Here is a 57671-nt window from a genome sequence, read left to right on the forward strand (position 1 = left end):
TCCTTCAGCGTTCTACTTGCATGTATTAGGCACGCCGCCAGCGTTCGTCCTGAGCCAGGATCAAACTCTCATTAAAAGTTTTGATTCAAACTCAAGCTATTGCTAGCTTTCCGTTTTATTGTTTTGTTTTGTCATTGACGATTTATCCTTAGATAAATCACCCTGCACGTTTGGTTCGTCTTCTTTAATTTTCAAAGGTCTTGTGCGTTATCACTCTCTCGCGACAACTATCTTAGTTTATCATTTCTTGCGAAGCTTGTCAACACTTTTTTGAAACTTTTTTTCGTTTCATTTCTATTAACGCCCTCAAGAGACAACTCACTTATTCTATCATCTATATCTAATACTGTCAATAACTTTTTAAAATTTTTTTAAAAAAATAAGCCGGTCATGTGACCAGCTTAGTGACTAGCGTGTTGGAACGTAATTTAGTTCATCTTTATGTTCTGCAAGGAAGTCTCCGAGCTCTGACTCAGGGATTTCGCGGAGGTAGAGGTTGGCACGAATGGTTACGTCATCTTCACGACAAGTTGACAATACAACATAGTTATCGGATTCTTTGATTTCAATGCTGTCATTTTTAGCAACTGCTCCTTCTTTTACCGCTGACAATTGTTCAGCAAACTGTTGATCGCTGTCAAAACTTGTGCGGTAGAAGGCAGTAGATTCATGAACAATGATCATGAAGGCAGCTTGGTAGTAACGAACACGCTCAGGTGTCCGGATAACTACATAAGGGTGGGCATCAAAGTATGCTTGGTCATCATAGAAGTTAACATCGTTAAACATGCGACTGTCTGGAACTTTTGAGCCACGGGCGTGACCGAAGAGCCAGGTTAACTTGTCGCTAAAGTCCGTCTTATTGTCCATGTCCATGAAAACTGTTCCCATGTATGGGTCTTCCCCTGAGCCATCAAAAAGTTTCGATAGGTAGGTTGTGTTGTCTCCACTATAAACAACTGGTTCATCCAAGTTGGTTCCTGGAGCATAGACATAGGCAATGGTATCTGGGTTGATGCTTTTTAGACCATCAAACTGCTCTTTTAGGGCTGCTTTTTCTTCTTCTGAAATTTGGTAAGAAGCGGAAGAAGATGATGATGCCTGTTGACTAGAGCTTGGTTGATTATTTGTTGAGGCTGTATTGTTTTTAGTACCTTGAAGGCCGAAGAAAGCTGAAAGGGCAATACCAGCAACAGCTAGTAAGGCAAGCAAGGCTACTATCAGTTTTTTATTTTTATTATTCTTCATAATTCACCTAAAAAATAAAGTTGCCCGCGGGCAACTTTATCTATGATAGCTTAGACTAATTATTTAGCTGCGCTTGTTTTTGGAAGTGTTTTAGCACCAGTACCAGTTTTAGCTGCTGCAACAGTTTTAGCTGCTGGCTTAGCTGCACCGTTATCAGTTGCTGGTTTAACTTCTTCTGGTTTAACACCTGCGTTTGTCAAAGCTCCTGCAAGTTCTGCCAATTTTGCTTGTGCTTCTGTAAGTGCAGCACGAGAAGCATTAGCTGATGCTTGAAGAGTAGCTACACGTGCTTGTTCGCTAGCAAGGTTAGCTTTTGCTGCATCAAGAGCATCTCCAGCTAGTTTCAAGTTAACTGAACCATCAACTTCAGCTTGTTTCAATGCTGCTGTTGCTGCTTCTGGAGTAGCATATGAACCTTGTTTAGCTTGTTGGATCAAGTTATCAGCGAAATCTTTAGCTGCTGCAAATTGAGCTTCACCTGCTGCAACGGCATTTTCAGCGTTAACAAGTGAGCTTTGAGCTGCTGCCAATTCTTCCCAAACACGAGCATCTTCAGCTTGCAACAATTCAACTTTACCAAGTTGAATTTGGTACTCACGGCTGATTTGTGCTGCTTTTGCGTCAACAGTTGTAGTAACAGGGCTGAATGGACCATTTGCCAATGTAGTAGCTGCTGGAGCTGCTGCTGCAACCAATGCTGCAACTGTAGCCAAAGTTACGAATGTTTTTTTCATGATAAAAACTCCTTATGTTTTTCTTTTATTTTATTACTGCTACTGCAGATACCTATATTATAAGCTGATTTTTTATCTATGTCAAGAGTTTTTTAGAAAAATTTAAGGATTTTTTTAAAAAAGTTATTTGTGATTATTTGATATGAATGGATAGGGTGTAACTATGACAACTATATTGAGTGATTTACCTTACTAAAAAGAAAGACTATTATCTTATCTTAAATTATCTTTTGGCTTTATAATTGTTCTTGATTAAGCTCCGATTTCTAATTGACTGCGGAGCTGGGCGATGGTTGTGAGGGGGAGTGCTGTCAATTCTGCTATATCCTCGTCCGACATGTGCTTAGTAAGCATGTTGCGCGCTATTGAGTAGCTGGCTTGAAGTTGACCTTCTTCACTCGCTTCATTTAATCTGCTGTAATTGACTTCTAGAATATCTAGTTCGTCGTTAAACATGACTTGTTCCTCAACTATTGGTTAGTAGCTCGCCTTGGAGCTCGTGAATTTGGGACAGGGAAAGACCCGTACTTTGGGCAATGAGCTCTGGGGATAGGTTGGCTGACAATAAATTGCGTGCTATCGAGTAGCTGGCTTGAAGTTGACCTTCTTCTCTACCTTCTTCACGACCTTCTTCTCTTGCCCAATAGATTCTACTATAATTAACTTCTAGAATATCTAGTTCGTCATTGAACATGGCTTGTTCCTCAACTATTGGTTAGTAGCTCGCCTTGGAGCTCGTGAATTTGGGACAGGGAAAGACCCGTACTTTGGGCAATAAGCTCTGGGGGTAGGTTGGCTGACAATAAATTGCGTGCTATCGAGTAGCTGGCTTGAAGTTGACCTTCTTCACGACCTTCTTCTCTGCCTTCTTCACGACCTTCTTCTCTGCCTTCTTCGCGACCTTCTTCACGACCTTCTTCGCGACCTTCTTCTCTTGCCCAGTAGATTCTACTATAATTAACTTCTAGAATGTCTAATTCGTCATTGAACATGGCTTGTTCCTCCTTACTCCAGCTAGCGAAGTCCAGGGCATGCTCGGCTTGGTGGATGATTTTATCTAGAGGAGCTGTAAATTCTCGGTTCCCGAAAAATTCAAACCATTTCTTAAGCTGGTTTTTATCGAAAGTTTCGGGCTGGTATTTGTCCAACTCTAGAAAAGCCATTTTGAGCAAGCTGTGGTCCTTGGGACTATCCTTTAGCTTGATGGTTAGTTCTTGATTAGTGGTTTCTTCTCGAATGGAGAAGATATGAAAGGCCTTATCGTCTGGGAAATAATTTTTCTCCAAAAGGGCGATACCGTAGACTGGATAAAGCCGTTCATGGATCAAATGTGTCTCCTGAAACTCCTTGCGGATATTTTCAAAATTATCATGCACCTGGCTACAAATATAGGTCCATAGCCGATTCACAAAGGACCGTTGCTTGACAATCTGGATTTCAATGATGACTTGCGTGCCGTCATCCAGCTCAACCAAGATATCTGTGACGGTATAAAATCCTCTCGGCAGTCCGTCCTGTGGTAGGCGAATCTGGTGACCGTCTAGTAATTCTACGGATTTAACAGGTAGGTCTAATATATCTGCTATAAAGTGCTTGGTAACTTCCTTATTTTGGAAGATTTTTTTTGCTACGGTGTCGTAGGTGGGTTTGAGTCTGGTATGTCGCATAGGTTTTCTCCTTACAGTATAGAATTCCTTGAACATTCCAAACTATTTTCTACTTATATTTTAGCAGTTTTTATTAAAAAGTTCAAGGTTGATAATGTGGGACATGGTCCTCTATCTTATTTATTCGTATTTATAAGGAGAAAAAAAGAGAAACCTTGCGATTTCTCTCTTGAATTATTTCATTTTTTCTTTGATTTCATCGTATGAAAGGGGGTGGACATCTTCTTCATCGTGCTCTGTTTTTTCAGGCATTTTGCCTTTTTCATAGAGCGATTTGATTTGAACGCTGTCCAATGTTTCATACTTGAGTAGGGCTTCTGCAATCAACTGGTGTTTTTCACGGTTGTCCTGGATGATTTCAGCTGCCTTGTTATGGGCTTCTGTCAGGAGATTACGTACTTCTGTGTCCAGTTCGTAAGCAGTTTGTTCAGAAATGTATTTTTGAGTAGTTTGGGCACCGAACATAGCATGGCTACCTTCGTACTGCATTGGTCCCATTTTTTCACTCATACCATATTCAGCAACCATAGCACGCGCCATTTGCGTTGCTTGTTCAAAGTCATTGGATGCACCAGTCGTCTGTGTATTGAAGATAATTTCCTCAGCCACACGACCACCCATGAGTCCTGCCAATTGCTCTTTCATGTCTTCCTTAGATAGAAGCATTTGATCTTCTTTAGGAAGGGCAATCATATAACCACCAGCGCGACCGCGAGGGACAATAGTAACCTTGTGAACTTCACGTGCATTTGATAGGACAAGGCCGACAATTGTATGACCTGCCTCATGGTAGGCAACGATTTCACGCTCTTTAGCTGAAATCTGACGGTCTTTCTTAGAAGGTCCGGCGATAACCCGGTCTTCCGCCTCGTCAATATCCGAAGCGTCGATAACGGTTTTATTGCGTCGAGCTGCAACAAGAGCAGCTTCGTTGAGGACATTTTCCAAATCGGCTCCGACGAAACCTGGTGTTTGTTGGGCAACCAATTTCAAATCAACATCATCAGCCAGCGGTTTATTCTTGGCGTGCACCTTGAGAATAGCTTCGCGGCCCTTGACATCTGGACGACCAACCAAGACCTTGCGGTCAAAACGACCTGGACGAAGAAGAGCTGGGTCTAAAACATCACTACGGTTTGTAGCTGCAATAACGATAATGCCTTCATTTCCTTCAAAACCATCCATTTCAATCAGGAGTTGGTTGAGGGTCTGCTCACGCTCATCGTTACCACCGCCCATGCCGACACCACGTTGGCGACCGACAGCATCAATCTCGTCGATGAAAATGATGGCTGGAGCTGCTTTTTTAGCGTCTTCAAAGAGGGAACGAACACGGCTGGCACCGACACCGACAAACATTTCAACGAAGTCTGAACCAGAAATCGAGAAGAATGGGACACCTGCTTCGCCGGCTACTGCCTTGGCAAGAAGGGTTTTACCAGTCCCTGGAGGCCCTTCCAAGAGGACACCTGCTGGAATACGGGCACCGAGTTTGGTAAATCGTTTTGGATCTTTCAGAAACTCAACAACTTCGACCAACTCTTGCTTTTCTTCTTCCGCACCTGCTACGTCTGAGAAGCGGACCTTGACATTGTTCTTTTCAAAGGCTCTGGCCTTGTTACGACCGAAGTTCATAGCGCCTCGGGCACCTCCGCCTCCTTGATTCATCATCATGAAGAAGAATCCACCGAAAATAATCAAGGGAAGGAAGTTGAGGATAATGCTAAACCAGAGACTATTGGAGCTTTCAGGCTTTATCGTAACTTTAATCCCTTTTTCATTGGCCAGGGTTTGAAGTTCTGATAGATTTGTCTCGGAAGGTAAAATCAGAGATTTGAAGTTTTTGTACTTGATTGTCTCTGAAACTTGGAACAATTTAATAGAAGAGGCTAGCTCGTCTTTGGCTGTTTGTTCCTTTTTGTACTTACCTGTAATTTCGATAACGCTTGAATCAGGCTGGTAGGTTAGTTCTGATACATTATCATTTTTAAGCTCGGTAATGACTTGAGAATAGGGAATTTCTTGCACTGTTACTTGTTTGCCAGCGTTAAAAAATTGGAAGGCTGTCAAAAGAGTCGCAATGACAAGAATAATGAGAAAAGGATTTTTTATAAATCCTTTATTTGGTTGATTGTTCATAATAATAGTAGGAAACCTTTTCTATTTTGTATAAACTTCCTCTTTCAGTACTCCAACATAAGGAAGATTACGGTAATTTTCGTTGTAATCTAGACCAAAACCGACTACAAACTCATTTGGAATAGTGAAGCAGGTATAGTCTGGCTCAATTTCAACAACACGGCCTTCTGGTTTATCCAAAAGAGTTGCAATTTTTATAGAAGCTGCTTGACGGAGGGCAAAAAGCTCCTTGAGTTCTTTCAGGGTACGGCCAGTATCAATAATGTCCTCTACAAAGATAATGTGACGACCAGCGACGCTATTGTCCAAATCCTTGATGATTTTTACGGTACCGCTACTTTCTGTACCACCGTGGTAGCTAGAAACGACCATGTAGTCTGTCTCTACGTGGGCATCGATATGCTTCATCAATTCAGCCATGAAAGGAATAGATCCTTTCAAAATACCCACAAGAAGAGGATTTTTGTCTGCATAATCCTGGGCCAAGATTTGACCTAACTCTTTGCTTTTCGCAATGATTTCTTCTTCTGAAACGAGAACTTTTTTAATATCATTATCCAACATAATGTTTTACTCTTTCTGTTTGATATATAAGATAGCTTTCATTATACCATTTTTTGCAGATTTACTCAAATCAGTGATAAGCAGATTGGCAATTCCATAAATTTTTTCAGCCTGTTGGACAACTATGACTTCTTGTCGTACTTGCTGAGGAATTTTTTGGTCAATAAACCAGCGACGGAGTTTCTTCTGAACACCATTTATGAGAATGCTGTCTCCTGCCTGTCTGCTGCGTAAGGTAATGGGGCTATCTGGTTGCAGATAAAGGATTTGTTGGGCATCTTCCAGTGGTTGATTGAGGGAAAATAGGTAGTCCCCATAAGTGAAGATACCGTCTGATTCTATCACAAGGGGAGCTAGTGCTTCATCCGTCTGAGGTTGGATTTTGCTGATGCAAAACTGATGATAATCTTTTTCTAATTGGTAGCCGTTTTTTAGGCTGTGACGATAATTGGCCTTGGATCGTAAAATATGGAGGACTTGGTCAAACTGAGCAGCTGTCAATTGAAGGTCTGGGAATTGTTCTAAATATTCTTCCAGAATAAAACTTTGTACAGCCTGGGTTTGCTGCTGAAAATGCTGGAGGTTGGTGATTTCTACATCTTTGGTCAAATCACGCAGGGCTTGGACCAACTGTTGGCTTTCGGATGCTAACTGGAGGAGATTCTTATCCAGCTGAGGATTTTCCTGTCTCAATTGTGGCAAATAGGTATTTCGGATACGGTTTCGTAAATAAGCTGGACTGGTATTGCTAGAATCTTCAAAATGAACTGTTGCTGGAAAATCAGATTTTTGAAAGGTCAGCAAGGGACGAATCAGCTGGCCAGGTCCGAAGTCTTGGACTGGCTGAATGGCTGAGATGTGACGCAGTCGATTGCCACGGAGAATCCGCATGAAAACTGTCTCAGCCTGGTCGTCCGCATGATGCCCCGTGACCAGAGCAGTATAGCCTTTCTGGTCCATGACTTGTTTGAAAAAGTCATAGCGCCATTTCCGCGCAGCATTTTCCGAGAAAGCTCCTTGAAAATGTGAAATATAAACAGGAAGTCGTAGTTGAGTCGCTAATTCTTTGATATAGCGCTCCTCTTCCTGGGATTCTGGTCGTTGCTGGTGGTTGATATGTGCTATGCCTAGTTCGATATCTAGCTTCTCCCTGCTGTCGTATAGGAGCTGCAAAAGTGTCAGGGAATCCAGTCCACCGGATACAGCCACCAAAACTTTTCTGTGTTTATCAAAAAAGTGACCTTGGCGTGTCACTTTTATAAATCTTTCTTTCATTACTTCAAAATCTCGTAAATATCCTTGGCAATTTGTGAAATGTCGTCGTAGCTTGCCTTGTCCGTGAAGATGGACAAGATGAAGGGTGAGTCTGTGTAGACAAGAGCAACGTCGTGCCTGAAATCATAGGCGTCACCTATCTTATGGGCCACCGGAACCGGAATGTCCTTGGGAATGCGCTGGTCATCGAACCTGGTTTCCTTGAGACTATCAAGTACGAACCCACCCTGATGGTAAATAGCTTCCATCATTAGTCCAGCTACTTTTGGAGATGTTTCACGTGTAACCATGTCCCATTTTTGACCAGTGATAGAGGTGATGTCATCGTAAAACTGCTGATTAAACTTGTCAGCCAGGTAGTAGCCGACAATATTGCTTGCGACATTGTCAGACTCTTTGGCGATACGGTTGAGCAGGTCGTCAACTTGGTATTCTTTATTGTCAACTCGCTTGCTGATGGATCCACTGCCTGCAGGGTCATAGGCTCCATCAAAGCCCTCTGTCTCCTTTACATACTTGACCTTATCTGTCAATTTAAAACGCCCTAAATCAATTTGTTTTTGGGCATAATAGAGTGTAGGAAGCTTAGAAACACTGGCTGCATATAGAATCTTATCCTGATTGATACCTGCTTCTAACTGACTTGACACTTGCTTGACATATATAGAGTAGTTGTCTTTGTTGTATTTTGTGTCTAGGAGTTTTTGAACTCCTTCCATCCTATTATCTTGGGTTGACAAGTGGTCAAGTAGAGCCCAGCCCTTGCCGACAATCTGAACAAACTGACCTCTCGGTGTCTCCACGAGTGTGTCAACCTGAACAGGCTGATAAGGAGGAAGAGTACTTTCTTTTTCATCCTGCTTTGTAGAAACAGGACTAGTTAAAATTCGAGTATTCTCCTTGGTCCAATAGGTCTGTTCAAGACCTACCTGGTTTAAAATCCTGTCATCTGCTACTTGGTCTTGACTAGCCAAAACATAGGTGCCATCCGATAGTGTGAATACCTGCTGGTGGTGGTTATTTACCTCTAAACCTGCTAGTTCCAAACTGGAATCAGGCCCTATCTTGTGACTATAGTGGGTCAGGTCCATATCCTTAAACACATGGAGTTCTGTCAGGGAAATCGGGTTGCTAGGTAGGCTATGAAAGATGGGTTGGTATTCTTTTTGATTGAAAGTTACGTACTCTTCTTGCGTGATTTCAAAGGGGACTTCTGTGCTGTCCACAATGGTTGCAGAAAATAAAATTGGCAAGAGGAGTATGACTAATTTTTCCTTCATTCTCCATTCTTTCTATTTGGAAATTTCTTGTTGTGGATCAACAGACACTTTTAGCTGTTGATTTTTTTCAGTGAGTTCTTCTAATTTGTCATCGGAATAGGACAAAAATAACTCAACATTTTTTAATAAATCTTCTGTCATTGGGGCAACAATCCTGGAATATTGTAGATAAACTCGCCATCTTTTGAAAACTGATACTTGGCGCGGACATATTTTGCAGCATATTCTTCATCCTGCAATTTTTTGACTAGGGCGTCACGAAGTTCCTTCTCACGAGAAAGGTCTTTGTACTGATTTTCCAATTCAACTAGTTTGGCTTCATTTTGCTTCAATTTCTGATGACTAGCCACTAGATTATAGGTTGGCAACATAAAGAGAAAAATCACCAAGACAATAACTGTCGCTAAAAAACGGTTTTTTTGCTGTTTTTCTAGCTCTTTGCGGTGAAATCTTTCCTTCTCAGCATCAATGAAACGATTGCTGATTTGAAGAACCTTAGATTTTTTCATCTGCTTCTATCCTTTTTTCGCTAACGATTTCGTACATTTTAAGGGCGTCTTCTTTCTTGGTCGAGTCTTTCATTTCCAAGACCTTGACTGTCAAGAGTTTGTTTCCAAATTGGATTTCGATTTGATCATTGATTTTGACATCCGTTGAAGACTTTGCCAAAATGCCGTTGATTTTGATACGGCCCTTGTCTGCCACTTCTTTTGCAACTGTCCGGCGCTTGATAATACGGGATACTTTTAAATATTTATCTAGTCTCATTTGAATTACCTCAACTAAATATTATATCATTTTTTAAAGGTTTTGGTAGAATAGGATAACTTTGTTACCAAAATGTAAAAAGAGAGTTTGGAAACTCTCTCACCAAAATATGAATGCTGAAATGACTGCTCCTGCGAAGAAAATGAGAATTGATGCATTCTAATGAAATAAACCGTTCGGCACAATCAACCTTTACTTAACTTAATTTGGGCCAATTTTTCTGCGAATTGGATCAATTCCTCCAAGATTTCATAATCCTTCTGTTTTTGAAGGGTAAAAATCACTTCTAAACTGCCCCGATTCTCTGCAATTTGGACCTTGAGATTGGTCACTGATAGGGCCTGGAAATAATCCTGGGTCAGGAAAATTTGACCAGCCATGGGCTCAAAGGAAATTGTAATCTGCTGTTTCTTTCTAAGGACACTATGACAGAAAACCTGGTCCAGATAAGATTTGAGGAGACCAATTTCTAGCAAATAAGCTACAACATCCGGATAGTCTCCGAAGCGATCGACCAACTCTTCCTGCAATTCTTGATAGTTTACACGGCTGTCAATGTTCTTGATCCGCTTGTAAATCTCGATTTTTTGACGCTGGTCTGAAATGTATTCACTCGGTAAATAGGCATCAATCTGCAAATTGATTTCAGTATTACTCTTCTGACGCTGGCCAGCTTTACCTTGCTTTTCAAGAATGGCCTGCTCCAAAAGCTGAGAGTACATTTCATAGCCGACTGAGTCAATAAAGCCAGACTGGGCTGCACCGAGAATATTTCCCGCACCGCGGATGGACAGGTCCTGCATAGCAATCTTGAAGCCAGACCCCAGTTCTGTAAAGCCTTTGATGGCTTCTAGGCGTTTTTCAGCCACTTCTGTTAAGGACTTGTCAGGCCGATACATGAGATAGGCATAGGCGATACGATTGGAACGGCCGACACGACCACGAAGTTGATAGAGGGTTGACAGTCCCATATGGTCAGCATTTTCAATAAAGAGGGTATTGGCATTTGGAATATCAACCCCTGTTTCAATAATGGTAGTCGTAACGAGAACATCGTACTCCCCTTCCACAAAGGCATATAGGGTATTTTCCAGTTGAATTTCAGACATTTGTCCGTGAACATAACCGATGCTGGCCTCTGGAACCAACTCTTTCAGCTCTGAAACTTTTTGCTCAATGGTGTCAACTTTATTGTAAAGATAGTAAACCTGTCCGTCACGGTCTAATTCACGGATAATGGCATCGCGAATGACTGTTGGATTAGTTTCCATGACATAGGTTTGGACAGGATAGCGATTAGTTGGCGGTGTTTCAATAACAGACAAATCACGAATTCCAAGCATGGACATTTGCAGGGTCCGAGGTATAGGAGTTGCAGTCAAGGTAAGGACATCGATTTTCTTTTTCAGCTCTTTAAGGCGTTCCTTGTGCTTGACACCAAAGCGCTGTTCCTCGTCAATGACCAGTAAACCTAAATCGGAAAAGATCACATCTTTGGAGAGCAAGCGATGAGTACCAATGATAATATCCACCTGACCTTTTTTGAGCTTCTCCAGCGTTTTCTCCTGCTCTGCCTTGGTCTTGAATCGGCTCATCACATCAACATTGACAGGAAACTCAGCAAAGCGCTCTTGGAAATTTGCAAAATGTTGCTGGGCTAGGACCGTTGTCGGAACTAAAATTGCAACCTGTTTGCCATCATTGACCGCCTTAAAGGCTGCCCGCATGGCTACTTCTGTCTTACCAAATCCAACATCCCCGACCAAGAGCCGATCCATGGGCGAATCCTTCTGCATATCCTTTTTGATTTCGTCAATCGAGCGAAGTTGATCATCGGTTTCCACATGTGTAAAGTAGTTGTCAAACTCTTCTTGACTGGCATCATCAGGTGAAAAGGCAAAACCTTTGAGCTGACTGCGCTCTGCATAGAGCTTAATCAAATCATCCGCAATGTCTTCAACCTGCTTTTGCACCTTCTGCTTGGTCTTTTGGAAACGACCGTCGTTTAGCTTATTGACCTTAGGTGCCTTGCCGTCTGATGCCAGGTATTTGGACAGGAGGTCAATCTGCTCTACTGGAATGGAAATGCGGTCAGCATTCTGATATTGCACAGTAACATAGTCCCTGTGAACACCCGATATTTCAATGGTTTCAATCCCTAAATACTGACCGATTCCGTGAACATGGTGGACTACATAATCTCCTACTGAAAGCTCACTATAATCCTTAATCCGCTCCGCATTGGACATGTTTGTCCTGCGGATTTTGCGCTTGATTTTCTTATTAAAAATTTCCTTTTCAGTGATGACAACCAGCTTTTCATCCATAAGATGAAAACCAGCTGACAGCTGAGCGACGGTGATTTGCTGCTGCCCAGCGACTAATTGTGATGCTGAATGGACTGGTAAATGAATCTCGTATTCCTGTAAAGATTTCTGTAAAGCTTGTAAACTTGTTTCAGAAGAAGCCTGGATAATGACCGTATTGTTTGATTTGGCATAACGAGCTAGCTCGTCTTTTAAAAGCGGAATTTGGTGGAAAAATTCCTGCATGGGATGCTGGGTAAATTGGTAAAGTCCGTCAAACTTGACATTGCCCAGACCTTTCTGGAAACTAGAAAAGAAGGTGGCTGGCTTGTATTTTCTCAAATCAGCATAGGTTGACGCGAAGTAATTCAAACTTGACACTGATTTACCATTCTGTAAATCCTGTGTCAAGACATCCGCAACTTCTTTCTCAAACTGGGCCTGTTTATCAGAAATTTTATGGAAATCATCTAGAAAAATAGGTGAACCTTTTGGAAGATAATCCAAAATAGTCCAGCTATCCTCATATAAGAAGGACAGGAATTTTCTGAGATCCGGATGACGGTAGGAAGACTGCATGTCTGCCAAGACTTCCTTGAGATAGGAAATCTGTTCTTCCTGATTGGAACGCTCAATCATTTTCTGAATGATAGGAATAGCTCGTTGGTAGTCCTCTTCTGTCACAATCATTTCTGATGCTGGTGAAACGGAAATCTGTTCACAATTTTCTAGAGACTTCTGGCTATCGACGTCAAAATTTCGGATGCCGTCTATTTCATCACCGAAAAACTCTAGACGATAAGGATGCTCAGCCTGCATATCATAAATATCTAAGATGTCTCCTCGCTGGCTAAATTCTCCCTGGGTCAAGACACGAGAAACCTTCTTATAACCTGTATTGACAAGTGACTTGACAAGGGTGTCAACTTCCATTTCCTGACCAACTGAAAGTTCTAATCTAGCAGATTGATAGGCAGAAGGACTAGGTAGCAAAACACGGCAGGCAGCCATACTAGCTACCAGAAACCCTGATGAAGTCTTGTCTTGTAGGAAATTCAAACTATCAATTCGAGACTGGGTTCGCTCTTTGGAGGCAAAAACAAACTCGGCAACAGGACTGTCATCTGTAAAGAAGTTGTAAACATAGTCACTACCAATAATAGCTGATAAGTCTGTTGCCAAGCGCTCGGCCTCATTTTGGGTCGCCGTCACAATTAAAATCTTTTCTGCCAAGCTATCAAAGGCAGATGCCATGACCAAGGACTTGCTGGTTCCTGATAGTCCTAGGATGAGTTGGCGAGTGGATTTATTTAGTCCTGCCTGCCACTGATTGATTTGCTTATTTTGGTGTAATAAATCCAGGATGTTCATTAGCCGTTAAACTTTCTCATGATAGTATCAAAGTCATCTTCCTGTAAATAGAAGTTGACAGCTTTGTCAAGTTTTTCAAGAGCTAGGTCAATGTCAATGCGGTCCTCCGTATCAAATCCAGATAAAACATGATGAACCACACTCATCTTGCCTTTGGGACGACCGATGCCAATCTTGATGCGGTCAAATTGATCTGTTCCTAGATACTTGATGATAGACTTAATACCATTGTGGCCACCGGCAGAGCCTTTTTGACGGAAACGGATTTTTCCAACAGTCATGTCCAAATCATCATAGGCCACCAGAATATCAGTCTCATCCAGTCCGTAGTAGGTCAGCAGCGCATGCACTGCCTTGCCCGATTCATTCATAAAGGTCGTCGGCTTGACCAGAAAAATCTTCTCTCCGTCAATAAAGGTCGTTGCAAGGTCTGCTTGGAAAATCTTATCGTGCGTAAAAGCCACATTTTCACGCGCTGCAATCTTATCAATCAGCATAAAGCCGACATTGTGCTTGGTTTCAAAATAGCGGTCACCGGGATTGCCTAGACCTATTATCAATCGTGTCATTTTTTCTCCTTAAACACCAAAAGGGTTGGAAGTCTTTCCAACCTACTATTTTTATAGTTGTTTTTTGATTGCTAAACATTTGCTTAGTCTAGGCATCAAAGTCACAGGCAGTACTGATAGTACGACAAGACGAGATAACAACGAATAAGCGAATGTTAGGCATCAGACATTGAAGCGGAACTCCATGATGTCCCCATCCTGGACCACGTACTCCTTACCTTCTTCACGAAGGCGTCCAGCCTCTTTAACAGCCTTCTCAGAGCCGTAGTGCATCAAATCATCATAGGACATTGTTACAGCGCGGATAAATCCTTTTTCAAAGTCTGAGTGGATGATACCGGCCGCTTGAGGCGCCTTGATACCTCGCTTGAAGGTCCAAGCACGGACTTCTTTTTCACCTGCTGTAAAGTAAGTACCAAGACCAAGTAAATGATAAGCTGCACGAGTCAGTTTGTCAACACCAGACTCAGTCAAACCGATTGCCTCCAAGAATTCTGCCTTGTCCTCGTCGTCGAGTTCCGAAATTTCTTCTTCGGCACGCGCTGAAATGACTACCACTTCTGCATTCTCTGTCGCTGCGAAATCGCGGATTTGTTGAACATACTCGATGCCGTCTGGGTCAGCGACCTTGTCCTCATCAACGTTAGCTACATAAAGGACTGGCTTGGTGGTCAAGAGGAAAAGCTGCTTGACAATTTTTTGCTCTTCGTCTGTAAAAGCTACTGTACGAGCTGATTTACCATCTTCCAAGACGGGCTTGATTTTTTCGAGAACGGCAAATTCTGCCACAGAATCCTTGTCTTTCTGGGTACGAGCCATCTTCTCCACACGCGCATAGCGTTTGTTGATACTCTCCAAGTCAGCCAAAATCAATTCTAGGTTAATCGTATCAATATCAGCAAGCGGATCAACGAAGGCATCTTCACGCCCCTGCTCCCGCATGACATTTTCATCGTCAAAGGCACGAACCACGTGAACAATGGCATCCACCTCGCGGATATTGGCCAAGAATTTATTTCCCAAACCTTCCCCTTTTGAGGCACCTTTTACGATACCGGCAATGTCTGTAAATTCAAAGGTGGTCGGCACGGTTTTCTTTGGTGTAATCAACTCTGTCAACTTGGTCAAGCGCTCATCTGGCACCTCTACCATTCCCACGTTTGGATCAATGGTCGCGAAAGGGTAGTTGGCAGCCTCTGCTCCTGCTTTGGTAATTGCGTTAAATAAGGTTGATTTACCAACGTTTGGCAAACCGACGATACCTGCTGTTAAAGCCATGTTTTTTTACTCTCCAATTAAAAATTCAATCATGACTATTATAGCAGAAAATTTGAAAAAAAGCTTGCGAATCAACAAGCTTTGTATCATCCAAAAATAGATGGCAAAATATGAGGTAGAAACCAAGATAAATATCCCAAAATAGAGAGCACTATCCACCAATAGCCAGCAATAAATTGCCAAATATCCATTTTTTGCTCTGCTGTTTGATATGTTCCTGTTTCCTTGGTATTGTTCTCAGGTTCTTTTCCTAAAACCAGATAGTCTAGACTGACATCAAAAATTTCTGCCAGCTGGACCAGTTTATCAATATCTGGCGTTGCTTCACCATTTTCCCATTTGGAAATAGCCTGACGGGAAATATAGAGTTTTTCTGACAATCCATCTTGGGATAAATTCCTAGCTGTGCGTAAAGCTCGAATTTGTTGGGCTAATTGAGTCATGATAGATTCCTCCTGATTTCTAAGATTAGTATAACTTAGACATGAGTAGCTGACTAGCAACACTTCAGAAATTTTCGCAACCAGCAGTTGCAAACTGTCAACTAGGACTCGCTATCAAGAACTTTCTTCATTTTCCGCTCAAAATCATGCCGGCTCATCATGACCACATGGTCACAGTTGCTGCAACGGATTTTAATATCTGCACCTAAACGAATGACTTCCCACTTATTGGCTTTTTTGCCAGTCGATTTGATGACACAGGCATGAGGCTTTTTCATTTCGACAAATGTTCCTAATTGATACATGGTAACTCCTTATAGATAGATTTTTCTTTCTTGGCAAGTCAATGCAAACTCTGTCCCCGCCAGCATTTCACCATCCGTTTGAAATAGGATTTGCTGACTAGTTTTGATAGAAATAGTTTGGCACTGGAGATGTTTGATATATTTGGATTTCTTATGACGCTTAAGGACCAAATCAAGCAAGGCCAGCACCCGTCTATGAATTGGGCTGTTTTCAATATAAACCAGATCGATTTTCTGCTCATGAGCAGAGGCTTCCGGCCAAATCATGATACCACCGCCAAAGTAGGTATTGTTGGCAAGAGACAGGAAAAAGAGATTCTTCAACTGTTGTTCCTGGCCATCAATGGTCGCGTCCACTGTCAAGGACTGCACATCTAAAAGACTTCTGATAGCCATTATCAGATAGGTCAATTTACCAACTTTCACGCGCTTAAGCCAGTTTTTGAGCTTAGAGGATTCTGAGCGTGCAATCACCTGGGCAGCAAAACCAGCATCCATACTATTGACAATAATCCCAAAGGACGTCTTCAAAACACAAATAGACTGCGTTTTTTCTGTCAAGAGGGCAGTTAGGACAGTATCTATCTCTCTGATTTTCATTGATTTGGCGAAATCATTGCCCGAACCTGTCGGATAATAAGCAAAAGGTAGTTGGCTTGGCCAATCCGTCAGGCTTTTAGATAGCGTACCGTCTCCACCTAAAATGAGCAGTCTATCCCCGTCTCCATAGTCTTCTAAAATCTTTTGAATCTGAACTTTCTCATCATGCTTACCCTGGGTCAGATAGGTCTTAAAGTCTACTTGTGGATAAGTTTTTTTAAGCTGGTCTATTATACTTTCTGCAGAATGACTGCCAGCATTTGGATTTGCTAAAATGTGTACAATCATAGGTAATTTTAGTATAACATAAAAACGGCTCAATGGCCGATTTTACTGTTATTAGTTGGTACGAACAGGGGTTACCAATTGGATAAAATCGTCATCCTCACTGTTTGGCACCAGAGTAAATGGACGAACGTTGGAAATAAAGCTCACCTTCACCTGCTCACTGTTGGTCGCTTTGAGGGCTTCAATAAGATAAGTTGGGTTGAAGCTGATCACCAGATCCTCACCTGAAACATCCAAGGTATCGATTTCTTCATTGACGCGACCTACTTCTGGAGAATTGACATGGGCTGAGACAATACCCTTGGTAATTTCCAATTTCACCGTTCCATTCTGAGTAGCATTGGACAAGAGACGGGCACGCTCCATAGACTGACGGAGGTGGGTGGTATCAAAAACAGCTGTCGTCTTAAATTCTTTTGGAATGAGACGGTCGGTATCTGGATAGGTCCCTTCCAAAAGACGGGTATAGAAACTAATATACTCGCTTCTGAAGAGGATTTGGTTGTTGGAGAAGAAAACCTCTACCTTTTCAATTTCATCGGTAAATACGGCCGTAAATTCGCGGAGAGAACGGCTTGGGATGACCACATTGAAGTCATCTCCTGCAGTCTCCAAGACCAATTTACGCTGGCTGAGACGGTGGGAGTCGGTCGCCACTGTTTTGAGCTGTTTATTATCTGTTAGCACAAAGTGCACACCAGTTAGGATTGGACGACTTTCCTGAGTTGAGGCGGCGAAGGCTGTTTCGTTGATGGTTTGCTTAAGGACTTTTGTTTCCAATACCAGAGGTTTTGAAGTTGGCACTTCTTGCAAGCGTGGGTATTGCTCAGCTTCTTTTCCTTTGAGGGTAATTTCAGATTTACCACTAGTCAAGACAATCTGCTTTTGTTCGATTTCATTAAAATCAAGAACTAAATCAGGCATGCTAGAAACTACGTTGATAAAGAAAGCTGCTTCCAGAAGGATAGCTCCGGTTGAGCTAATCAAAAGACCAGCATTTTCATCTTGAACAGAAATAAAGTGTTCGATAGAAATTTGACCATTAGAACCAATCAGGGTAATACCTTCCGTATTAACAGCAATTTTAACAGTCGATAAAATAGGAATAGCATTCTTGGTACTGATAGCACGTTTGGTAATATTTAATGCTTGTAGGAAAATAGTTTTGTTAATGGAAAATTGAATCATGGATTCTCCTTTATTTATATATAATAAGGGTTAGTAATAGTAGTAGAGCCTGTTCATTCTGTGGAAAAGTGTAAGCAAGCGCATCAGAATAGGAAAAAAGGCTTGTTTACAACTTGTGGAAAACTGCGCACAAGTATGGGATTACATGATCTTATTTTTGATATTTGTAATTTCAATCAGGAAGCTTTCGTTATTCTTGAGCATGTCCCTTATTTTTTTATAGGCATGCATGACAGTTGTGTGGTCTCGATTACCGAAGGCCTTGCCAATTTTTGGAAGGGAGTTGTCCGTCATTTCCCTTGCTAGATACATGGCTACCTGACGGGCTAGGACAATATTTTGCAATCTCTTGCTTCCCTTTATTTCCTTGAGGCTAACGCCGTAGAATTTTCCGACCTCAGTCTGGATGGTTTCAATTGGGATAACAGAATTTTTTGGTGCTGCCTGATTGCGTCCTCGGATGGCCTCAGCTGCAATGTCGACGGTGATAGTGGTCAAATTTCTCATTCCAGCCAGGAGGCTGATATCTTTGAGAATACCTTCTAAATTTCTGACATTGGACTGGATTTGGCCTGCTAGATAGGTCAGTGTATCATTTGGAAATTCAAATGGATAGGTGGCACACTTTGTTCTGAGGATGGCCTCGCGCGTTTCGATATCTGGTGGATAAATCTGGCAGGTAGCTCCCCAACTAAAGCGGGATACCAGGCGGTCTTCCAAATTATCCAGGCTATCTGGATTTCGATCGCTGGTTAGGACAATCTGTTTTCCTTGGCTCAAGAGAGCATCAAAGGTGTGGAAGAATTCTTCCTGTGTTGAAGCCTTCCCCTTTAAGAGCTGGATGTCATCAATGAGCAACAGGTCAAGATTTCTATAGTGCTCCTTAAATTCTTCCATGTCCAGTTCTTTTTTGGTGAGATAGTTGACAAATTCGTTAAGGAAGGATTCAGATGTGACATATTGAACACGCGCGTGTGGATTGTCTCCCAGGACTTGGTTACCAATTCCGTTGAGCAAGTGAGTTTTCCCAAGACCAGGTCCTCCCCAGATAAAGAGAGGATTGTAGAGCTGTCCAGGTGAATGAGCTACAGCTAGAGCAGCAGATTTGGCCATCATATTACTACCACCTTGGACAAAGTTATCAAAGGTGTATTGGGGCTGGATGCCTGATTGAATCGGAAGAAAACTGGATTTGCTGGGCTTGCCTATCGGAGCTGGAGTATCTGCTTCTGCTGGTGTTGTAACGACCTTATCAGCTTTATAGGCCTTGTCAGATTTTGGTTCTGATACAGATTGATAGGTATGGTAGGTGACGGAAATTTGCTCACCCAACACTTCTAAACCAGCAATCAGTATCAGTTCTTCAATATTTTGTTTCCACAATTTTTTCTTACTGGCCAGTATACTGTCGCTAGTTCCAGCGAGAAAAATTGTTGCAACGCCATCCTGCAATTCAATCAGGCGCGCTTCTTCAACCAGTAGCTCGTAGACAGAATTGGAAAGACTGGACTGGGCTAGTTCAATAAATCGATTCCAAAATTCTTGTTCCTTGTCCATTTGAAGCCTCCCTTCCTAAAAAGTGCTTATTCTAAGTTTACCATAAAAGGAAAAAGTTTTCCACAAGAATAAATATTTTTCCACACTGTTTATATCACTTATCCACAAGATGTGAATAAGTAAATTTATCACGATAAAATCGGCTTTTTCCACTATTTATTCCTGTTTATAAGTAGGGGGATTATTTTTATTAGTCACACAATTTTTTTAAGGTGTTGATAATTCTTTCGAATTCTTCGTTGGAATCAAAGGATAGGCTAATCTTCCCCTGACCAGATTTCTGCTGTCTAATCGTGACCATGGTTCCTAGGAGTTTCTGTAATTCAGTTTCTTGCTCCTTCAAAAAGAGATTTGTTTTCGGTGGGGCTTGCTTTTTCTTCTTTTTCAAAGCATTTTCCAACCAACGAACACTTAATTGCTCCTGTTGGATACGCTCTATCCAGTAGACTTGTTTCGATTCAGGAAGACCGATTAAGAGGCGGGCATGCCCCTGGCTGATTTCTCCGGTTTCAATGGCGGTAATGGTCCTGTTACTGAGGCTCAGCAAACGCAGAAGATTGGAAATATAAGGGCGGGATTTACCCATAATTTGAGCAATTTCATCGTGGGTCAGCCCCTTTTCAATCAATTTTTGATAAGATGCTGCTTCTTCAATGGGATTCAAGTCCGACCGTTGGAGGTTTTCGATAATAGCCTGCAACATGAGCTGGTCATCGGATAATTCCTTTACAAGGGCTGGAATTTCTTTTAGACCGGCTAATTGACTGGCTCGTAAACGTCGTTCTCCAGCCAATAATTCATAACCTATGAGAGAGGATTTTCGGACGATAATCGGTTGGATAATTCCATTTTCTCGGATAGACTGGGCTAGTTCCAATAATTTTTCTTGGTCAAAATGTTTTCGTGGCTGAAAAGGATTTGTTTGAATATCCTTAATCGCTATCTTTTTTAATTCTTCCATACAGTGACATTCTAGCAAAAAAAACCTTACTTTACAATGCTGTAAAGTAAGGTTTTTGTTCCAACTATTAAGAAAGGGCGTCCGTAGAGTGTGTCAACTTTATGTCAACCTTCTCTTCTTTGCCTTGACGGTAATAGGTGACTGTAATCGTGTCGTTAATTTTTTGTTTGTAAAGGGCACTCTGTAAATCGCTCTTGCTCTCAATTTTCTTACTATTGATCTCAGTAATGACATCGTAGGTTTTTAATTTGCCATCAGCTGGTAGGCCTGACTCGGTTGAAACAACTACTACACCTGAGGTTAAATCTGTATTTGCCAGACCTGCTTTTTCTAATTGACTGGTTGACAGATCGGTCACGTCGACCATGTGAACGCCCAAGGCTGGACGAACTACCTTACCATTTGTTTCCAATTGATTGATAATAGAAACAGCGTCATTTGAAGGAATCGCAAATCCCATACCTTCTATAGAGACACCACCATTATTGGCCAGAGAACTGGAAGTTATCTTACTTGAATTGATTCCGATAACCTGACCCTGAATATTGATGAGGGGGCCACCAGAATTACCTGGGTTAATGGCTGTATCTGTTTGGATTGCATTGGTGGAGATGGTTTGTCCGTCCTCTGTTTGAGAAGTGACAGTCCGGCTAAGGCTGGAAATAATGCCCTGGGTGACGGTATTGGCGTAAACACTACCTAAAGGACTACCGATAGCGATGGCTGTTTCTCCGACCTTAATGCTGTCTGAATTGGCAAATTCAGCGACAGAGTGGGCTTTCTCAGCATCGATCTTGATAACGGCTATATCTGAATAGGTGTCTGCTCCCACTAGCTGTCCACTAACTTTCTCACCAGATGCTAAGAGAATGTCAATTTTTTCAGCATTAGCAATAACGTGATTGTTGGTGACAATGTAGGCATCCTTGCCATCTTTTTTATATATAACACCAGATCCCTCTCCTGCCACGGCCAGCTCATCGGAGCTTTCAATAGTACCAAAAATAGAGCTGAGGCTATTTGGTGTAGGCTGCTGGTAATTGATGACAGATACTACGGCATCCTGTACTTTTTCCACAGCCTTGGTTGTTGAATTCTCATTTTGATACTGAACTTTGCTGATGGTGGTTTCACCAGACCCCGCTTGCTGTGGAGCTGCGGGATTTTGGAAAGAGGACGCAACCAGATAGCCACTGATTCCTCCTAGAAACCCAAAGGCGAATAGAATGATAAATTTCAAATACTTTTTCATGACTTTTTCCCTTTCAGATTTAATCCATTTTCTAAAGATTACACTACCTTTCTTAATTATAACTTAAAATTTTCAAAATTCAATCCACAAGCTGTGGATAACTTTTTTCTTCTGTGTATAGACTCCCTATTTCCTTGCCTTATTGTCCATTTCATCTGTTAGATAGTTTGTGGATATGTTACAATAGAAATATGAAAATAAAAGTGATTACAGTTGGAAAACTAAAAGAGAAATATTTAAAAGATGGCATTGCTGAGTATAGCAAGCGGCTCAGTCGGTTTACCAAATTGGAGCTGCTTGAATTAGCAGATGAAAAAACACCCGACAAGGCTAGTCAGGCTGAGAACGAGCAAATATTGGCCAAGGAAGCGGAGCGGATTTTATCTAAAATCAACGAGCGCGACTTTGTCATCGCTTTAGCCATTGAGGGCAATCAATTTCCTTCAGAAGAATTTAGCAAAAAATTAGAAGATATCACAGTAAAGGGATTTTCAGAAATTTCCTTTGTAATTGGAGGCAGCCTTGGATTGGCAGATTCGGTTAAAAAAAGGGCGAATTTGTTGATGAGTTTTGGAAAATTGACACTGCCCCATCAATTGATGAAGTTGGTTTTGATGGAACAAATATACAGGGCCTTTATGATCCAACATGGAAGTCCCTATCACAAATAGTTTCACGTGAAACAAGGAAGATGAGAGAATGAGAGAGTATCGTGTGTATGAGGGGCTAAGAGTGGCTACCTGTCTGACCTTTGTCAGCGGCTATTTGAATGCCTTTTCTTATTTGACCCAGGGTGGCCGGTTTGCAGGCGTCCAGTCTGGTAATGTCGTTTTGTTAGCTAGTCATTTAGCCCAGGGCAGCATCAAGAGTACAATTCACTTTTTAGTCCCAATTGTATTCTTCACACTGGGGCAATTTTTTACTTATTTAGCCAAAAAATATTTTTTGAAACACCGCTATCCTTGGCATTTTGGGAGCAGTTTAATCATTTTATGCTTGATTGTATTGACAATCGTTCTGACGCCCTTTGTCAATTCATTTTTTACTATGGGCTTATTGGCCTTTACAGCTTCCATCCAAGTAGAGACTTTTAGAAGTCTTAAGGGTGTCCATTATGCCAATGTGATGATGACTGGAAATGTCAAAAACGCAGCCTATATTTGGTTTAAGGGATTGATGGAAAAGAACGCACACTTGCAGGAAACTGGTCGAAATATCTACATTATTATTTTGGGGTTCATGCTTGGAGTTTGTCTATCTACTCTGTTTTCCCAATCCTTTGGAGAATATGCCCTCATAGGTGTCCTCCCCTTTGTTTTGTATATAAATTGGGAATTATGGAAAGAAAAAAGACCCGCCAGAGCAGGTCGGAGATGATTCCAGCAGGATTCGAACCTGCGACCGTTCGCTTAGAAGGCGAATGCTCTATCCAGCTGAGCTATGGAACCTCTTTCAACTCTTCTATTTTACATGAAAGATAGGTAGCTGTCAAGTTGCCGGAAAGTGAAAAAAATCTGAAAAAATGTTGACAAAAATAAGGTCATGTATTATACTAGTTAGCGTACTGATAATGGTCCGTTGGTCAAGGGGTTAAGACACCGCCTTTTCACGGCGGTAACACGGGTTCGAATCCCGTACGGACTATATCATCCGCCATAGCTCAGTTGGTAGAGCGCATGACTGTTAATCATGATGTCACAGGTTCGAGCCCTGTTGGCGGAGTAAATAAAGACTAGGAAACCTTGAGAAATCAAGGTTTTTTTGCACTACAAAAACCGAGGTTTAACCTCGGTTCTTATGTCTATTGAACAAATAATTATAGAAAATAAAGAAACAGATAGCTGTCGTGGAAATTCCTAATCCCAAGTAAAATCCATGTGGAATAAATGTCAAGACGGCCTGTCGTTGACCAGGCTCTACGTCCAGTTTCATAAAACCATTTTGTGCTTTTAATATTGGTACTTTTTTACCATCGATGCTTGCAGTCCATCCCTTATCATAAGGAAGGGTTAGGAGCAGACTAGCAGGATTTTGACTTGAAAATTCTACTTCTACCTTGTTCGACTTTACGGTGGATACAACTTGCTTACTGGCTAGTATTTCCATAGCCTCAGAATATTGGCCAAGGTCTAACCGAAAAAATTGCGGTTTATCAAAGCTAACTTGTTCGTTTTCTGGAAAATGAATAGAGAAGGAAAGTTCAGTATCCTCTAAGAAATAACCAATATTGAAGAAGGAAAAGCTGTTGTCAAGTGTGAACTCATTTGACAGGTTGTTGACAGTTATGACAACTCTTTTGACAGAGTCGTTTGAGAAGCTAATATTTGGTAAATTGAGATAGACCTGGCTATTGGCTGGAACATTTAGTTTATAAGTAATAGTTGCATCGATCTGATTGACAGGTTTATTTACAGTTATGCGGCCTCCAAGGTCAACACCATTGAATGATTGAACGTCCTTAATCTGATAAAAATACTTGTAATCCAGTCCTGTCAGTTCATTTAGAAAGGCAGATTGATTATCCAAGGACATATTTGTAAACTTGATATCTTTGTAAACAGAATTGGTCAAAAGAGCTAATCCCTGACTGTAGTTATTCTTATAGAGACTGATACTATCGGTACTCTTCTGAAAATCAAATCTATATTTATTGGGATTTGTGCTTGCCAGATTGTAGGTTATGCCAAATAGGCTATCCGCAATCAAGGTGTTGTTCTGGTAACGCAGATTTAGATTGGTACCGTCTGAACGGAAACCCAGTTTATCTAAAGTAGAACTAGAAGCGCGATTGCGAATGGATGAAAATTGAGAAATACCATTATAATTGAACTTCATGCTATCATTACCGGTTTGAGGTAACAAGCGTTCCATTCGATAGAAGTATTCATTGTCACTCTTGGTCTCTTTTACAAGATTGTCAATATCTGTCAACTTTTCTTCGTAATTCGACCGACTAGGGAAATGCCACTCATCTGAAATTCCCTGAACCTGGTAATGAGTGTGGAGACCAAGTTCTAATAAGGTAAACAGTAAGAAAGAAAGAGGTATCCACTTGATATCAAACTTGAAATAATGAAGGCTGACAAATAGAACAAGATAGGCAAAGAGAAATTCAAAACTTAGTAAAAAGTTTACAGTGTCCAAGAAATAGTAGTGATTTTTAAAAATATATGTGAGGATAAAACCGGTTGACAGAATTGTAAAGGGAAGGCAAATTTGCCATATTTTAATGTTGGTCAAATAGGTGCTGGTTTCTGCTGCTAGATAAATAATGACAATAGATAGTACCCAGGCGTAGCGGTAGAGAAACATATTTGGCGCGTGCATTCCCTGCCAGAATAGATTGAGTGGTTGTAGATAAAAACTTGCAATGATAAAGGTTACTAGCAGTCCATTTGCTAATTTTGTCTGCCATTTTATTTCTTTGACAGTAAAGTAGAGCAAGGCTAAAATTAGCGGAGTTAGTCCAACAAAAATCATCGGAATAGATCCAAATTTTGTGGTGTCAAAACTTCCAACTAGGCTCTTAGCAAAAAAGTCTAGATACCAGGAGTCCTCAGTTTTTAAGTTGACAATCTTTGTAAATGTCTCTCCGTGAGTCTTTAGGTCTAGATAGGTTGGCAGTAACATGACCATAGCAGTCAATGTTGACAGAATTGACACCACTATAAAGTCTATAAATCGAATAATTTTTTTATCGAATTTGGTTAGCTGAGCAAGTGTCCAAATCAATAAAAAGATGGCAGTCATGTAACCAAAGTAGTAGTTTTGAATGAAAAGACAGGCTAGACTGATATAGTAGATAATCCGACCTTTACCAGTCAGCATTCTGTGTAAACTCAGTAAAATAATAGGAATCAGAATAAAAACATCCAGCCAACTGGAAATTTCTAACTGACTAGTTGAGAAACTCATGAGAGCAAGGCTGGTGGAGAGAAGTAAGCTCCATTCAGTTTTGATGTTTTTATAAATGCCTCTCAGGCTAGTATAGGTTGACAAGCCTATCAAGCCAAACTTTACAAGAGTTGACAGATAAATATAGTCTGGCATGGACTGCAAGTCAAAGAAATATACTAAAGGCGATAGAAAAGAGCCCAGGTAGTAAGACGATAGGGCGTAGAAATTCAAGCCTAATCCACTTGTAAAGGTATAAAAGATTGAACTATTACCGTGTAAAGCATTCCGTAAAGTTTGATGAAAGATGACATATTGATGGAACCCATCGCTGGCCAAAATGGTTGTATCACTTCCCAACCAAATACCTTGGGTTGACAAGATAATGACCATTATTGTAAATGGAAGAAGAAAGGCTAACAGATAAAAAATGGACTTATGTTTAAAAATTGATTTCATAAATTTATAAGAAAAGGCGATAAAATCGCCTTTTTTGATTATGCTTTCCAGAGTTCTTGAACTTTTGCCTGTACTTCAGCATTTTCAAGGAACTCATCATAGGTCTCATCGATACGGTCAATGACCCCGTTTTTCGAGATGACAACGATGTGGTTGGCAATGGTTTGGATGAACTCATGGTCGTGACTGGCAAAGATAACGGACTCTTTGAAGTCCTTCACGCCATCGTTAAGGCTAGAGATGGATTCCAAGTCCAAGTGGTTGGTCGGGTCATCCAGCAAGAGGACGTTTGACTTGAGCAGCATTAGCTTAGATAGCATGACACGGACTTTTTCTCCCCCTGACAAGACGTTGACAGACTTCTTGACTTCGTCGCCTGAGAAAAGCATACGACCAAGGAATCCACGCAAGAATGTATCGTCGTCTTCACCTTTTTCAGCGAACTGACGGAGCCATTCCAAGATAGATTCGCCAGTTGCGAAGTCTTTTGTATTGTCTTTTGGCAGGTAAGATTGTGAAGTGGTTACACCCCATTTGATGGTTCCTTCATAGTCGATGTCGCCAGCCAGGGCACGCATAAGGGCAGTTGTCTGGATGTCGTTTTGACCGATGATAGCGGCCTTATCACCTGGACGGAGGATAAAGCTGATATTGTCCAAAATCGTCTCTCCATCGATAACAACCTTGAGATTTTCAACTGTCAGCAGGTCGTTACCAATCTCACGCTCGGCCTTGAAGTTGATAAATGGGTACTTACGGCTGGATGGAATGATTTCTTCCAACTCGATTTTATCCAGCATTTTTTTACGAGAGGTTGCCTGTTTGGATTTTGAAGCGTTGGCAGAGAAACGGGCAACGAATTCTTGCAATTCCTTGATTTTTTCTTCCGCCTTAGCATTGCGGTCAGCCTGTAAACGGGCTGCCAATTCAGATGATTGTTTCCAGAAGTCGTAGTTACCGACAAAAATTTTGATTTTACCGAAATCTAAGTCCGCCATGTGGGTACACACTTTGTTGAGGAAGTGGCGATCGTGGGATACGACGATGACGGTATTTTCAAAGTCAATCAAGAAATCTTCTAACCAGTTGATAGACTGGATGTCCAAACCGTTGGTCGGCTCGTCCAGCAGAAGGACGTCTGGCTTACCAAAGAGGGCCTTGGCCAAAAGCACCTTAACCTTTTCACCGTTGGTTAATTCGCTCATGTTTTGGTAGTGGCGGTCTTCAGCAATGTTCAGGTTTTGGAGCAATTGTGAAGCCTCAGCTTCAGCTTCCCAGCCACCAAGTTCAGCAAATTCACCTTCTAATTCAGCAGCACGGACACCGTCTTCATCAGAAAAATCTTCCTTCATGTAGATGGCATCTTTTTCTTTCATGATGCTGTATAACTGCTCATTTCCCATGATAACCACGTCAATCACGCGCTCATCTTCGTAGTCAAAGTGGTTCTGACGGAGGACGGACAAACGCTCGTCTGGACCGAGTGAAATGTGGCCAGTTGTTGGCTCGATATCTCCTGCTAAAATCTTCAGGAAAGTTGATTTACCGGCACCGTTGGCACCAATCAAACCGTAGGTATTTCCAGCTGTAAACTTGATGTTGACATCGTCGAATAATTTGCGGTCGCTAAAGCGGAGCGACACGTCTGATACTGTAAGCATAGTTTCTCCTATTTTCTGTCTATTAGATTTATTGTACTAGAAAGCAGTCTAAACTTCAATTATAATCATCCTGGGATCAAAATATCTTCGTCATAGGATTTATGATCTTTTTGTAAGCTGAAGCCGCGACCACGAACTTGGCTAGCTGGTAAGATAATAATAAAGGCTGTTTCGTCAATTTGGAGTATATGATTTTCCAATTTTTGTACTTCTGGGATAGAAACAGTTGTCATTAACATGCGTTTTTCAGACCCAGTATAGCCACCAATTACGGGCAATTCTGTTACTCCACGGTCCACTTCGGTTGTGATATAGGATTTGATTTCCTTGTATTTTTGGGAAATAATAAAAAGGTTTCGAGAAGAGTTTGTACCCGTCATCATACGGTTGATCACATAGCTGATGGTCATCAAGGCAAGGATGGAGTACATGACAGTATCAGGATCGAAGGCGATAAAGCCAAGGCCAACGATAATACCATCAATAATAACCATGGTTTGACTGAGTGATAGGGGAGAATACTTATGGATAAATTGGATGAGGATGCCTGTTCCTCCCGTTGATGAATTACCGAGAAAGACAAGTCCGAGACCAAAACCTAGAACAATACCGCCAAAAATTGCAGCAAGTAAAGGATTATCGGTCAAATTTGGCAAACCAGCTGTTAATTTCATGCAGAATGGATAGAGGATGGCACCGTAAACAGTTTTTACAAAGACAGATTTCCCAAGGAAATAGAAACAAATTACCAGGAGAGGAATATTGCAGAATAGTACAAAGGTAGCTGGGTCCCAACCGAATAATGTGTTTAGGGCAATGGCCAGGCCACCAATTCCTCCAGATACAATATTACTTTCCAGAAAAAAACTATTGAAGCCAATAGCCATAATGATGCTACCCGCCGTCACAAATGAAATATCTTTTAACTTGTCTTTCATGATTTCTCCTTTAATACTATATTCTAATATACACGCACGTTCTATTATGCAGAATTTTAAGCCAATCGTCAAGGCTTTCTCAGCTTGACTTTCTTTTAGTTAGCAGTTATAATGATAATCAATCAGAAGAGTAGTAAAGGAACGGTTTTTAGAGAGCTTGTGGTCGGTGTAAACAAGTAATTCTTCTTTATGAATGGGCTGATGGTAAATAGAAATCTGAACAAATAAGGATTTGGCTAGCAGGCCTTATGTGCAAAGAGAAATGAATGGCTTTACTGTTCATAAGCTAAGGTGGTACCGTGTCCTTGACGCCCTTGCACAGACTTGTGCTGGGCTTTTATTTTTTGTTGACAATAAGTTTACAGTGTTGTAAACAAGTGTAAAAGGAGAAGTTATGACAAAACCAATTATTTTAACAGGCGATCGACCGACCGGAAAATTACATATTGGTCATTATGTAGGTTCCTTGAAAAATCGTGTGCTCTTACAGAATGCAGGAAATCATGAATTATTTGTATTTTTGGCAGACCAGCAGGCTTTGACAGACCATGCTAAAGAACCGCAGAAGATTATTGAGTCGGTTGGTAACGTAGCCTTGGACTACTTAGCGGCAGGTCTCGATCCAGCTAAGACAACCATTTTCATCCAAAGTCAGATTCCAGAATTGGCTGAATTGACCATGTACTATATGAACCTTGTGTCAGTTGCTCGTCTGGAACGCAATCCGACTGTCAAGACAGAAATTGCCCAGAAGGGCTTTGGTGAAGGCATTCCAGCAGGTTTCTTGGTCTACCCGGTTTCTCAGGCTGCAGATATTACAGCTTTCAAGGCAAACTTTGTACCAGTTGGAACCGATCAAAAGCCCATGATTGAGCAGACCCGTGAGCTGGTTCGTAGTTTTAATCACGCTTATCAGACGGATGTTTTGGTGGAACCAGAAGGGATTTACCCTGAAAACGAGGCTGCAGGTCGTTTGCCGGGGTTGGATGGCAATGCCAAGATGTCTAAATCACTTGGCAATGGGATTTATCTGGCAGATGACATGGACACTTTGAAAAAGAAAGTCATGTCCATGTATACCGACCCGAACCATATCCGTGTCGAGGATCCGGGTCAGATTGAAGGAAATATGGTTTTCCATTATTTGGATGTTTTTGGTCGTGAGGAAGATCAGGCTGAGATTGAGGCCATGAAGGAGCATTACCAGCGCGGTGGTCTGGGAGATGTCAAAACCAAACGCTATCTTTTGGATATCTTAGAACGTGAGTTGGGGCCAATCCGTGAGCGTCGCATCGAGTTTGCCAAAGATATGGGACAGGTCTATGCTATGTTAGAGGCAGGCAGTCAAAAAGCTCGTCAAGTAGCAGCAACTACTCTGGACCAAGTCAAGGATGCTATGGGAATCAACTATTTTAAATAGGACTAACGAATGAAGAAGTGATGTTGAAAAACGTTGCTTTTTTATTTTTAATTGTGATTTTTTAAAACCAAAACGTTCGTAAATGTTTTATATTTTAGGAAAGAATTTTCTGGATTTTTATGTTTAATGATATTAAGACGAATAATGATTGACAAATATTCTTAAAATGTTATCATAGATAAAATAAATTTCAAACAAAAGAGAAAAGAGGAAATCATCCATGTCAAATTGGGAAACTAAATTTTTGAAAAAAGGCTTTACATTTGATGATGTCTTGCTCATTCCGGCTGAGAGCCATGTCTTGCCGCACGATATTGACTTAAAGACACAGTTAGCTCCGAATTTGACCCTCAATCTTCCTATCATTTCAGCAGCTATGGATACGGTAACTGACAGCAAAATGGCGATTGCTATGGCGCGTGCAGGTGGTCTGGGTGTCATTCACAAGAATATGTCCATTGCAGAGCAGGCAGATGAAGTGCGTAAGGTAAAACGTTCTGAAAATGGTGTTATTATTGATCCTTTCTTCTTAACACCAGAGCATACAATTGCAGAGGCTGAAAAATTGATGGCGACTTACCGTATTTCAGGTGTACCGATTGTTGAAACCCTGGAAAATCGCAAACTGGTGGGTATTATTACCAACCGTGATATGCGTTTTATCACCGATTACTCACAGCCGATTTCTAGCAATATGACCAGCGATGGTTTGGTAACAGCTCCTGTTGGAACGGATTTGGAAACTGCTGAGGCGATTCTCCACCAACACCGTATTGAAAAATTGCCTTTGGTGGATGAAAATGGTCGTTTGTCAGGCTTGATTACGATTAAAGACATTGAAAAAGTGATTGAATTTCCAAATGCTGCCAAGGATGAATTTGGTCGTCTCTTGGTAGCTGGTGCGGTCGGTGTCACTTCTGATACTTTTGAACGTGCGGAGGCTCTCTTTGAAGCTGGTGCAGATGCCATTGTTATTGACACAGCTCATGGGCATTCTGCTGGTGTTCTCCGTAAGATTGCGGAAATTCGTGCCCACTTCCCAGACCGTACTTTGATTGCAGGTAATATTGCTACAGCTGAGGGAGCTCGTGCCCTTTACGAGGCTGGTGTGGATGTTGTCAAGGTGGGTATTGGACCTGGTTCTATCTGTACCACTCGTGTTATTGCGGGTGTTGGTGTACCACAGGTTACTGCTATTTACGATGCTGCTGGCGTTGCGCGTGAGTATGGTAAGACCATCATTGCGGACGGTGGTATCAAGTATTCAGGTGATATTGTTAAGGCCTTGGCTGCTGGTGGTCATGCGGTTATGTTGGGGTCAATGTTTGCAGGAACAGATGAAGCACCGGGGGAAACAGAAATCTTCCAAGGACGTAAATTCAAGACCTACCGCGGTATGGGCTCTATCGCAGCCATGAAACAAGGTTCTAAGGATCGTTATTTCCAAGCTTCTGTCAATGAGGCAAACAAGCTGGTTCCAGAAGGTATTGAAGGTCGTGTCGCTTATAAAGGTTCTGTTGCAGATATGATTTTCCAAATGGTCGGTGGTCTCCGCTCAGGTATGGGTTATGTCGGAGCAGGCAACCTGACAGAATTACGTGAAAATGCTCAATTTATTGAAATGTCAGGCGCTGGTTTGAAAGAAAGTCACCCACACGACGTTCAAATTACAAACGAAGCACCAAACTATTCCGTACAATAATTGACAAAACTGTAAATAAAAAAGAAAGACTTGTAAACGATGTTTACAAGTCTTCTTTTACAGTTCCCTTGGAAATATGGAATATTTTTAGACTTTCTGGGAGTTGATGGAGATGGTCTAGCGAAGTTGTCGTGATAAAGGTTTGAATTTTATCTGTGATGGTTTCCAGTAATTTGACTTGACGGCTATTGTCCAATTCACTCATCACATCGTCGAGCAGTAAAATCGGATATTCTCGCGTAATTTCTTTCATGAGCTCAATCTCAGCCAGTTTAAGAGAGAGAACGAGGCTACGATGTTGACCTTGGCTACCATAATGGGCATTCATACCATTGATGAAGAAAGCAATATCGTCTCTGTGAGGTCCCACTCCAGTATTTTTTTTGAACAAATCTCGTTTCCGACTTTTTTCTAATTCTGTCAAGAAATCGTCAACCAGGTTGACAGAGTCTGTCAACGAAACAGATGATAGGTAGTCAATCCGAAGTTCTTCTCTTTGACCAGAAATTTCGGCTACTTTTCGGCTACCAAATTCCTCTAATTTTTTGAGGAAATCAATCCGATGCTGGATAACACGACTACCGTAATCAGCTAGTTGATAGTCTAGTACGCTGAGAAAATCCATGTCAACTTTTTCGGTTGATTTTAGATAGGTATTTCGCTGTTTGAGAACGTGATTGTAGTTGGACAAGTCTGATAGGTAGACGGGTTTTATTTGCCCCAACTCAACGTCAATAAATTTTCGGCGGAGGGCAGGTGCTCCTTTGATGAGCTGTAAATCTTCCGGTGCAAAAAGAACAACGTTCAAGTGCCCGATATAGTTGGACAATTTGGCTTGTTTGAGGTGATTAACCTTGGTCACCCGCCCCTTTTCTGTCAAGTTGATATCAAGTGGAAGTTTACCGCTAGTCCGGTGGAGTAAACCTTTAATGGATAACTCTTTTTCTTCAAATTGGAGTAAATCCTTATCTGAACGAGTTCGGTGACTGCGTGTCAAAGCTAGAAAATAAATAGACTCTAAAATGTTGGTCTTACCCTGTGCATTCTGTCCCAAAAAGACATTGAGCCCTTGATGGAACTCAATATCTAATTGGTCATAATTGCGAAAGTGGCATAGTTGTAATTTTTCTAACCACATCTTAGGTACCTGGGAAACGGACAGGCTTCCTGTCAACCTTCTTTACAGATTTCTTGACAGGAGGAGCTTGTTTCTTCTGCTTTTTGTTTTCTTGGTTGAGTTTTTTTACGATAGCAGCAACACGAGCTTTTTCAGCTTGATCTTCTTGGTGCTGGAGAATTTCTTCCTGACTTGGAGCCACAAGGGTGATGTCAATGCCGTGGTCCGGTAGACTGATCTTGTCACCGACACGGATTTTCTTACCTCGTCTTTTTTCATCCTCTCCATTAAACAGGATGGTATTCTTTTCTAAAAAGCCCTTGATAGCCCCTCCGGAATGCACAATTCCAGTTATTTTGAGCAGAGCTTGTAGGGTAATGTAGTCGTCGAATAATTTAAATTCCATAAGTCACCTCGTTACAGAATATTATAACACAATTTGGTATAATGGAAGGTACAATGTTTTGAAAGAGGCAAAGGATGAAATTACAAGAAGGTGTTGAGCTTCATTTTATTGAATCAGATAAATTCACGACCAATCGAATTCGTGTGCGGTTTGCGGCGGAGATGAGTGAACAGACGGTTGCAGGACGTGTATTGGTGGCGAATTTGCTAGAGATGGGCAATCAAGATTATCCTAGTGCCCAACGCTTGCGGATGCGTTTGGCAGAACTCTACGGAGCTCATTTTTCAACTTCTGTATCAAAGAGAGGACGAGTTCATTTTGTGGATTTGACGATTTCCTACATCAACCCTCACTATTTGCCTGAACAAGAGGATATTACCGGTGAGATTATTGATTTTCTTGAGGCCTGTCTCTTCAAACCTTTGAAGAACGGCAGTGCCTTTAAGGAAGATGTCTTTGCAGTTGAGAAAAATAATCTACTTAGTTTTTTAGAAACTGAGGTGGAGGACAATTTTTATCATGCGGATGTTGAGATGAGTAAACTTTATTATGAGGATGAGGCAGTTCAAATTCCCCGTGTTGGACGGATTGATTTGGTTGAGCAGGTAACGGCGGAGACGGCCTTCAAAACCTATAGTAACATGCTGCGCTTGGATAAGATTGATATTTTCGTTCTCGGTCAGGTAGACCAGGCTTTGGTGCAAGAAAAGTTTTCATCTTTCAGTTTTAAATACCGTAACCCCAAGTTGGAATTAGAATACCAGCAAGCTTATTCTAAGGTTACTAGGGAGAGAGTTGAGCGAAAAGAGGCTCGTCAATCGATTTTAGAACTAGCTTACCATTTACAGGTGGTTTACAATGATGTAAACTATCCAGCCTTATTGGTTTTCAATGGTTTACTGGGTGCTTTTTCCCATTCAAAATTATTTATGAATGTGCGGGAAAAAGAAAGTTTGGCCTATACGATTGGCAGTCAGATTTCAATCTTTTCAGGGATGTTGAAGATTTATGCCGGTATCAACAGACAAGATAAACTCAAGGCTATCAAGTTGATTAGACAGCAAGTTATGGCTCTTAAGCAGGGGAAGTTTACAGAGGATGACCTAAATTTGACAAAAAATATGCTGGTTCATTCTGCAACTCTGGCTCAGGATAGGCAAAATAATTTACTGGAACAAGTTTACAATCAGGTCACTATGGGTCAAAGGAATGTGACATGGGGAGAGTGGATTGAGGCTGTAAACAAGGTATCTAGAGAGGACATTTTACGAGTTGGTCAGCTGGTGCGTTTACAGGCTGTTTACTTCATGGAGGGCATTAAAGAATGAGAATTAGAAGAAAAAAGTACCCCTACATGAAGGAAGTACTCTACTATGCGACAGTTGACAATGGGTTGACAGTTACCTTTCTTCCCAAAACAGATTTTAAGGAAACCTATGGTATCTTGACCACAGAATTTGGTGCCCTTCATACTCATTTTAAAAAGAAGGGACAGGAATATTCCTATCCTGAAGGGATTGCTCATTTTCTGGAGCATAAATTATTTGAGACTGCTGATGAAGATGATGTGATGAATTTGTTTGCGGATTTGGGGGCTAGTGCCAATGCCTATACTAGCTTGAGGCAGACTAGCTACCTCTTTTCAACAACGGAAAATGTTTTGGAATGTCTGGCCTTGCTCCAGCAGTTTGTCCGTGAGCCACATTTTACGGCTGAAAATGTGTCCAAGGAGCAGGGGATTATTGGTCAAGAGATTGAGATGTATCAGGATGATGCGGACTACCGTCTCTATACAGGTATATTGTCGTCCCTTTATCCAGAAACAGCCCTGGCTCACGATATCGCTGGCACGATTGAATCTATCAAGGCTATCACTGCTGAGGATTTATATGAAAATTTTGAGGCTTTTTATCATCCTTCAAAGATGAGCCTGTTTGTCATTGGGAATTTTGATGTTAAGAAGGTCTGGAAACAGGTAAAAACTTTCCAGCTCGCCCAGAATGATACAGAGATTGAGCTGATTGAGCATTTGCCGGTTAAAAAGTTGGATATTTTGAAAAATCGGACTGAGTATTTTGAAGTGGCCAGCCCTAAATTGGCATTAGGTCTGCGAGGCAACGATTCCATTTCTCTCGCTAACTTACCATCCTATCGAATCAGCCTGCAACTTTTGTTTGCCATGCTTTTTGGTTGGACATCACAGCGTTACCAGACCTTGTATGATCAGGGGAAAATTGATTCGTCCTTCCATTTTCAGGTTGAGGTAACACCAGACTATCATCATGTCATTTTTTCAGCGGATACCAAGGAACCAATCAGTTTATCAGCCAGCTTGCGCAAGGCTGTCAGCCGTTTCGCCAAGGATCCGGATGTTTCGGAGGAACACTTGGCCCTGCTGAAGAAGGAAATGTACGGGGATTTTATTCGTAGTCTCAATTCTTTGGAATTTACGGCCAGCCATTTTGTAGCCAATAGTTTGGTGGGGGCAAGTATTTTCGACCTTCCTCAGTTGATAGAATCTATCGGTCTGCAGGATGTCTTGGAAGTGGGTCAAGCCTTTATTGAGAACTGTGATATGACAGATTATATGATTTTTCCGAAATAATTAGCAACTTATCATCGAAATTTCATGAGTTTTTTGTTAAAATATTATATTGAAAATTATTGTAAGTGAGAGGAAACTATGATCCAGAAAAGTATAGGAGAGGTATTGCGGTCTGCCCGAGAGAGTCGCGGTTGGAATTTTGTAGAAATTCAGCGATTGACGGGGATTCAAGCTAAGTACTTACAGGCCTTAGAATTTAATAACTTTGATGTCATACCAGACCCATCCTATACGCGTTCTTTCTTGCAAAAATATGCGGAAGTACTAGAACTAGATGGTGATGTCCTGGTAGATGCTTTTATGACAAATAGTTTGGTCATCTATCATGAGGATGGGCAGGAAGAAGAGCATGCTTCAGAATTAAAACGAAGCTATAAGGTTAGAAAGAAGAAGCCGTCGATTTTACCATTGGTTTACCTGTTACTAGCTGCGACCTCTATCTTTATCTTGTTGACCTATGTCGTATTGAATAGAGTTCAGAATCAAGAACGAAAAGAGTTGGCTCCGTCGACTGTCCAGGTGGTTTCAGAGAGTTCCCAAGCATCGACAGAGGAAGCAAGTGATACATCTTCTACAAGTACAGATGAATCCTCTAGTTCATCTAGTCAAGAGGAGTTGGCTTCAGGGACTTTAACGACCTCGGGTGGTGGCTCAGAGTTGACGGTCGTCCTTTCTGAACACGCGGGTCCAGTTGAGGTGGAACTTTCCGTGACAGATGCTACTAGCTGGGTCAGTCTATCTGATACAGAAATTGCGGGTGGATTTGTTCTATCTCCAGAAACCAATACAGTCACGGCGACTATTCCAGAAGGCATAAACGCCGCTAATCTGGTTTTAGGTGTGACAGAGGGTGTCTCTATCAAAATTGCTGGCAATAGTTTGGATACGTCAGCCATCACAGCTGATCCTGGAGTTATCTATTTAACGGTTGAATAATATGAAAAAAATGAAAAAAGAAAACATACCCAACGCCTTGACGGTAGGACGGATACTGGTGATTCCGATTTTTATCCTACTCTTGACCGTCTGGAAAGATGCACTGAGCCATTATTTGGCTGCGATTATTTTTGCCTTGGCTAGTGTGACAGACTATTTGGATGGCTATCTGGCCCGCAAATGGCAGGTTGTGACCAACTTCGGAAAATTTGCCGATCCCATGGCTGATAAGATTTTAGTTATGACGGCTTTCATCATGCTGGTGGAGCTTGGTTTTGCCCCTGCCTGGGTGGTGGCTATTATCATCTGTCGTGAGTTGGCCGTGACAGGCCTTCGCCTATTGTTGGTAGAAAATGGTGGTACTGTACTAGCTGCGGCTATGCCAGGTAAAATCAAGACCTTCTCACAGATGTTTGCCATTATTTTTCTCCTATTGCACTGGAATTTGCTCGGTCAAATCACGCTCTATATCGCACTCTTTTTCACCCTCTACTCAGGCTATGATTATTTCAAGGGTGCGTCTTATTTATTTAAAGATACATTCAAATGACAGATATTATCCAAGTAAAGCATCTCAAGTATAAATACGAAGAAGAAGCTGAAAATTATACCTTAAACGACGTGACGTTTCACGTGAAACAGGGGGAATGGTTGTCCATTATCGGCCACAATGGTTCAGGAAAGTCAACGACGGTTCGTCTGATTGATGGTCTTTTGGAGGCTGAGTCTGGAGATATTTTTATCGATGGAGATAAGCTGACTGTTGACAATGTTTGGGACAAGCGTCGCTTGATTGGTATGGTTTTCCAAAATCCAGATAATCAATTCGTCGGGGCAACGGTTGAGGACGATGTGGCCTTTGGTTTGGAAAACCAAGGCATCCCCTTGGCTGAAATGCGTCAGCGCGTCCAGGAGACGCTTGAATTGGTTGGAATGGCTGATTTCAAGATTAGAGAACCAGCTCGTCTATCTGGCGGTCAGAAACAACGTGTTGCCATTGCTGGTGTGGTTGCCTTGCGTCCAAAGATTATTATTTTGGACGAGGCGACCTCCATGCTGGATCCAGAGGGGCGCCTGGATTTGATTCAGATTGTTAAAGATATTAAGGATCAGCATGGCATGACGGTTATCTCCATTACCCATGACCTGGATGAGGTAGCGCTTAGCGATCGGGTTATTGTTATGAAAAATGGTCAAGTAGAGTCGATTTCGACACCAGCTGACTTGTTTATGCGGGACGATTTGGCTGATTTGGACTTGGACCAGCCCTTTACGGCAGAATTGGTCGAGTCCTTGCGTCAGGCTGGACTAGCTGTTCCGCTCCGCTATTTTACAGAGGAAGAATTAGAGGAAACTGTATGGGAATTCATCTCCAAGAAGTAAGCTATACCTATCAGGCCGGCACTCCTTTTGAGGGGCGGGCGCTTTTTGGTGTGGATTTGGAGATTGTGGACGGGTCCTATACGGCATTGATTGGTCATACTGGATCCGGGAAGTCGACGATTTTACAGCTTTTGAATGGTCTTAATGTACCGACAGAAGGCAGTGTGGTCATCGATGATGTGGTTATCACAGGCACATCTCAAAATAAGGATATCAAGCAGGTGCGCAAGAAAGTCGGCTTGGTCTTTCAGTTTCCTGAAAGCCAGGTCTTTGATGAGACTGTCTTGCAGGATGTGGCATTCGGTCCGCAGAATTTTGGTGTTTCTAAGGAAGAGGCTGAGAAGATTGCGCGTGAAAAACTGGCTCTGGTTGGTATTTCAGAGGAAGTCTATGACCGCAGTCCCTTTGATTTGTCTGGAGGTCAGATGCGCCGTGTAGCCATTGCGGGCATCCTGGCTATGGAACCGTCTGTTTTAGTTCTGGATGAGCCGACTGCTGGTTTGGATCCGGCTGGTCGTCAAGAGCTGATGGATATTTTCAAGAAACTCCATGCGAATGGGATGACCATTGTCTTGGTGACGCATCTGATGGATGACGTGGCTAATTATGCTGATTTTGTCTACATCATGGAAAAGGGCAAGCTGGTTCGTTCTGGCAAGCCGATTGATGTTTTCCAAGAGGTTGATTTTTTGGAATCGATTCAGCTGGGTGTTCCCAAAATCACCAAGTTTGCTGCCAATCTGGAGCGCAGGGGCTTTGTTTTTGAGCGCTTGCCTATTACGATTGAGGAATTTACAAGGATGGTGACGCATGGATAAGTTAATTTTAGGTCGCTACATTCCTGGTGACTCGCTGTTGCATCGCCTAGACCCTCGAAGTAAGCTCTTGGCCATGTTTGCCTTTCTGTTAATTATTTTCTGGGCCAATAATCTGGTAACCAATGCGCTGTTGATTGCCTTTGTTCTCGGTTTGATTTTGCTCTCTCGCATTCGCTTGTCCTTTTTCATCAATGGTGTCAAGCCCATGATTGGGATTATCCTGTTTACCACTTTCTTCCAGATTTTCTTTACACCAGGAACAAGGGTTTTGTGGGAATTCTGGATTTTCAAATTGTCGGTGGAAGGTTTGCAACAGGCGGCAGTGATTTTTGTGCGCTTTGTCCTGATTATCTTCTTTTCAACTCTCCTAACTCTGACAACGACACCACTTAGTTTGGCAGATGGTATTGAGGCGGGGCTTGCTCCTCTCAAGAAAATCAAGGTGCCAGTTCATGAAATTGGGCTTATGTTGTCCATGAGTTTGCGTTTTGTGCCGACCTTGATGGACGACACGACTCGGATTATGAATGCTCAGCGGGCGCGTGGTGTTGACTTCAATGAAGGAAATATCATTCAAAAGGTTAAGTCTGTTATCCCTATTTTGATACCGCTTTTTGCATCTAGTTTTAAGCGAGCAGATGCCCTGGCGACAGCTATGGAGGCTAGAGGTTATCAGGGGGGCGATGGCCGGACCAAGTATCGGGTACTGGATTGGAAGTTGGCAGATAGCCTAGCAATTCTGGCTATGATTTGTTTGGGATTGCTCTTATATTTTTTGAAAACCCCTTAAAAAACACGAACAATCGTGTTTTTTAGTAAAAAACAAACAATGCTGTAATATTTGTAATGGAATTATAAAACAAAAGTAATAATCAAGTTGTAAGATAGTTTCAGTCATACGAAAGGAAACTATATATTTTATGACATTTACAAAAAAATTGAAAAATGTAATTATCGGAGTAGCGACCGCCCTTGCAGCACTTACAGCTGGCGTTGCTATCGCTGATACCTACCATTCTGAATTTAGCATTGCTGATTTTGTTGACCAATCTACCAATTCTTCAGCTGTTGCAGCCAAAGAGGATACGATAAAGAAAACATATGAATCCAAGGAAGAGAAAAAGGTTTCTGATGTAAAAAAAGAAGAAAAGAAGCCAGAGAGTACTGAGGAAAGTACGACGACTGAAGCTTCCAAAGCGGAAGAAGTTGCTCCAGCTACAGAAACAAGTCAAGTAGCTAGCCCTGAGACAACCCCAGAAGTACAACAGCCCGTTGTTCAAGTTGCTCAACCTGAATATCAACAAGTACAGGTGCAACAAGTTGCTACTGAAGCTGTCCAAGCCCAACCTGTAGTTCAGGTTCAAGCAGCCCAGCCAGTTGTTACTGCAGGTGTCGGTGAAGCAGCTGCCAAAGAATTTATTGCTCAAAAAGAGTCTGGTGGCAGCTATACAGCTCAAAACGGTATCTACTATGGTCGTTACCAGCTCACAAGTTCTTACCTAAATGGTGATTTTTCACCTGAAAACCAGGAGCGTGTAGCAGACAACTATGTATTGCAACGTTACGGTTCATGGGAAAATGCCTACCAGTTCTGGATTGCCAATGGTTGGTATTAAGCTAACCAGAGGCCTGTATGAGATATTCGAGGATGAGATAGTTAGGACAGGCGATTGCTTGTCCATTTTTTTGTAAAAAAGGGTAAAAATATAAAAATTCTGCAACAAAATGCTTGACAACCGATATATATATATATATATATATAATGGAGTTATATCTATAGGAATATAGGTAAATGAGATTATACTATTTCTGACAAAATAGGGGAAGGAATCATTATGTCAAATAATACAATCAAGTTTTCACTTAGAAAAACTTCAATCGGTTTGTTGTCACTAGCAGCAATTGCTGTTGCAGGTACAGCAACTGTATCTGCAGCTGAAGTTGAGGTTGCTAACGTTACAGCGCATGGTACCGGTGTAACAGCTGATCCAATTCCAACGTTTGATTTGAATACAGGTGAATTGACAGCTAAAGGTTCAAGCGTATTGAATTCTGACTACAAACCAGCTTTGGATCCAAGCACAGTTGATATCCACGTTCATGGAGAAGGAACTACTACAGAGGTCCCAGAAGTTAAACTTGCTTTTGAAAATGGCGAACCATATGTTTATGCTACAGGTACTGGTGTAACAGCTTCTGCAGAACTACCAGCTTTGGACCCAAGCACAGTTGATATTCAAGTAAATGGTGAAGGCGTTACTGCACCAGCTTTGGAAGAAGCTAAAGTAGCCTTGGATGAGAATGGTTTGTATCTTACAAATGTACCAACTGAAGCACCAACAGCAGAAGCACTTCCAACAGTTCAAATTGGTGGTAAAGACGGTGACTATTACCTTTATACAAACGGTGAAGGTACGACAGCTGCAGAATTGCCAACAATCGATCCTTCAACGATTGAAGGAGCAATCGAAACAGCTAAAGGTGAGAGTGTAAAAGCTCCAGTACTTCCATCAATCGACCCAGCTAGCCTTGTTGCTCCAGCACCAGCAGCGGTTGCTCCAGCACCAGCAGCGGTTGCTCCAGCACCAGCAGCAGTTACTCCAGCACCAGCAGCGGTAACTTCAGCACCAGCAGCAGTAGCTTCAGAACCAGTTGCTAAAACTACTTCTACTACTGCAGCAACACTCCCAAATACTGGTCAAACAAATAGTCTTGTGTATTTGCTTCCAGCATTGGGTCTCCTTGGTGCAGCAGCAGTTGTAGCTAAGAAAAAAGAAATCTAATCACATCCTATTAAGAGAGGCAGAATTTGCCTCTTTTTTCGTTTATATGACTTTCAGCTCTTAGGCTTTATCGGCTGAAAGATAGAACAGAACGTAAGCATTCAAAGTGTAAGCTGGTATTTGAGAAACGAGTTATGGTTAGAGTTATCGTGAATTTGAAGCAAGAAAACTTTACAAATAGATGGATTTTACTTATAATGTTGGAAAAATTAAGGAAGAAAATGGCAGATGAATTTACAAAAACGGATTTTTCGTCTTAATATGCTGATGTTAGGGATTTCCCTGCTTGCCATGTTGGCCATCAGTGTCTTTGTTGTCAATAACATTTACCTGAATCGGAGTAGTTTATTGTCCACAAGCCAGAAAACAGCAATGAGTCAAACCAGCATTGAAGAATTTTCGGGAACAGATTATGTCAGTCTGGCGGAGAAACTAGCAAGTGGAGGGGCTCAGCTCTACGTGGAGAGTGACGGTTATATTTTGTTTTCCAATATCCAGGAAGATGTAGAGGAAGTCACGGCTGTTGCAATTAGCGAGACCACCCATTTAACCTATATTGATGAGGAAATTGTAATCAGTAGACAGTTGGAAACGCAGGGACAGATGGTTTCTCTTTATGCAGTGATTGAGGATACGGAGGACCAGCAGGATGCTAGGGAATTCCAGACCTTCCTGTTACAAATTGCAGTAATGGGTGGCTCTGGTATTGCAGTCATTTTGACCTTGAATTTGATGGTTACCAGACGCATCCTGCAGGCCATTATGAAACCGATGGATGAACTACACAAGGGGGTTGAGCGGATTCGCAAGGGAAATTACCAGGAAAATCTAGATTATAGCGGTGATCGAGAATTTGAAGAATTGACAGAAGGTTTCAACCAAATGCAGACAAGCTTGTTGGAGGCTCAGGAGAAAAATCGCCTGTATGAACAGAATCGGACCCAGATGGTAACGGATATATCCCATGATTTACGGACACCTCTTACATCCATTAAAGGCTATGCTAAGGGAATTTTAGACGGAATCGCCAATACAGATGAAAAGCGGCAGAACTACCTGAATATTATCTATCAAAAATCATTGATCATGGAGAAATTGTTGGAAAAATTGTTCGTTTTCTCTCAACTAGAGACCGATAAATTGCCATTTGATACAGTAGAAGTCGATTTATGGGAGTTTTTTGAAGCTTATATCAGTGAGAAGAAGGCAGAATTGGCAGATGAAGCGATTGATTTCCGTCTAAAAGTGACAGAGGAATTACCTGTTGAATTGGACCCAGTCCAATTTAGGCGGATTTTGGATAACTTGGTAGACAATGCGCGAAAATATGCTACTGCTAACCCGCTTTTGTTGACCATTTCAGGCTATACTGACGGAAATCAAGTGGTTTGGACCTTTGCTGATAATGGCCAAGGCGTTTCTAAGGACCAGCTAGACAAACTCTTTACGGAATTTTACCGGGTAGATCAGGCCCGTCAGCAAGTGGATGGACATGGACTAGGACTCTCAATTGTAAACAATATTGTGCATCGTCTAGGTGGCACAATCGTGGTTGAAAATAAGGCTGGCTTGACCTTTACCATTCGTCTACCTAAGAAAGGATAAGAAATGACACGTATATTGATTGCTGAAGATGATATCGAAATTGCACAGCTTGAGCGAGATTATTTGGAAATGCAGGGGTATCAAGTCGATGTCATAACAGATGGTGCCCTAGTTGAAAAGCAGATTCGAACAGAAACCTATAATCTTTTACTTTTAGATGTCATGCTCCCTAACAAAACTGGCTATGATATTTGCCGCGACCTCCGTAACCAAGTAGATTTTCCTATTCTGATGGTGACGTCCAAACAAGAAACTATGGATGTCGTTCGGGGCTTAGGCTTAGGAGCAGATGACTATATCAGCAAACCCTTTGATCCCATGGAGTTGGTTGCGCGTGTGAAAGCCCATTTGACCCGCTACCAACGCCTGCAACCTACCAAAGAGGAGAAGGAACTGCGGGTTGGTGATTTGGTGATTTATTTGGAGAGTTGGAAGGTGGAAAAAGCAGGGCAGTCAATCAAGTTGCCCAATAGGGAGTTTGAATTACTTGTCCACCTAGCTCAACATCCTAACCGGGTCTTTTCAAAAGATCAACTCTTCGAGACAATCTGGGGCTATGACTATGTAGGCGATAGTGCAACAGTAACGGTCCATATCAATCGATTGAGGGATAAGCTGGGAGCAGATTTGATTGAAACGGTTTGGGGAGCCGGTTACCGACTCAATGCATAAATTCTTTCGAATTTGTTTAGAAACTGTTTAGAAACTTTACCTAAAGTGTTGAGAATTGTCCTCTATAATAGACTTATCAGCAAAGAGCTGAAGAAAATCGTAAAAAAGAGGAAACACAAATGGAAAACCAAAACGAAAACAAGCAAATTATCGAGCAAGAAGTGCAAACGGAAGAAAAAGCATCTCTCCTAACCAGTTTAAAAACAAAAGTAAGTAAGATGAGTAAAAAATCAATCATCTTGCTTTCAGCAGGAGCTCTACTCTTGGTAACAGGTGGATTTGTCGCAGCTGAAATATATGAAAATCGTTTGGAAGCTTTAGAAACTCAAGTTGAACAGAGCCTGGGTCTATCAGACGATGATGATAATCAAGTCACCACGGCCCAGTCAGTTGTTGCAAGCTCTAGCTCAACAGCATCAAGTAGTACAACAGCAGCTTCTTCAACAACTACAACAGCGATCACAGCTGAGCAAGTTGCAGCAGGTTATGGCATTACTCTGGTAGATAGTTCAGAGCTAGATGGAACTTATACAGCTACGGTCGGAAATGATACGTATACCTTGACCATCAAAGGCAATCAGGGTAGCCTGGTTGAAGTTGAAAATGATGGGGAACAAGATAGTGAATTAGTCGTTTTGGACCTTGAGAAAAAAATTGCCTATATCGATGGCGAAGCGGATACCTATAGTTTAAGCGGATCAACCTTGACCTTGACAGAAGTTGACACCAACGACACGACCTTGGATAAAATCAGCTTTACAAAACAATAAGAAAAGGACCGTAGAGGTCCTTTTATCTTGACAAGGTTGTCAATTTTCTCCAAAGATTTCTTGGGCCAGTCGGCGACCAGTTGGTGTGGCAGCCAGGCCTCCTTCGGCAGTTTCACGGAAGGCAGTTGGTAGGGCAGAACCTACTTGGTACATGGCATTGATAACTTCATCTACAGGAATTTTTGATTCAATTCCTGCCAGTGCCATATCAGCAGCTACCATGGCATAGCTTGCTCCCATTGCATTACGTTTGACACATGGGACTTCTACCAGGCCTGCGACTGGGTCACAAATCAGTCCAAGCATATTTTTAATGACAAAGCAGATGGCTTGGCTGGCTTGGTAGGGACTTCCTCCAGCAGCAAGGGTTAATGCCGCTGCGGACATAGCAGAGGCAGAGCCAACTTCTGCTTGACAGCCTCCTTCTGCTCCAGAGATGGAGGCATTGTTAGCGATGACTAGACCAAAGGCTCCAGCTGTAAAGAGGAAGTCAAGTTGTTGTTCTTCTGTCAAGTTTAACTTGTCAATAGCAACACCAAGAACGGCAGGCAAGCAACCAGCAGAGCCAGCCGTTGGGGTAGCACAGACCAAGCCCATTTTGGCATTCAACTCGTTAACAGCCATAGCATTTCTTGCTGCGGATAGGATAGAGGAATCAGCCAGTGTCTTGCCCTTTTTCATATAAGCATCTAACTTGGCAGCATCACCTCCAGTCAAACCGGACACTGACTTGCTTTCTGTCAATCCATCAACAATCGACGCTTTCATGACTGTCAAGTTTCTTGACATGATTGTCAAGATTTCTTCGCGGCTACGTCCTGTCAATTCAATTTCAGTCGTAATCATGAGTTCGGCAACATTGCCAGAAAACTGATCGGCTTGTTGGACTAATTCTTCGATAGTATAAAACATGGTTCCTCTTTCTAGTTGAAGAAGGTTACATTGTGCAAGTGTGGAATTTTTTCAATCTCTGCGATGGAATTTTCACACTGGCGAGCATCCACTTCGATAATCATAATAGCTTTTTCGCCTGCTTGTTCACGTGTCACGTTCATTTGGGCAATATTGATATTGTATTTTGATAAGATGTCAGTTACCTTGGCAATCATACCTGGAACATCTTGGTGAACGATGATAATTGTCGGCGTGTTCATATTGAGGTTGACAGAGAAACCATTAAGCTCGGTCACTTGGATATTCCCCCCACCAATCGAAACGCCAGTTGCTGAGATGGACTTTTTGTCATTTTTAATGATGATTCGGGTGGTATTGGGATGGGGGGTATTGCTGTCCTTGTTGACACGCCAGTAAACCTTAATACCTCGTTCTCTTGCAATATCAAGAGAGTTAGGAATGCGGGGGTCATCCGTATCCATGCCTAAAATACCTGCTACCAAGGCTACATCGGTGCCATGTCCGCGATAGGTTTTGGCAAAAGAGTTGTACAGTTGGAATTCTACCTCGGTTGGCTCATCGCCAAAGATAGAGGATACAATTTTCCCTATTCGGACCGCCCCAGCTGTATGGCTAGAGGAAGGACCAATCATAACAGGCCCGATAATATCAAAGACCGATTGAAATTTTAAGCTGCTCATAATTTGCCTCGCATTTTTTATTACCCTTATTATACCAAATTTTCTAGTCAGGGAATATGCCTAAATGAATGGGCTTTCCCATGTCAAATTCCTGTTTCTTCTCCCTTTTGTGTGGTATAATACAAGTTGTTCAAAATCGACCTTCGAATCGTTTTTTGAAAAAATTTTTGGAATACGACCTTCAAATCGTGATTTCAACGAAAAGATGGGAGAAGATGATGTCAATAGACAATTCGAAAACCCGTGTTGTTGTCGGTATGAGTGGCGGTGTGGATTCATCGGTTACGGCTCTCTTGCTCAAGGAGCAGGGCTACGATGTGATCGGCATCTTCATGAAAAACTGGGATGACACGGATGAAAATGGCTTCTGTACAGCAACAGAAGATTACAAGGATGTGGCTGCAGTGGCAGACCAGATCGGCATTCCTTACTACTCTGTCAACTTTGAAAAAGAGTATTGGGACCGCGTATTTGAGTACTTTCTAGCAGAGTATCGGGCAGGCCGCACACCCAATCCAGATGTCATGTGTAATAAGGAAATCAAGTTCAAGGCCTTCTTGGATTACGCTATGAATTTGGGTGCGGACTATGTGGCGACAGGGCATTACGCTCAGGTGTCACGCGACGAGGACGGCACCGTCCATATGCTACGTGGAGCAGACAATGGCAAGGACCAGACCTATTTCCTCAGCCAACTATCACAGGAACAGTTGCAGAAAACCATGTTTCCGCTCGGCCATTTACAAAAGCCTCAGGTGAGGGAAATAGCAGAGCGAGCAGGCTTGGCGACCGCTAAAAAGAAGGACTCGACAGGCATCTGCTTTATCGGTGAAAAGAACTTCAAAGAATTTTTAGGGCAGTATTTGCCTGCCCAGCCCGGTCGGATGATGACCGTTGACGGTCGTGATATGGGAGAACATACCGGCCTTATGTACTATACGATCGGCCAGCGGGGCGGGCTTGGTATCGGAGGACAAATCGGCGGGGACAATGAGCCTTGGTTTGTTGTCGGAAAAGACCTGTCCAAAAATATCCTCTATGTCGGTCAAGGTTTCTATCATGAGTCCTTGATGTCAACTTCTTTACAAGCTAGTCAAGTCCACTTTACACGGGATATGCCTGAAGAGTTTACACTTGAGTGTACAGCTAAATTCCGCTACCGTCAACCAGACAGTCAAGTAACTGTCAAGGTAAAAGGTGATAAGGCAGAAGTCATATTTGCAGAGCCACAAAGGGCCATTACACCAGGACAAGCCGTTGTTTTCTATGACGGACAAGAATGCCTGGGCGGTGGCATGATTGATATGGCCTATAAAGATGGAGAGGCTTGTCAGTATATTTAATCAAAAATAAAAGCTTAGCACTCTGAACTGCACCCCAAAAGTTAGACACAAAATCTAATGATTGGGGTGTTTTTCTTATGAAATTAAGTTATGAAGATAAACTAGAAATATATGAGCTAAGAAAGAGGGGCGTGTCGTGGGTCAACCTTAGCCAGATATACAAGGTCACTATTGCCAATCTCACCTACATGATAAATCTCATGGATCGATATGGCGTGGAAATCATTGAAAAAGGTAAAAATAGGTATTATTCACCTGAATTAAAGCAAGAAATAATGGATAAAGTCTTGATTCATGGGTGTTCTCAACTCTCAGTTTCCCTTGATTATGCTCTTTCAAATCAAGGAATGCTTCCCAATTGGATAGCACAATACAAGAAAAACGGGTATACTATTCTTGAAAAACCAAGAGGGAGACCGAGCAAGATGGGACGTAAACGCAAGAAAACCTGGGAAGAGATGACGGAATTAGAGCGCCTTCAAAAGGAAAATGAACGTCTTCGAACTGAGGTGGCCTTCCTAAAAAAGTTGAGAGAACTTCGCTTGAGGGACGAAACACTAGTGCGCGAACAGCAGAAACAATTAGATAGATGGTCCAAGGAGGATTCCGACTAGACCTCCTACTTGCGACAGCTAAAATGCCTCGCTCAACTTATTATTATCAAGTCAAGCAACTGAATAAACCCGAAAAGAACAAAGCAATTAAGGCTGAAATTCAAGCCATATATGATGACCATAAAGGTAATTACGGCTATCGTCGGATTTATTTAGAACTCAGAAATCGAGGTTTCTTCATCAACCACAAAAAGGTGCAGCGCTTGATGACAGTCATGGGCTTAGCGGCTCGTATTCGTCGTAAGCGCAAGTATGCTTCTTACAAAGGTGAGGTGGGTAAGAAGGCTGATAATCTGATTAAACGTCAGTTTGAGGGATCTAAGCCTTATGAAAAATGTTATACCGATGTGACGGAGTTTGCTTTGCCTGAAGGGAAGCTCTACTTATCGCCTGTTCTTGACGGCTATAATAGTGAGATTATTGATTTTACACTGTCTCGGTCACCTGACTGGAAACAGGTTTAAACCATGCTTGCGAAGGCTTTTCCAGCAGATTTATACAGTGGGACTATTCTCCACAGCGATCAAGGTTGGCAATACCAGCACCAGTCTTACCATTACTTTTTGGAAACCAAAGGCATTCGCCCATCCATGTCCCGCAAAGGGAATAGCCCAGATAATGGGATGATGGAGTCTTTCTTTGGCATTCTCAAATCTGAAATGTTTTATGGACTCGAGACATCTTATCAATCACTTGACGAGCTTGAAGAAGCTATTACAGATTATATTTTTTACTACAACAACAAACGAATCAAAGCAAAATTAAAAGGACTTAGTCCTGTCCAATACAGAACTAAATCCTTTCAATAATTATTTGTCCAACTTTTTGGGGTCAATACACTCTCGTGCTGAGCTTTTTATCTTATCCCCAGAAAGCATCTTCGACGTTTTGGTCGGCTGAGAAGAGCCAAACTTCCTTGATTTTGCCATCTTCCATACGGAAAAGATCGATGTCATTCATGTTTAGTTCTTCACCATCTGTTCTAGTACCGAGGAATGTTACGTTAGCGGCAACAAGAGTATCATTATCTGACACCCAGTTTGTCACTACTTTGAAAGTTCCATTTGTTTTTTCGGCGAAAGTTGCTAGATGTGCTCCGAGTACTTCCTTACCAATTTTAGCACCAGATGTTGAATGATTTCCGGGTTGATGCCAGATAATGTCATCTGCCATAGTTTCAAAAAGAGCTGCAAAATCACCAGCGATGAGAGCATTGTTATAGGCATTAAAAATTTCCAAGTTTGTTGACATTTGATGTCCTCCAATTTTTTTGATATAGTACAATTATAGTGGAAGTAGTCAATTATGCAAGTAGGTACTTTTGTATTTGTTGGTATCAAAAGTGATACTATTGTGATAAATAAAGGAGAATTTTTTTGAAAAAAGTTAGTGAATATGGTATTTGTCCTTTTGCAACAACGCAAAAAGTCTTGACTGGTAAGTGGGGATTGGTGATTATCTACCAACTCAGTACAGGAACGAAACGTTTCAATGAACTACAGCGACTGATTCCAGGGATTACCCAAACCATGTTAACAAGGCACCTTAGACAATTGGAGGAGGATCGCATTATTAGTCGCACGGTCTATGCAGAAGTCCCCCCTCGTGTAGAGTATAGCTTGACTGAAATGGGTGAAAAATTTCGTTCGGTGCTGGATGCTGTTGAGACTTGGGGCTTAGAATATATTGAAACGTTAACGTAACATCAGATTTGAAATTCTACAAATCTTTTGCTAAAATAAGAGTAACAATTATCATGATGGTCAAAGCTCATGGGAATTGTAGGCTTTTTGTCCTGCAATTTTCGAGAGTTTTGGCTATTTTTTGCTATTGAGGAGAGAAGATGGATTTCAGAACGAGACACGACAATCAAATCTTCGGCGTTCGGGCGACTGCATTGATTATAAAGTATGGGAAGATTTTCCTGACCAAAGATTATAAGGGGCGTTATTATACCATTGGCGGTGCGATTGAGGTCAATGAGGTAGCAGCAGATGCGGTTGTTCGAGAAGTCAAAGAAGAATTAGGGGTTGACAGTTGTGTCAATCAACTGGCTTTTGTTGTCGAAAATCAGTTTACACATGAAGGGATAGACTTTCACAATATCGAGCTTCATTTTATCGTGGAGCCTGTTGGAGAAATGCCTAAGGAGATGATTGAAGGGAAGTTGAAGCAAACTTGTGAATGGATTGCACTTGACAACCTTGTCAACCTAGATGTCGTACCAGCTTTTCTGGCAGAGGAATTGCCAAGCTGGGATGGACAAGTTAAACACATTATGAACATGAAGGAGAAAATAACATGACACACACATTTGCAGAAAACTATGATGTCATCGTGATTGGAGCTGGGCATGCGGGCGTAGAAGCAGGATTGGCAGCCAGTCGGATGGGCTGTAAGACCTTGCTTGCAACTATTAACTTGGATATGGTGGCCTTTATGCCTTGTAATCCCTCTATTGGCGGATCAGCCAAGGGGATTGTGGTAAGAGAAATCGATGCCTTGGGTGGCGAAATGGGGCGCAACATTGACAAGACCTATATCCAGATGAAAATGCTTAATATGGGTAAGGGGCCAGCTGTTCGTGCTTTGCGGGCTCAGGCAGATAAGGCAGAGTATGCAGCAGAGATGAAGCGGACGGTGGAGCGTCAGGAAAATCTGACCCTGCGTCAAACCATGATTGATGAGATTTTGGTGGAAGAGGGCAAGGTGATTGGTGTCCGTACGGCTACCAACCAGAAATTCTCAGCCAAGGCAGTTGTGGTGACGACGGGTACTGCCTTGCGTGGTGAGATTATCATTGGTGATCTCAAGTATTCGTCTGGGCCTAATAACAGTTTAGCTTCTATCACGCTGGCGGATAACCTGAAAGAACTGGGGCTTGAAATCGGTCGTTTCAAAACAGGAACGCCACCGCGTGTCAATGCTCGTACCATTAACTATGAAGAAACCGAGATTCAGCCAGGCGATGAAAAGCCAAATCACTTTTCATTCTTGTCCAAGGATGAGGACTATTTGCAGGATCAGATTCCTTGCTGGCTGACCTATACCAACGCGACCAGCCATAAGATTATCAACAGCAATCTTCACCGAGCACCCATGTTTTCAGGGATTGTCAAGGGGATTGGTCCCCGTTATTGTCCATCAATCGAGGACAAGATTGTCCGTTTTGCCGACAAGGAACGCCACCAGCTTTTCCTAGAGCCAGAAGGCCGCAACACCGATGAAATTTATGTTCAAGGGCTGTCAACCAGTCTGCCGGAAGATGTGCAGCAGGACTTGATTCACTCTATTAAAGGCTTGGAAAATGCCCAGATGATGCGGACGGGTTATGCCATTGAGTACGATATGGTCATGCCGCACCAGTTGCGGGCGACGCTGGAAACCAAGAAGATTTCAGGGCTCTTTACAGCAGGTCAGACAAACGGAACATCAGGTTATGAAGAAGCAGCCGGTCAGGGAATTGTCGCTGGTATCAATGCAGCCCTCAAGGTACAGGGCAAGCCTGAGTTGATTTTGAAACGAAGCGACGGTTATATCGGAGTTATGATTGACGACTTGGTGACCAAGGGAACGGTGGAACCTTATCGTCTCTTGACCAGTCGGGCGGAGTATCGCTTGATTCTGCGTCATGACAATGCCGATATGCGACTGACGGAGATTGGTCGTCAGGTGGGCTTGGTGGATGATGAACGCTGGCAGGTTTTCCAGATTCACAAAAACCAGTTTGACAATGAAATGAAGCGCTTGGAGTCTATCAAACTCAAGCCAATCAAGGAAACCAATGAAAAGGTTGTTGCCATGGGCTTCAAGCCTCTGACGGATGCCCTTACCGCCAAGGAATTCATGCGTCGTCCAGATGTGACTTACGCAGATGCGGTAGCCTTTATCGGCCCTGCGGCAGAGGAGTTGGATGCCAAGACCATTGAATTGATTGAAACAGAGGTCAAGTATGAAGGTTACATTGCCAAGGCCTTGGACCAAGTAGAGAAGATGAAACGCATGGAAGAAAAACGGATTCCAGCCGACATCGACTGGGATGACATTGACTCCATTGCGACCGAGGCTCGTCAGAAATTTAAGCTGATTTCACCAGAAACTATTGGCCAGGCTAGTCGGATATCTGGTGTCAATCCAGCAGATATCTCTATTCTCATGGTCTATTTGGAAGGGCGTAGCCGTTCCATTGCCAAAAATAAGGATAAGAAGTAGTCCTTGTGACTGCTTTTTCCTTTGGATTTCAGGGTCATAGCTAGAATTTTTCGGTAATTTATGGTAGAATGGCAGTCAGAGGTTAGTGATGAAAAAATTTCGATTTTCGACAATTCATTTTGTCATGATTGGACTGATTTTGTTTGGACTAGTGGCTGTTATTCACCGCATTTTTCCGACAAGCGTCCTCACAATTTTTGCGCTTTTACTGAGCTTAATTGTCTTAGTTGTGCTCTTTATTTATCAGAAACATTCCTATGAATTTAGCGAACTGGAGCAGATTGAATATTTAAATAGTCAGGCAAATTCTGGTCTCATGAAGCTTTTGGATCAGATGCCGATCGGTGTGATTAAGGTTCAAGCAGAGACCAATCAAGTCGAGTGGTTTAATCCTTTTGCGGAGTTGATTTTCGCTCAGGAAAATGGTGAATTTGACCAGAAAAAGCTACGTGAAATTATTGATGTCGGTCTAGATGAAGATAGGGTTTATGCTAATTTTTCTGGAAAACGCTATGCGGTCAATGTTGATTTTGAACAGGGCTTATTTTACTTTTTTGATGCCTCCAATGAATATTCTGCAACCAATAGTTTGATTGGCAGTCGACCAGTTATCGGGATCATTTCGGTGGATAACTATGATGAGCTGGAGGATACAATAACGGATTCTCAGATTAGCCAGGTCAATTCTTTCTTGGCTCAGTTTGTGTCCGATTTTTGTAATGGTTATGGCATTTACTACCGCCGTGGTTCTATGGATCGTTTCTATTTTTTCACGGACTACGGTGTTTTGGAAAGTTTGATTGAAGATAAATTTTCGGTCATTGACAAGTTTCGTGAAGAGGCTAAAAAGTTAGAATTAAGCCTAACGCTTAGTATGGGTTTGGCTTACGGGACAACCAACCATCATCAAATTGGTCAAGTTGCCCTGCAAAATTTGAACATGGCAGAGGTCCGTGGTGGTGACCAGGCTGTTGTCAAAGAGAATGACGACCGTAAACAACCGCTCTTTTTTGGTGGCGGCTCAGCATCATCTGTCAAACGTACTCGTACCCGTACTCGTGCCATGATGACAGCGGTGTCTGATAAGCTCAAGTCAGTCGATGCGGTGTTTGTAGTCGGACATCGAAACTTGGATATGGATGCTCTGGGCTCCTCTGTTGGGATGCAGTATTTTGCGCAAAATATCATGAACAATGCCTATACGGTCTATAATCCCGATGAGATGGCCCCGGATATTGTTCGTGCGATAAAAAAATTGAGCGATGAGAATTGTTCGAACCTGCTTACAATTCAAGAAGCCAAGCAGATGGTTACTTCCCACTCTCTGATGATCATGGTGGATCATTCTAAGATTGGCTTGACCTTGGATAAGGAATTGTATGATTTGTTTACCCAGGTTATAGTCGTAGACCACCATCGTAGAGATACGGATTTCCCTGATAATGCTATCTTGACCTATATCGAGAGTGGTGCAAGTTCAGCCAGTGAGTTGGTGACAGAGCTTATTCAATTCCAGAATGACAAGCGCCACAAGCTTAATCGTCTTCAGTCAAGCTTGTTGATGGCGGGGATTATGCTGGACACCAAGAATTTTACCTCGCGCGTGACCAGTCGGACCTTCGATGTGGCTAGCTATCTGCGTACTCGCGGTAGTGATAGTCTGGAAATTCAGCAGATTTCAGCGACAGAATTTGATGAATACCGTCAGATTAACGAGCTGATTTTGCAAGGACAGCGGTTTGAACCCCAAATCGTCATTGCCCGTGGCCAGGAAGGAACGAAGTACGATACAGTCGTTCCAAGTAAGGCGGCGGATACCATTTTGGATATGGCAGGCATTGAGGCAGTCTTTGTTCTGACGGAAAATACTCAAGATTATGTGGCGATTTCTGCAAGAAGCCACAGTAAAATCAATGTCCAGCGGATTATGGAGGAAATGGGCGGAGGCGGTCACTTTAACCTGGCTGCAGCCCAAGTCTACGACCTTACAATGGATCAAGTCTATGATAAATTGACGGATACGATTCGTCAGGAACTTAGTGAAAGTTAGGAGAGAATAGATGAAAGTTATCTTTTTAGCAGACGTAAAAGGCCAAGGAAAAAAAGGCGAAATCAAGGAAGTGCCAACAGGCTATGCCCAAAACTTTTTGATTAAGAAAAACTTAGCCAAAGAGGCAACTACCCAGGCCATCAGTGCCCTGCGTGGTCAAGAAAAATCAAAAGAAAAAGCCCATGCCGAGCAGGTTGCAGCAGCAGAAGCCATCAAGGCAAAGCTGGCTGAGGAAGCTACCTTGGTCAAATTTGTCGAAAAAGTGGGTCCAGACGGACGTACCTTCGGCTCTATTACCAGCAAGAAGATTGCCGAGGAATTGGAAAAACAATTTGGTATCAAGATTGACAAGCGTCATATTCAATTGGACCACCCAATTCGTGCCTTGGGTTTGATTGATGTTCCTGTGAAAATCTATCAGGATGTAACAGGCGTCATCAATTTGAGTATCAAAGAGGCTTAAACTATTTGATTTTTAGTCATATTGGTGAGGAGGTGAAATCTTGGCAGAATTAGACGAATTGAGGGTACAGCCCCAGGATATTTTAGCGGAACAGTCGGTGTTGGGTGCCATTTTCCTAGACGAGGGCAAGCTGGTCTTTGTCCGTGAGTATATCGAGGCTGAAGACTTTTTCAAGCACGCTCATAAGCTGATTTTCAAGGCAATGATTGCGTTGGCGGATAAGAATGAGGCCATTGATGCGACCACTATGCGTAACTACTTGGTCAATCATGGTGACTTGGAAAATATCGGTGGCTTGGCTTATTTGGCAGAGATTATTAGTTCGGTACCGACGGCGGCCAATGCGGAATTCTATGCCAAGATTGTCGCTGAGAAATCCAACCTGCGTAAGTTGATTGCTCGTCTGACAGAGGCTGTTAATCAGGCCTACGATGGAGCTGACGGGTCGGATGATATTATTGCTAATGCGGAGAAGGCCCTGATTGATGTCAGCGAAGGAGCTAGCCGTAGCGGTTTCAAACGGATTGACGATGTCCTCAATATCAACTTTGATAATCTGGAAACCCGTGCCAAGCAGACTTCGGACATTACGGGGATTGCGACGGGCTATCCTGCACTGGATGCAATGACGACAGGACTCCACGAGGAAGAGTTGATTATCCTTGCGGCTCGTCCTGCGGTGGGGAAAACGGCCTTTGCCCTCAATATCGCGCAAAATATCGGTACAAAACTGGGTTTGACAGTTGCTATCTTCTCTTTGGAGATGGGTGCAGAGAGCTTGGTGGACCGTATGCTGGCCTCGGAAGGGGTTATCAATTCGCGTGCCATTCGTACGGGTCACTTGACTCAAGAAGAGTGGAACAAGTATATGGTGGCTCAAGCCAATTTAGCACGGGCTAGCATTTATATCGACGATACGCCGGGTATCAAAATTACTGAAATTCGCTCGCGGTCTCGGAAATTGGCCCAAGAAACCGGCAATCTCGGTCTGATTTTGATTGACTATTTGCAGTTGATTACAGGGACTGGTCGCGAAAACCGGCAACAAGAGGTTTCGGAGATTTCCCGTCAGCTGAAAATTCTGGCCAAGGAATTGAAAGTGCCGGTTATTGCCCTCAGTCAGCTGTCTCGTGGAGTTGAGCAACGGCAGGACAAACGTCCAGTTCTTTCTGATATTCGTGAATCGGGTTCGATTGAGCAGGATGCGGATATTGTTGCCTTCCTCTACCGTGATGATTATTATGAGCGGGGTGAGCAGGAAGACGGTGGTATTCCCAATAATACGGTCGAGGTTATCATCGAGAAAAACCGTTCGGGTGCGCGTGGCACCGTGGAACTCATGTTCCAAAAAGAGTATAATAAATTTGCAAGTATTTCCAAGAGAGAGGATGGATAGAGCATGAGTGATGCATTTACAGATGTTGCCAAGATGAAGCAAATCAAACAGGATATTAAGGACCATGAAGGGCAAATTGTAGAATTGACCCTGGAGAATGGGCGTAAGCGTGAAAAAAACAAGCAAGGTCGGATTATCGAGGTCTATCAGTCACTCTTTATTGTGGAGTATGAGGATCCCAACAATACCTTTGTGGAATCTTATACCTACTCAGACATCTTGACGGAGAAGATTTTGATTCATTATTTGGATTAACTAATATAAAGGCTTTACAGAGCCTTTTTTTTGTGTTATACTATTCTTTGTGCGAAATAACAGCAGGGCAAAATGAAGCTCGTCAACAGAAGGTCAGCAAGAAGAGTAATCGTTGCTGTTTCGATGAAGACCTCCTGCACGAATCAGGTTTGCCTAAGTCGTTATTTCCTACAATATATTTATTTTATTGAGGAGGACATAACTATGTCACGTTATACAGGACCATCTTGGAAACAAGCTCGTCGTCTTGGCTTGTCATTGACAGGTACAGGTAAAGAATTGGCACGTCGTAACTACGTACCAGGTCAACACGGACCAAACAATCGTTCTAAATTGTCAGAATACGGTTTGCAATTGGCTGAGAAACAAAAATTGCGTTTCTCTTACGGTTTGGGTGAAAAACAATTCCGTAACTTGTTCGTACAAGCTACTAAAATCAAACAAGGTACCCTTGGTTTCAACTTCATGCTTCTTTTAGAGCGTCGTTTGGACAATGTTGTTTACCGTCTTGGTTTGGCAACTACTCGTCGTCAAGCACGTCAATTCGTAAACCACGGTCACATTCTTGTTGACGGCAAACGCGTTGATATCCCTTCATACCGCGTTGAAGTTGGTCAAGTAATCTCAGTTCGTGAGAAGTCAATCAAAGTTCCAGCTATCCTTGAAGCTGTTGAAGCAACTCTTGGCCGTCCAGCTTTCGTATCATTTGATGCTGAAAAATTGGAAGGTTCATTGACTCGCTTGCCAGAGCGCGACGAAATCAACCCAGAAATCAACGAAG

At 42.3% G+C, this 57671-nt stretch carries 55 protein-coding genes, 3 tRNA genes, 1 rRNA gene, 1 pseudogene and 1 other annotated feature (1 of these 61 running past the window's edge); of the genes and pseudogenes, 28 read left to right on the forward strand and 32 right to left on the reverse strand.

What is annotated here, in order from left to right; all coding sequences use genetic code 11:
- The 23 genes from ACHBIF_RS05750 to ACHBIF_RS05860 form a co-directional block, all read right to left on the reverse strand.
- A 16S ribosomal RNA gene (locus ACHBIF_RS05750) occupies nucleotides 1–76 on the reverse strand; the annotation flags it as partial.
- 332 nt (nucleotides 77–408) lie between these two features.
- The gene (gene srtB, locus ACHBIF_RS05755) at nucleotides 409–1248 is read right to left on the reverse strand and encodes a class B sortase, LPKTxAVK-specific (protein ID WP_394719235.1); all 840 of its coding nucleotides are present in this window, start codon (nucleotides 1246–1248) and stop codon (nucleotides 409–411) included.
- 59 nt (nucleotides 1249–1307) lie between these two features.
- The gene (locus tag ACHBIF_RS05760) at nucleotides 1308–1982 is read right to left on the reverse strand and encodes a hypothetical protein (RefSeq protein ID WP_394719237.1); all 675 of its coding nucleotides are present in this window, start codon (nucleotides 1980–1982) and stop codon (nucleotides 1308–1310) included.
- Nucleotides 1983–2234: 252 nt separating this feature from the next.
- Nucleotides 2235–2438 carry a hypothetical protein gene (locus tag ACHBIF_RS05765; RefSeq protein WP_394719239.1) on the reverse strand — a complete coding sequence of 68 codons (204 nt, stop codon included), beginning with the start codon at nucleotides 2436–2438 and terminating at the stop codon, nucleotides 2235–2237.
- A gap of 10 nt (nucleotides 2439–2448) precedes the next feature.
- On the reverse strand, nucleotides 2449–2676 hold the full coding sequence (locus ACHBIF_RS05770) for a hypothetical protein (RefSeq protein ID WP_167786155.1): 228 nt from the start codon (nucleotides 2674–2676) through the stop codon (nucleotides 2449–2451).
- A gap of 10 nt (nucleotides 2677–2686) precedes the next feature.
- Nucleotides 2687–3649 carry an Rpn family recombination-promoting nuclease/putative transposase gene (locus ACHBIF_RS05775; RefSeq protein WP_394719242.1) on the reverse strand — a complete coding sequence of 321 codons (963 nt, stop codon included), beginning with the start codon at nucleotides 3647–3649 and terminating at the stop codon, nucleotides 2687–2689.
- Between the two features lie 174 nt (nucleotides 3650–3823).
- Nucleotides 3824–5788, reverse strand: a complete 1965-nt coding sequence (gene ftsH, locus ACHBIF_RS05780; RefSeq protein ID WP_105160700.1) for an ATP-dependent zinc metalloprotease FtsH — start codon at nucleotides 5786–5788, stop codon at nucleotides 3824–3826.
- A gap of 21 nt (nucleotides 5789–5809) precedes the next feature.
- Nucleotides 5810–6352: a hypoxanthine phosphoribosyltransferase gene (gene hpt / locus ACHBIF_RS05785; RefSeq protein ID WP_105111353.1), complete on the reverse strand. Its 543-nt coding sequence runs from the start codon at nucleotides 6350–6352 to the stop codon at nucleotides 5810–5812.
- A gap of 6 nt (nucleotides 6353–6358) precedes the next feature.
- Nucleotides 6359–7627: a tRNA lysidine(34) synthetase TilS gene (gene tilS, locus ACHBIF_RS05790; protein ID WP_394719245.1), complete on the reverse strand. Its 1269-nt coding sequence runs from the start codon at nucleotides 7625–7627 to the stop codon at nucleotides 6359–6361.
- On the reverse strand, nucleotides 7627–8907 hold the full coding sequence (locus ACHBIF_RS05795; protein WP_394719247.1) for a serine hydrolase: 1281 nt from the start codon (nucleotides 8905–8907) through the stop codon (nucleotides 7627–7629). Before ACHBIF_RS05795 ends, tilS begins: the two co-directional genes overlap by 1 nt.
- A 12-nt stretch (nucleotides 8908–8919) precedes the next feature.
- Nucleotides 8920–9048 (reverse strand): SP_0009 family protein, encoded by a 129-nt coding sequence (locus ACHBIF_RS05800; RefSeq protein WP_254610581.1) that lies wholly within the window; start codon nucleotides 9046–9048, stop codon nucleotides 8920–8922.
- Nucleotides 9045–9416 (reverse strand): septum formation initiator family protein, encoded by a 372-nt coding sequence (locus ACHBIF_RS05805; protein WP_172010094.1) that lies wholly within the window; start codon nucleotides 9414–9416, stop codon nucleotides 9045–9047. Before ACHBIF_RS05805 ends, ACHBIF_RS05800 begins: the two co-directional genes overlap by 4 nt.
- Nucleotides 9403–9675, reverse strand: coding sequence for an RNA-binding S4 domain-containing protein (locus ACHBIF_RS05810; protein ID WP_105111349.1), 273 nt, complete (start codon nucleotides 9673–9675; stop codon nucleotides 9403–9405). Before ACHBIF_RS05810 ends, ACHBIF_RS05805 begins: the two co-directional genes overlap by 14 nt.
- A 185-nt stretch (nucleotides 9676–9860) precedes the next feature.
- Entirely contained in the window at nucleotides 9861–13352 is a 3492-nt protein-coding gene (gene mfd / locus ACHBIF_RS05815; RefSeq protein WP_394719250.1) for a transcription-repair coupling factor, read from the reverse strand.
- On the reverse strand, nucleotides 13352–13921 hold the full coding sequence (gene pth / locus ACHBIF_RS05820; protein ID WP_257103883.1) for an aminoacyl-tRNA hydrolase: 570 nt from the start codon (nucleotides 13919–13921) through the stop codon (nucleotides 13352–13354). The genes mfd and pth overlap by 1 nt, the downstream gene beginning before the upstream one ends.
- 162 nt (nucleotides 13922–14083) lie before the next feature.
- Complete coding sequence (ychF, locus tag ACHBIF_RS05825; protein WP_105111346.1) at nucleotides 14084–15199, reverse strand: redox-regulated ATPase YchF; 1116 nt, start codon at nucleotides 15197–15199, stop codon at nucleotides 14084–14086.
- A gap of 86 nt (nucleotides 15200–15285) precedes the next feature.
- A complete protein-coding gene (locus ACHBIF_RS05830) occupies nucleotides 15286–15642 on the reverse strand; it encodes a helix-turn-helix domain-containing protein (protein WP_394719253.1) in 357 nt (118 codons plus the stop codon).
- 101 nt (nucleotides 15643–15743) lie between these two features.
- Nucleotides 15744–15947, reverse strand: coding sequence for a DUF951 domain-containing protein (locus ACHBIF_RS05835; RefSeq protein ID WP_105122452.1), 204 nt, complete (start codon nucleotides 15945–15947; stop codon nucleotides 15744–15746).
- Nucleotides 15948–15956: 9 nt separating this feature from the next.
- A complete protein-coding gene (locus tag ACHBIF_RS05840; protein ID WP_394719256.1) occupies nucleotides 15957–16835 on the reverse strand; it encodes a diacylglycerol/lipid kinase family protein in 879 nt (292 codons plus the stop codon).
- Between the two features lie 51 nt (nucleotides 16836–16886).
- On the reverse strand, nucleotides 16887–18023 hold the full coding sequence (gene dnaN, locus ACHBIF_RS05845; protein WP_172059407.1) for a DNA polymerase III subunit beta: 1137 nt from the start codon (nucleotides 18021–18023) through the stop codon (nucleotides 16887–16889).
- A gap of 141 nt (nucleotides 18024–18164) precedes the next feature.
- Nucleotides 18165–19580 carry a chromosomal replication initiator protein DnaA gene (gene dnaA, locus ACHBIF_RS05850; protein ID WP_105111342.1) on the reverse strand — a complete coding sequence of 472 codons (1416 nt, stop codon included), beginning with the start codon at nucleotides 19578–19580 and terminating at the stop codon, nucleotides 18165–18167.
- Between the two features lie 190 nt (nucleotides 19581–19770).
- Complete coding sequence (locus ACHBIF_RS05855; protein ID WP_105111341.1) at nucleotides 19771–20541, reverse strand: ParB/RepB/Spo0J family partition protein; 771 nt, start codon at nucleotides 20539–20541, stop codon at nucleotides 19771–19773.
- Between the two features lie 67 nt (nucleotides 20542–20608).
- Nucleotides 20609–21793 (reverse strand): S1C family serine protease, encoded by a 1185-nt coding sequence (locus tag ACHBIF_RS05860; protein WP_394719260.1) that lies wholly within the window; start codon nucleotides 21791–21793, stop codon nucleotides 20609–20611.
- 191 nt (nucleotides 21794–21984) lie between these two features.
- On the opposite strand from ACHBIF_RS05860, the gene rlmH reads away from it, so the two are divergent.
- Both rlmH and ACHBIF_RS05870 read left to right on the forward strand, forming a co-directional pair.
- Entirely contained in the window at nucleotides 21985–22464 is a 480-nt protein-coding gene (gene rlmH / locus ACHBIF_RS05865; protein WP_394719262.1) for a 23S rRNA (pseudouridine(1915)-N(3))-methyltransferase RlmH, read from the forward strand.
- Nucleotides 22465–22492: 28 nt separating this feature from the next.
- Complete coding sequence (locus ACHBIF_RS05870) at nucleotides 22493–23170, forward strand: YoaK family protein (RefSeq protein ID WP_105160707.1); 678 nt, start codon at nucleotides 22493–22495, stop codon at nucleotides 23168–23170.
- Here ACHBIF_RS05870 and ACHBIF_RS05875 read toward each other — a convergent pair.
- Nucleotides 23168–23241: transfer RNA gene (locus tag ACHBIF_RS05875), tRNA-Arg, on the reverse strand. The two genes, ACHBIF_RS05870 and ACHBIF_RS05875, sit on opposite strands and share 3 nt — an antisense overlap.
- 124 nt (nucleotides 23242–23365) lie before the next feature.
- Here ACHBIF_RS05875 and ACHBIF_RS05880 point away from each other — a divergent pair.
- Nucleotides 23366–23437, forward strand: a tRNA-Glu gene (locus tag ACHBIF_RS05880).
- A 5-nt stretch (nucleotides 23438–23442) separates the two neighbouring features.
- Nucleotides 23443–23515: transfer RNA gene (locus tag ACHBIF_RS05885), tRNA-Asn, on the forward strand.
- Nucleotides 23516–23575: 60 nt separating this feature from the next.
- On the opposite strand, the gene ACHBIF_RS05890 is transcribed toward ACHBIF_RS05885, so the two are convergent.
- From ACHBIF_RS05890 to ACHBIF_RS05900, 3 genes are all read right to left on the reverse strand, one after another.
- Nucleotides 23576–26146, reverse strand: coding sequence for a YfhO family protein (locus ACHBIF_RS05890; protein ID WP_394719264.1), 2571 nt, complete (start codon nucleotides 26144–26146; stop codon nucleotides 23576–23578).
- Nucleotides 26147–26184: 38 nt separating this feature from the next.
- Nucleotides 26185–27807 carry an ATP-binding cassette domain-containing protein gene (locus tag ACHBIF_RS05895; RefSeq protein WP_105111336.1) on the reverse strand — a complete coding sequence of 541 codons (1623 nt, stop codon included), beginning with the start codon at nucleotides 27805–27807 and terminating at the stop codon, nucleotides 26185–26187.
- Between the two features lie 65 nt (nucleotides 27808–27872).
- On the reverse strand, nucleotides 27873–28745 hold the full coding sequence (locus ACHBIF_RS05900; RefSeq protein ID WP_172059404.1) for a YitT family protein: 873 nt from the start codon (nucleotides 28743–28745) through the stop codon (nucleotides 27873–27875).
- Nucleotides 28746–28853: 108 nt separating this feature from the next.
- Nucleotides 28854–29064, forward strand: a binding site (T-box leader).
- Nucleotides 29065–29139: 75 nt separating this feature from the next.
- Between ACHBIF_RS05900 and trpS the strand changes: the two genes are divergently transcribed.
- Together trpS and guaB are read left to right on the forward strand one after the other, a co-directional pair.
- Nucleotides 29140–30165, forward strand: a complete 1026-nt coding sequence (gene trpS / locus ACHBIF_RS05905; RefSeq protein ID WP_105160709.1) for a tryptophan--tRNA ligase — start codon at nucleotides 29140–29142, stop codon at nucleotides 30163–30165.
- Between the two features lie 220 nt (nucleotides 30166–30385).
- Nucleotides 30386–31867 carry an IMP dehydrogenase gene (gene guaB / locus ACHBIF_RS05910; protein ID WP_105111334.1) on the forward strand — a complete coding sequence of 494 codons (1482 nt, stop codon included), beginning with the start codon at nucleotides 30386–30388 and terminating at the stop codon, nucleotides 31865–31867.
- A 43-nt stretch (nucleotides 31868–31910) separates the two neighbouring features.
- On the opposite strand, the gene recF is transcribed toward guaB, so the two are convergent.
- Nucleotides 31911–33005 (reverse strand): DNA replication/repair protein RecF, encoded by a 1095-nt coding sequence (recF, locus tag ACHBIF_RS05915; RefSeq protein WP_172023186.1) that lies wholly within the window; start codon nucleotides 33003–33005, stop codon nucleotides 31911–31913.
- 1 nt (nucleotide 33006) lies between these two features.
- Nucleotides 33007–33390, reverse strand: coding sequence for a S4 domain-containing protein YaaA (yaaA, locus tag ACHBIF_RS05920; RefSeq protein ID WP_105111332.1), 384 nt, complete (start codon nucleotides 33388–33390; stop codon nucleotides 33007–33009).
- Between the two features lie 74 nt (nucleotides 33391–33464).
- Between yaaA and yfmF the strand changes: the two genes are divergently transcribed.
- The 12 genes from yfmF to ACHBIF_RS05980 all read left to right on the forward strand — a co-directional run bounded on the left by yfmF (nucleotide 33465) and on the right by ACHBIF_RS05980 (nucleotide 44962).
- Nucleotides 33465–34718, forward strand: coding sequence for an EF-P 5-aminopentanol modification-associated protein YfmF (gene yfmF / locus ACHBIF_RS05925; RefSeq protein ID WP_172023188.1), 1254 nt, complete (start codon nucleotides 33465–33467; stop codon nucleotides 34716–34718).
- A complete protein-coding gene (gene yfmH / locus ACHBIF_RS05930) occupies nucleotides 34715–35995 on the forward strand; it encodes an EF-P 5-aminopentanol modification-associated protein YfmH (RefSeq protein WP_394719269.1) in 1281 nt (426 codons plus the stop codon). Before yfmF ends, yfmH begins: the two co-directional genes overlap by 4 nt.
- A 78-nt stretch (nucleotides 35996–36073) precedes the next feature.
- The gene (locus ACHBIF_RS05935; RefSeq protein ID WP_105160714.1) at nucleotides 36074–36931 is read left to right on the forward strand and encodes a helix-turn-helix domain-containing protein; all 858 of its coding nucleotides are present in this window, start codon (nucleotides 36074–36076) and stop codon (nucleotides 36929–36931) included.
- A 10-nt stretch (nucleotides 36932–36941) separates the two neighbouring features.
- Entirely contained in the window at nucleotides 36942–37481 is a 540-nt protein-coding gene (gene pgsA / locus ACHBIF_RS05940) for a CDP-diacylglycerol--glycerol-3-phosphate 3-phosphatidyltransferase (RefSeq protein WP_105122462.1), read from the forward strand.
- Nucleotides 37478–38314 carry an energy-coupling factor transporter ATPase gene (locus ACHBIF_RS05945; RefSeq protein ID WP_394719272.1) on the forward strand — a complete coding sequence of 279 codons (837 nt, stop codon included), beginning with the start codon at nucleotides 37478–37480 and terminating at the stop codon, nucleotides 38312–38314. Before pgsA ends, ACHBIF_RS05945 begins: the two co-directional genes overlap by 4 nt.
- Nucleotides 38290–39132, forward strand: coding sequence for an energy-coupling factor transporter ATPase (locus tag ACHBIF_RS05950; RefSeq protein WP_105111327.1), 843 nt, complete (start codon nucleotides 38290–38292; stop codon nucleotides 39130–39132). The genes ACHBIF_RS05945 and ACHBIF_RS05950 overlap by 25 nt, the downstream gene beginning before the upstream one ends.
- Nucleotides 39125–39922, forward strand: a complete 798-nt coding sequence (locus ACHBIF_RS05955) for an energy-coupling factor transporter transmembrane protein EcfT (protein ID WP_105160716.1) — start codon at nucleotides 39125–39127, stop codon at nucleotides 39920–39922. Before ACHBIF_RS05950 ends, ACHBIF_RS05955 begins: the two co-directional genes overlap by 8 nt.
- A gap of 130 nt (nucleotides 39923–40052) precedes the next feature.
- Nucleotides 40053–40748 (forward strand): peptidoglycan-binding protein LysM, encoded by a 696-nt coding sequence (locus tag ACHBIF_RS05960; RefSeq protein WP_394719275.1) that lies wholly within the window; start codon nucleotides 40053–40055, stop codon nucleotides 40746–40748.
- A 219-nt stretch (nucleotides 40749–40967) separates the two neighbouring features.
- Entirely contained in the window at nucleotides 40968–41915 is a 948-nt protein-coding gene (locus ACHBIF_RS05965; protein WP_394719277.1) for an LPXTG cell wall anchor domain-containing protein, read from the forward strand.
- A gap of 228 nt (nucleotides 41916–42143) precedes the next feature.
- Nucleotides 42144–43520 carry a sensor histidine kinase gene (locus tag ACHBIF_RS05970; RefSeq protein WP_394719279.1) on the forward strand — a complete coding sequence of 459 codons (1377 nt, stop codon included), beginning with the start codon at nucleotides 42144–42146 and terminating at the stop codon, nucleotides 43518–43520.
- Between the two features lie 3 nt (nucleotides 43521–43523).
- Nucleotides 43524–44192 carry a winged helix-turn-helix domain-containing protein gene (locus ACHBIF_RS05975; RefSeq protein ID WP_172074569.1) on the forward strand — a complete coding sequence of 223 codons (669 nt, stop codon included), beginning with the start codon at nucleotides 43524–43526 and terminating at the stop codon, nucleotides 44190–44192.
- Between the two features lie 119 nt (nucleotides 44193–44311).
- Nucleotides 44312–44962 (forward strand): hypothetical protein, encoded by a 651-nt coding sequence (locus ACHBIF_RS05980; protein ID WP_394719281.1) that lies wholly within the window; start codon nucleotides 44312–44314, stop codon nucleotides 44960–44962.
- A 39-nt stretch (nucleotides 44963–45001) separates the two neighbouring features.
- Here the strand turns inward: ACHBIF_RS05980 and sdaAA are convergent, their stop codons facing one another.
- Both sdaAA and sdaAB read right to left on the reverse strand, forming a co-directional pair.
- Nucleotides 45002–45874, reverse strand: coding sequence for an L-serine ammonia-lyase, iron-sulfur-dependent, subunit alpha (gene sdaAA, locus ACHBIF_RS05985; RefSeq protein WP_394719283.1), 873 nt, complete (start codon nucleotides 45872–45874; stop codon nucleotides 45002–45004).
- A gap of 11 nt (nucleotides 45875–45885) precedes the next feature.
- Nucleotides 45886–46557, reverse strand: coding sequence for an L-serine ammonia-lyase, iron-sulfur-dependent subunit beta (gene sdaAB, locus ACHBIF_RS05990; RefSeq protein ID WP_394719285.1), 672 nt, complete (start codon nucleotides 46555–46557; stop codon nucleotides 45886–45888).
- Nucleotides 46558–46775: 218 nt separating this feature from the next.
- Here sdaAB and mnmA point away from each other — a divergent pair, with 218 nt between their 5' ends.
- Nucleotides 46776–47900: a tRNA 2-thiouridine(34) synthase MnmA gene (gene mnmA / locus ACHBIF_RS05995; RefSeq protein ID WP_014638839.1), complete on the forward strand. Its 1125-nt coding sequence runs from the start codon at nucleotides 46776–46778 to the stop codon at nucleotides 47898–47900.
- Nucleotides 47901–47977: 77 nt separating this feature from the next.
- Nucleotides 47978–49323 (forward strand): annotated as a pseudogene (locus tag ACHBIF_RS06000) (IS3 family transposase).
- A 52-nt stretch (nucleotides 49324–49375) separates the two neighbouring features.
- On the opposite strand, the gene ACHBIF_RS06005 reads toward ACHBIF_RS06000, so the two are convergent.
- Nucleotides 49376–49765, reverse strand: coding sequence for a nuclear transport factor 2 family protein (locus tag ACHBIF_RS06005; protein WP_394719288.1), 390 nt, complete (start codon nucleotides 49763–49765; stop codon nucleotides 49376–49378).
- Between the two features lie 125 nt (nucleotides 49766–49890).
- Between ACHBIF_RS06005 and ACHBIF_RS06010 the strand changes: the two genes are divergently transcribed.
- The 8 genes from ACHBIF_RS06010 to rpsD form a co-directional block, all read left to right on the forward strand.
- On the forward strand, nucleotides 49891–50217 hold the full coding sequence (locus ACHBIF_RS06010) for a winged helix-turn-helix transcriptional regulator (RefSeq protein ID WP_172027600.1): 327 nt from the start codon (nucleotides 49891–49893) through the stop codon (nucleotides 50215–50217).
- 140 nt (nucleotides 50218–50357) lie between these two features.
- A complete protein-coding gene (locus tag ACHBIF_RS06015; protein WP_394719290.1) occupies nucleotides 50358–50819 on the forward strand; it encodes an NUDIX hydrolase in 462 nt (153 codons plus the stop codon).
- Nucleotides 50816–52726, forward strand: coding sequence for a tRNA uridine-5-carboxymethylaminomethyl(34) synthesis enzyme MnmG (mnmG, locus tag ACHBIF_RS06020; RefSeq protein WP_394719291.1), 1911 nt, complete (start codon nucleotides 50816–50818; stop codon nucleotides 52724–52726). The genes ACHBIF_RS06015 and mnmG overlap by 4 nt, the downstream gene beginning before the upstream one ends.
- Nucleotides 52727–52814: 88 nt before the next feature.
- Complete coding sequence (locus ACHBIF_RS06025) at nucleotides 52815–54776, forward strand: DHH family phosphoesterase (protein ID WP_257103902.1); 1962 nt, start codon at nucleotides 52815–52817, stop codon at nucleotides 54774–54776.
- Nucleotides 54777–54786: 10 nt separating this feature from the next.
- Nucleotides 54787–55239, forward strand: coding sequence for a 50S ribosomal protein L9 (rplI, locus tag ACHBIF_RS06030; RefSeq protein ID WP_105122429.1), 453 nt, complete (start codon nucleotides 54787–54789; stop codon nucleotides 55237–55239).
- 40 nt (nucleotides 55240–55279) lie between these two features.
- Nucleotides 55280–56635 (forward strand): replicative DNA helicase, encoded by a 1356-nt coding sequence (gene dnaB, locus ACHBIF_RS06035; protein WP_105138580.1) that lies wholly within the window; start codon nucleotides 55280–55282, stop codon nucleotides 56633–56635.
- Nucleotides 56636–56638: 3 nt separating this feature from the next.
- Nucleotides 56639–56890 (forward strand): Veg family protein, encoded by a 252-nt coding sequence (locus ACHBIF_RS06040; protein ID WP_105111313.1) that lies wholly within the window; start codon nucleotides 56639–56641, stop codon nucleotides 56888–56890.
- Nucleotides 56891–57094: 204 nt separating this feature from the next.
- Nucleotides 57095–57671 carry the 5' portion of a 30S ribosomal protein S4 gene (gene rpsD, locus ACHBIF_RS06045; RefSeq protein ID WP_002938227.1) on the forward strand. It continues 35 nt past the right edge of the window, so 577 of the gene's 612 nt are visible here — the first part of the coding sequence; it begins with the start codon at nucleotides 57095–57097; its stop codon lies off the right edge, out of view.

Source organism: Streptococcus sp. A11 (assembly GCF_043674225.1).
GTDB classification, from domain to species: domain Bacteria; phylum Bacillota; class Bacilli; order Lactobacillales; family Streptococcaceae; genus Streptococcus; species Streptococcus suis_V.

Coding starts and splice junctions, on each gene's coding strand:
- mnmG (WP_394719291.1), top strand. CDS start 50,816: ATGACACACACATTTGCAGAAAACTATGATGTCATCGTGATTGGAGCT.
- ACHBIF_RS06040 (WP_105111313.1), top strand. CDS start 56,639: ATGAGTGATGCATTTACAGATGTTGCCAAGATGAAGCAAATCAAACAG.
- ACHBIF_RS05770 (WP_167786155.1), bottom strand. CDS start 2,676: ATGTTCAATGACGAACTAGATATTCTAGAAGTTAATTATAGTAGAATC.
- ACHBIF_RS05760 (WP_394719237.1), bottom strand. CDS start 1,982: ATGAAAAAAACATTCGTAACTTTGGCTACAGTTGCAGCATTGGTTGCA.
- ACHBIF_RS05960 (WP_394719275.1), top strand. CDS start 40,053: ATGACATTTACAAAAAAATTGAAAAATGTAATTATCGGAGTAGCGACC.
- dnaN (WP_172059407.1), bottom strand. CDS start 18,023: ATGATTCAATTTTCCATTAACAAAACTATTTTCCTACAAGCATTAAAT.
- ACHBIF_RS05840 (WP_394719256.1), bottom strand. CDS start 16,835: ATGATTGTACACATTTTAGCAAATCCAAATGCTGGCAGTCATTCTGCA.
- rplI (WP_105122429.1), top strand. CDS start 54,787: ATGAAAGTTATCTTTTTAGCAGACGTAAAAGGCCAAGGAAAAAAAGGC.
- sdaAB (WP_394719285.1), bottom strand. CDS start 46,557: ATGAGCAGCTTAAAATTTCAATCGGTCTTTGATATTATCGGGCCTGTT.
- guaB (WP_105111334.1), top strand. CDS start 30,386: ATGTCAAATTGGGAAACTAAATTTTTGAAAAAAGGCTTTACATTTGAT.
- ACHBIF_RS05855 (WP_105111341.1), bottom strand. CDS start 20,541: ATGGAAGAATTAAAAAAGATAGCGATTAAGGATATTCAAACAAATCCT.
- mnmA (WP_014638839.1), top strand. CDS start 46,776: ATGTCAATAGACAATTCGAAAACCCGTGTTGTTGTCGGTATGAGTGGC.
- ACHBIF_RS06005 (WP_394719288.1), bottom strand. CDS start 49,765: ATGTCAACAAACTTGGAAATTTTTAATGCCTATAACAATGCTCTCATC.
- ACHBIF_RS05795 (WP_394719247.1), bottom strand. CDS start 8,907: ATGAAGGAAAAATTAGTCATACTCCTCTTGCCAATTTTATTTTCTGCA.
- recF (WP_172023186.1), bottom strand. CDS start 33,005: ATGTGGTTAGAAAAATTACAACTATGCCACTTTCGCAATTATGACCAA.
- ACHBIF_RS05895 (WP_105111336.1), bottom strand. CDS start 27,807: ATGCTTACAGTATCAGACGTGTCGCTCCGCTTTAGCGACCGCAAATTA.
- ACHBIF_RS05860 (WP_394719260.1), bottom strand. CDS start 21,793: ATGAAAAAGTATTTGAAATTTATCATTCTATTCGCCTTTGGGTTTCTA.
- hpt (WP_105111353.1), bottom strand. CDS start 6,352: ATGTTGGATAATGATATTAAAAAAGTTCTCGTTTCAGAAGAAGAAATC.
- pth (WP_257103883.1), bottom strand. CDS start 13,921: ATGACACGATTGATAATAGGTCTAGGCAATCCCGGTGACCGCTATTTT.
- ftsH (WP_105160700.1), bottom strand. CDS start 5,788: ATGAACAATCAACCAAATAAAGGATTTATAAAAAATCCTTTTCTCATT.
- srtB (WP_394719235.1), bottom strand. CDS start 1,248: ATGAAGAATAATAAAAATAAAAAACTGATAGTAGCCTTGCTTGCCTTA.
- ACHBIF_RS05765 (WP_394719239.1), bottom strand. CDS start 2,438: ATGTTTAACGACGAACTAGATATTCTAGAAGTCAATTACAGCAGATTA.
- rlmH (WP_394719262.1), top strand. CDS start 21,985: ATGAAAATAAAAGTGATTACAGTTGGAAAACTAAAAGAGAAATATTTA.
- ACHBIF_RS05935 (WP_105160714.1), top strand. CDS start 36,074: ATGATCCAGAAAAGTATAGGAGAGGTATTGCGGTCTGCCCGAGAGAGT.
- pgsA (WP_105122462.1), top strand. CDS start 36,942: ATGAAAAAAGAAAACATACCCAACGCCTTGACGGTAGGACGGATACTG.
- ACHBIF_RS05970 (WP_394719279.1), top strand. CDS start 42,144: ATGAATTTACAAAAACGGATTTTTCGTCTTAATATGCTGATGTTAGGG.
- ACHBIF_RS05890 (WP_394719264.1), bottom strand. CDS start 26,146: ATGAAATCAATTTTTAAACATAAGTCCATTTTTTATCTGTTAGCCTTT.
- yfmF (WP_172023188.1), top strand. CDS start 33,465: ATGAAATTACAAGAAGGTGTTGAGCTTCATTTTATTGAATCAGATAAA.
- ACHBIF_RS05975 (WP_172074569.1), top strand. CDS start 43,524: ATGACACGTATATTGATTGCTGAAGATGATATCGAAATTGCACAGCTT.
- ACHBIF_RS05810 (WP_105111349.1), bottom strand. CDS start 9,675: ATGAGACTAGATAAATATTTAAAAGTATCCCGTATTATCAAGCGCCGG.
- ACHBIF_RS05965 (WP_394719277.1), top strand. CDS start 40,968: ATGTCAAATAATACAATCAAGTTTTCACTTAGAAAAACTTCAATCGGT.
- ACHBIF_RS06025 (WP_257103902.1), top strand. CDS start 52,815: ATGAAAAAATTTCGATTTTCGACAATTCATTTTGTCATGATTGGACTG.
- ACHBIF_RS05950 (WP_105111327.1), top strand. CDS start 38,290: ATGGGAATTCATCTCCAAGAAGTAAGCTATACCTATCAGGCCGGCACT.
- ACHBIF_RS05945 (WP_394719272.1), top strand. CDS start 37,478: ATGACAGATATTATCCAAGTAAAGCATCTCAAGTATAAATACGAAGAA.
- ychF (WP_105111346.1), bottom strand. CDS start 15,199: ATGGCTTTAACAGCAGGTATCGTCGGTTTGCCAAACGTTGGTAAATCA.
- ACHBIF_RS05900 (WP_172059404.1), bottom strand. CDS start 28,745: ATGAAAGACAAGTTAAAAGATATTTCATTTGTGACGGCGGGTAGCATC.
- ACHBIF_RS05835 (WP_105122452.1), bottom strand. CDS start 15,947: ATGTATCAATTAGGAACATTTGTCGAAATGAAAAAGCCTCATGCCTGT.
- yaaA (WP_105111332.1), bottom strand. CDS start 33,390: ATGGAATTTAAATTATTCGACGACTACATTACCCTACAAGCTCTGCTC.
- yfmH (WP_394719269.1), top strand. CDS start 34,715: ATGAGAATTAGAAGAAAAAAGTACCCCTACATGAAGGAAGTACTCTAC.
- ACHBIF_RS05870 (WP_105160707.1), top strand. CDS start 22,493: ATGAGAGAGTATCGTGTGTATGAGGGGCTAAGAGTGGCTACCTGTCTG.
- ACHBIF_RS05775 (WP_394719242.1), bottom strand. CDS start 3,649: ATGCGACATACCAGACTCAAACCCACCTACGACACCGTAGCAAAAAAA.
- ACHBIF_RS05955 (WP_105160716.1), top strand. CDS start 39,125: ATGGATAAGTTAATTTTAGGTCGCTACATTCCTGGTGACTCGCTGTTG.
- ACHBIF_RS06015 (WP_394719290.1), top strand. CDS start 50,358: ATGGATTTCAGAACGAGACACGACAATCAAATCTTCGGCGTTCGGGCG.
- ACHBIF_RS05805 (WP_172010094.1), bottom strand. CDS start 9,416: ATGAAAAAATCTAAGGTTCTTCAAATCAGCAATCGTTTCATTGATGCT.
- ACHBIF_RS05800 (WP_254610581.1), bottom strand. CDS start 9,048: ATGACAGAAGATTTATTAAAAAATGTTGAGTTATTTTTGTCCTATTCC.
- trpS (WP_105160709.1), top strand. CDS start 29,140: ATGACAAAACCAATTATTTTAACAGGCGATCGACCGACCGGAAAATTA.
- mfd (WP_394719250.1), bottom strand. CDS start 13,352: ATGAACATCCTGGATTTATTACACCAAAATAAGCAAATCAATCAGTGG.
- tilS (WP_394719245.1), bottom strand. CDS start 7,627: ATGAAAGAAAGATTTATAAAAGTGACACGCCAAGGTCACTTTTTTGAT.
- ACHBIF_RS05830 (WP_394719253.1), bottom strand. CDS start 15,642: ATGACTCAATTAGCCCAACAAATTCGAGCTTTACGCACAGCTAGGAAT.
- sdaAA (WP_394719283.1), bottom strand. CDS start 45,874: ATGTTTTATACTATCGAAGAATTAGTCCAACAAGCCGATCAGTTTTCT.
- dnaA (WP_105111342.1), bottom strand. CDS start 19,580: ATGGACAAGGAACAAGAATTTTGGAATCGATTTATTGAACTAGCCCAG.
- ACHBIF_RS05980 (WP_394719281.1), top strand. CDS start 44,312: ATGGAAAACCAAAACGAAAACAAGCAAATTATCGAGCAAGAAGTGCAA.